Here is a 56,066-nt window from a genome sequence, read left to right as displayed (position 1 = left end):
GTTCCAAAAGGCGAGCGCGAGGATCTCGACCGCGACTTGCCGCCAACCCGCATCGCCGTCGAGCCGCGCCCAGCCCAGCTGCAGCAGCCCCCATGGAAACACCATGCCCAGCCCGAAGATCAGCACCGACACCCCCGACTGCCCCAGTTCGCGCCGCAGCTGCCCCGGCTGCAGCGGCCGCGGATCGAGTTCGCGCCCGATGCCCAGCGCCGGCAGCGCGCGCTTCGTCAGCAGCCACGTGAGGCCGCCAAAACAGAGATAGATGCCGCCGAAAAAAAGCACGCCCCACAGCATGACCTGCGGGGCGGACAACGAGGTGAAGGTCTGCGCCATCCCCCGAGGCTACAACAGCATCTCGGGAACGATCGGCGCGATGAGCATGTTGTAGAAGCGCTGGAAGAAGCCCGACTCCGGCTCCGAGGTCAGGATCATCTCTTTCTCGCCGTCGTTCGTCAGCCATTGCAGCGTGCCGGTGTCCTTGGCCAGCCGCAGCCGGTAGGAATTCTGCAGCTTGCTGATGTTGATGACGCGCAACATCTCGCGCGCCAGTTGCGGGCTGTCGACCACCACCCCCATCTCGGTGTTCTGGCTGGCCGAGCGCGGGTCGAGATTCATCGAGCCGATGAAGATGCGCGTCCTGTCGATCGCAGCGGTCTTGGAGTGCAGCCGCCCCAGCGACTTGCCGAACATGCCGAAGCGCTCGCCCGCGCTGGTACGCTGCGGGCTCAGTTCGTAGAGGTCGGCGCCGCTTTCGAGCAGCCGCTGGCGGTAGCGCGCATAGCCGGTGTGCACCAGCGGCTCGTCGTTGGCCGCCAAGGAATTGGTCAGCAGCGTGAGCTTGACCTTGCGCCTGGCCAGGTCCTCGAAAGCCTCCATGCCGCGCTCGCCCGGCACAAGGTACGGCGAGGTCAGGTCGACCTCGGTCTTGGCGTCGAGCAACAGCGCCCAGACCTTCATCGTCACGCTGGTGGCGATGGCCTCGTCGGCGGACATGGTCGCGGGCTTGGTGGGCGGGTCGGCGATGGCGCGGGCTTCGCCCCACAGCAGGCCCATGCGGCCGCCGTCGAGCTCCTCGGCAATGGGCCCGTAGCCGAGGATGTCGGACGGTGGCAGCACGATCTTCGGTGGTGGCGCGGCCATGCCCACCCAACTGTCGAAATCGGCGCCGTTCGGCCTGCGGCCGCCCTCGCCCGTCACGATGTCGGCAATCGGCCAGACCTGCACGCTGTTCCAGTAGGCGTCGAAGATCGATTCGAGCTGCGGCACCACCTTGCCGATCACCAGCGCATCCATGTCGATGAAGTTCTGCGCCTCGCTGAGCACGAAATACTCTTCGGCGATGTTGCGCCCGCCCACCACCGCCATCACGCCGTCGGCGATGAAGAGCTTGTTGTGCATGCGGTGGTTGAGCCGCGAAATCTCCCACGGCGACGCCGCGAAGCGCGACAGGAAGCCGTTGCGCCCGCAGCAGAACGGGTTGAACAGGCGCACGTCCACGTTGGGCGTCTCCGACAGCGCCAGCAGCAGCTGCTGGCTCTTGACGGTATACAGGTCGTCCACCAACACCCGCACCTTCACGCCGCGCATCGCCGCCTCGCGCAGCGTGCGCAGCAGCAGGCGGCCGACGGCGTCGTTCTCGAGCTGGTAATACTGCACCACCAGCGAGCGCTGGGCCCGCTGGGCGAGTTGGATGCGCGCGTCGAGCGAGTACACGCCCAGCGGCATCAGCCGGAAGCCCGAGTGCTCGCCGGGCGGCGTGGATGCGGCGGCAATCTTCGCGAGCGTGGTCGACGGGTCGGCGGAGGCGGCAAATTCGGGGGGCCGTTCCCGTGCCGGCGGCAGCGAACCGCAAGCGCCGAGTGCCGCGATCAGGGCGCCAGCGAGCGCGAGGCGCAGAAGCAAGAGGCAGGCGTTCATGATGGTGCTTCCATGGCGTGTTTCTTCCCCGTCGTTTCTTCAATTATTCTGCTCAATACGCGGGCCGGCCTGCACCGGTTTCAAGGGCCCCTTTTAGGGATGCCCGGCCTAGAATTCGGCCCACATCGCTGCGGAGTTACATCATGGCCCGTTCGCACCTCCATCGCATCGCCTGGATGACGGCTTTTTCAGCCCTGGCGCATCCCGCCTGGGCCGCGCTGGACATCGGCGACCCCGTCCCCAGGTTCACCGCCACCGCGGCCCTGGGCGGCAAGACCTTCCGCTACTCGCTGGCCGACGCTCTCGCGAAGGGGCCGGTGGTGCTGTACTTCTTTCCAGCGGCCGATTCCAACGACTGCTCGATCGAGGCCCACGCCTTCGCCGAGGCCGTGGACCAGTTCGCCGCACTGGGCGCCAGCGTGATCGGCGTTTCGGCGGACGACATCGGCACCTTGTCGAAGTTCTCGGTCAAGTCCTGCCAGAGCCGCTTTCCGGTGGCGTCGGACGAGGGCAAGACCGTGATCCAGGGTTTCGACGCGCTGATGCAGACGCGGCCCGACTTCGCCAACCGCCTGTCGTACGTGATCTCGCCGGACGGCAAGGTCGCCTACTACTACCAGAACCTGAATCCGGACAAGCATGTGGAGCGCACGCTGAATGCGGTGAAGGCGCTGCCAAAGGCCGGCGCGGCCAAGTAAGGATTGCGGGCCGCAGGGCCATGGGATTCGCGCGCTTCGCGCAAAATCCGCCCATGCAGCTCAACTACATCGCCAACGCGCACGTCCCGTCCTCCTCCGGCGGCACCCTGGCCGTCATCGACCCTTCCGACGGCCAGGTTTTCGACGAAATCCAGCGCAGCAACGCGGCCGATATCGACTCCGCCGTGCGCGCCGCGCGCGACTGCTTCGAGGGTGTCTGGCACAAGGTCAGCGCGGCCGACCGCAGCCGCCTGCTCTACAAGCTCTCGCAGAAGATCGCCGAGCACGTCGACGAGCTCGCGCTGATCGAGCAGCGCGACTGCGGCAAGCCGGTGAAGCAGGCGCGCGCCGACGCTGTGGCACTGGTTCGCTATTTCGAGTTCTATGCCGGCGCCTGCGACAAGCTGCACGGCGAGACCATCCCCTACCAGGACGGCTACAGCGTCTTCACCTGGCGCGAGCCGCACGGCGTCACCGGCCACATCATTCCGTGGAACTACCCGATGCAGATCTTCGGGCGCAGCGTGGGCGGCGCCCTGGCGGCTGGCAACGTGTGCGTGGTCAAGCCGGCGGAAGACGCCTGCCTCTCGCTGATCCGCGTGGCGCAGCTCGCGGCCGAGGTCGGGTTCCCGGCCGGCGCGCTGAACATCGTGACGGGCTACGGGCACGAGGTGGGGGACGCGCTCGCTCGGCACGAGGGCATCGACCACATCAGCTTCACCGGTAGCCCGAAGATCGGCACGCTGATCCAGCAGGTAGCGGCCGAGCGGCACTGCCCGGTCACGCTGGAGCTGGGCGGCAAGAGTCCGCAGATCATCTTCGCGGACGCTGACCTGGACGCGGCCATTCCCGTGGTCATCAATGCCATCGTGCAGAACGCCGGGCAGACCTGCTCGGCCGGCTCGCGGGTGCTGATCCAGCGCGACATCTACGAACCGCTGCTGGAGCGCCTGGGCCACGCCTTCGAGGCGCTGCGCGTCGGCCCCGCGGCCATGGATCTCGACGTGGGCCCGCTGATCCGCCAGACGCAGCAGCAGCGCGTGTGGGACTTCTTGAGCGATGCGCAACATGCCGGCATCCCGATGGTGGCGCAGGGCATCGTGGTCGACGAAGCGCCCGAGACCGGCTTCTACCAGGCGCCCACCCTGCTGCGCGACGTGCCGGTGAATCACCGGCTCGCACAGGAAGAGGTGTTCGGCCCGGTGCTGGCGGCCATGGTCTTCGCCGACGAAGACGAAGCCGTGGCGCTTGCCAACGCCACGCAGTTCGGCCTGGTCGCCGGCGTGTGGACCACCGACGGATCGCGCCAGTTCCGCATGGCCAGGCGCGTGAGGAGCGGCCAGGTGTTCATCAACAACTATGGCGCGGGCGGGGGCGTCGAGCTGCCGTTCGGCGGCGTGAAGTCCTCAGGCTACGGCCGCGAAAAGGGTTTCGAGGCCCTCTACGGCTTCACCACGCTCAAGACCGTCGCCGTCAAGCACGGCTGAGGCCAAGGGCCGGCCCGGCAGCCGCCCAAACAGAGCGCATTCCAGAACATTGACCTGGGACATGGTTTACGCAGCGGCGATCAAGTAGCCTGAGGTTCACAGGCCCTTGGGCCGTGGCGCAAAATCGGACCCGCTTCATGAAAAACAGCAGCAATACCGTCATTCCGATCTCCACGATCGGCCGCGCACGTCCCGCCGTGGCCGTGCCGGAGGTCGCCGTGCCCGCCACGGGGGTGCTGCTCGACCGCCTCGGCCGGCCCATGACCGACCTGCGCATCAGCGTGACCGACCGGTGCAACTTTCGCTGCAGCTACTGCATGCCGAAGGACGTGTTCGACAAGGACTACAAGTACCTGCCGCACAGCGCGCTGCTGAGTTTTGAAGAAATGACGCGGCTGGCCCGCCTGTTCGCTGCGCACGGCGTGCGCAAGATCCGCCTGACCGGCGGCGAGCCGCTGCTGCGCAAGAACATCGAAGGCCTCATCGAACAACTCGCCGGGATCCGCTCGCCCTCCGGCGAGCCGCTGGCGCTGACGCTCACCACCAACGGCTCGTTGCTCGCGCGCAAGGCCGCCGGGCTGCGGGCTGCAGGCCTGCAGCGCGTGACCGTGAGCCTCGACAGCCTCGACGACGCCGTGTTCCGCCACATGAACGACGTCGACTTTCCGGTGGCCGATGTGCTCGCCGGCATCGACGCGGCGCTGGCCGCCGGCCTCGGCCCCATCAAGGTCAACATGGTCGTCAAGCGCGGTACCAACGAGCAGGAAATACTGCCGATGGCCCGCTACTTCCGCACGCACCACGGCGGCAAGGTGGTGCTGCGCTTCATCGAATACATGGATGTGGGCGCCACCAACGGCTGGCGCATGGACGAGGTGCTGCCCTCGGCCGACGTCATCGCTCGCATCCATGCCGAATTTCCGCTGGTGCCGCTGGAAGCCGCCACGCCCGGCGAGACCGCCCAGCGCTGGGCCTATGCCGACGGCAGCGGCGAGATCGGCGTGATCAGCAGCGTCACGCAGGCCTTCTGCCACGACTGCAGCCGCGCGCGCCTGTCGACCGAAGGCAAGCTGTACCTCTGCCTCTTCGCCAGCGCCGGCCACGATCTGCGCCCGCTGCTGCGCGGCACCGCCAGCGACGACGACATCGCCTCGGCCATCGGCCACATTTGGCAGGGCCGTGCCGACCGCTACTCCGAGCTGCGCGCCCTGCGTGGGCCTGACAACGGCAGCGGCGATGCCGGCGGCAAGGCGCCGCGCCGCGTCGAGATGAGCTACATCGGCGGATGACGCAGGCGCCCGCCATGCCCGCGCACGCCTTCATCGCGGCCGCCGACATCACGGGGCTTCTGCTGGCCGGCGGACGCGGCTCTCGCATGGGCGGGGTCGACAAGGGACTGCAGCTTTTCAACGGCGAGCCGCTGGCTCTGCATGCGATCCGGCGGCTGGGGTCGCAGGTCGGCCAGCTCATCGTCAATGCCAACCGCAACCTCGCCGACTACGAAGCCTTCGGCGTGCCGGTGTGGCCCGACAGCCTCGCGGACTATCCGGGGCCGCTCGCGGGCTTTCTCACCGGGTTGGAGCACTGCACGACACCCTGGCTGTTGACCGTACCTTGCGACACACCGCTATTTCCGCCAGACCTCGCCGTCCGGCTCGCCGAAGCGGTGGCCGCCGAAAATGCAGAGATCGCGATGGTCAACGCACCCGAAATCTCCGAAGGCGAGGTGGTGCTGCGCCTCCAACCCGTCTTCTGCCTGCTGCGCGCCGACCTGCGCGAGAGCCTGCGGCGCTACACCGAAGCCGGCGGCCGCAAGGTCCACGCATGGACCGCACAGCACCGCACAGTGCACGTGCCCTTCAACCGCCCCGGCGACGCGCCCGACGCTTTCTTCAACGCCAACACCCTGGCCGAACTGCACGCCCTCGAAAACCGATGAGCCGCATCGCAGACATCGCCTCCGCCCTTTCGGGCTACGACGCTGCCATCGACCTGAGCGTCGAGGCCGTCCACGCTTTTCTCTCGCAACTCACGGCCTCGGCGGTCGTCACGCAACGGGAGACCGTCTCCCTGCTCGACGCGCTCGGCCGCGTGCTGGCCGAAGACATCGTCTCGCCCATCAGCGTGCCGCCGCACGACAACTCCGCCATGGACGGCTACGCCTTCGACGGCGCGGTGCTGCCGCGGGACGCACCCATCGACGTCTCGGTCACGCTGCGCGTGGCGGGAACGGCGCTGGCCGGTGCCGCCTGGCGTGGCACGCTGGGTTCAGGCGATGCGGTGCGCATCATGACCGGCGCCATGATGCCGGCGGGCCTCGACACCGTCGTGCCGCAGGAGTTCTGCAAGGTCGATGGCGACCGCGTGTGTTTCCCGGCCAGGGTGCTGCGCCGCGGCGACAACCGCCGCCTTGCGGGCGAAGACCTGATGCAGGGCCAGACCGCGCTGCGCAAGGGCGAACGCCTGTCGCCCGCCGCGCTCGGCATGGTCGCGAGCCTCGGCCTGCCGGACGTGCCAGCGCTGCGGCGGCTGCGGGTGGCCTACTTCTCGACCGGCGACGAGATCCTGAGCCTCGGCGACGCGCCGCGCGAAGGCGCCGTGTACGACAGCAATCGCTACACCGTGTTCGGCATGCTCGCACGGCTGGGCTGCGAGGTGATCGACCTCGGCCTCGTGCGCGACGATCCGGCCACGCTCGCCGCCGCATTGCGGCGCGCCGCGCGCGAGGCCGATGCCATCGTCACCAGCGGCGGTGTCAGCGCCGGTGCGGCCGACCACACGCGCGACGTGATGCAGCAACTGGGCGACATGGCGTTCTGGCGCGTGGCCATGCGCCCGGGCCGGCCGCTGGCGGTGGGGTTGATCCCGCGCAAGGCGTCGCCGCAGCCAGCGGTGCTGTTCGGACTGCCGGGCAATCCGGTGGCCGTGATGGTGACCTTCCTGGCCTTCGTGCGGCCGGCGCTGCTGCGCCTGATGGGCTGCCACGACGCGGCAGCCGCGCCACCGCCCTTGCTGCGTGCACGCTGCACGGGCCCGATCCGCAAGAAGCTGGGCCGCACCGAGTACCAGCGCGGCTTCGTGAAGACCATGCCGGACGCGTTGCCTGAGGTGTGCGTCGCGAGCCACCAGGGCTCAGGGGTGCTCAGCTCGATGGTCGAAGCCAACGGGCTCGTGGTGCTGCACCACGATCAGGGCAATGTCGCGGCGGGCGGCGAGGTCGACGTGATGATGTTCGACGGCAACATCTAGGCGCCCCGAACGGTCAGATCCGGCCCAAGGCCTTGTCCACGCCCTTGTTGGCCAGCATGTCGGCGCGCTCGTTGCCCGGGTCTCCCGAGTGGCCCTTGACCCAGCGCCACTCGATCTGGTGGCCGCCCTCGCTCACCAGCTTGTCGAGCCGCTGCCAGAGTTCGACGTTCTTCACGGGCTGCTTGCTGGCTGTCATCCAGCCCTTGGCCTTCCAGCCGCGGATCCACTCGGTGATGCCCTTGCGCACGTACTGGCTGTCCAGGTAAAGCAGCACCTTGCAGGGCCGCTTGAGCGCAGCCAGGCCTTCGATGACGGCAGTCAGCTCCATGCGGTTGTTGGTGGTGTCGAGTTCACCGCCGAACAGGTCTTTCTCGGTGGAGCCCGACTTGAGCCACGCGCCCCAGCCGCCAGGGCCGGGGTTTCCCTTGCACGCGCCATCGGTGTAGATCACGACTTCGTTCAAACCGGCTTTTCCTTCTTCATCATCATTCGTTCTCGTTCATTCTCAATTCTTGCCGACCTCGTTGCGGTGCACCTTGCCCGCGATGGGCACTGGCGCCGTGGCGCGGGCGCCCGAGCGGCGCCACTCGGCGCTCAGCAGGCGCATGCCGCGCACCCGCTTCACGGCGACCAGGAAGTAGGCTGCGCCAAAGATCGGCCACCAGCGCTCGCCGGCGGCATCCATCCAGCGCGAGCGCTCCAGCCAGGCTTCGCTGCGCACCGCAGGCCGGTAGACGCCGAAGCGGCCCGACTCCACCTCGAAGCTCAGGAGCCGCAGCCAGTCGCGCATGCGCCAGTAGCCGATGAACTCCCCGCCTTCGGGCAGGTACAGGTCGCCGATGCCGAGCCGGCGATAGAGGTGTGCGCGTCGCTGCCGCATGCCCCAGAGGCTGGCCGGGTTGAACCCGCAGATCACCACGCGGCCCTCGGGCACCAGCACCCGCTCCACCTCGCGCAGGGTGGCGTGCGGATCGGGGCTCAGTTCGAGCGCGTGCGGCATCACCACCAGGTCGAGGCTGTTGGCTGCAAACGGCAATGCCGCGAAGTCGGTCAGGAGCGTCGCCCTGCCGCCTCGGGCGGGGTCGTCCAGCGCCAGCCAGCGGTGCGGCATGCGGTTGGCGCGCAAGCCGTCGACCTCGGCCGCACCCAGCTGCAGCGCGTGATAGCCGAACACGTCGGCCACCGCCTGATCGAACTGGGCCTGCTCCCAAGCCAGAAGGTAGCGCCCCGGGGGGGTCGCGAACCAATCCTGCAAACCTATAATTTGACCGCTCATGACCCTTGTTCCGCTGCCCGCCTTCGCTGACAACTACATCTGGATGCTGCACGACGGGTCCCACGCCATCGTGGTGGATCCGGGCGACGCCCAACCGGTGTTCGACGCGCTGGCGCGCCACAAGCTGCAGCTGGCCGCGATTCTAGTCACGCACCACCATCCCGATCACACAGGGGGCGTGGCCGCGCTGCACGAGGCCACCGGCGCACCCGTGTGGGGGCCGGCGCGCGAGCGCATTCCCGAGCCGTTCACGCCGCTGGCGCAAGGCGACATTGCCGAGGTGCTCGGCCTGCGCTTCGAGGTCATCGACGTGCCGGGCCATACGGCCGGCCACATCGCGTACTTTCTGCCTGCGGCGCAAACGGCGGGTGGCGATGCGCCGCTGCTGTTCTGCGGCGACACGCTGTTCTCCGGCGGCTGCGGGCGCCTGTTCGAAGGCACCCCCGCGCAGATGCTGGCTTCGCTCGATGCGCTTGCCGCATTGCCGGGCGACACGCGTGTCTGCTGTGCGCACGAATACACACTTTCTAACCTGCGTTTTGCCCAGGCGGTGGAACCGGGCAACGCCGAACTGGATCACTACAACGCGCGCTGCGAAAGCCTGCGCGCGCAGGGGCAGCCCACGCTGCCGTCGCAACTGGCAATCGAACGCCAGGTCAACCCCTTTCTTCGCAGCCGCGAAGCCACTGTCCTTCGAGCGGTGCGTGCCCACGCCGAGCTGGCTGCCGATGCAGTCGAGGCCGACGTGTTCGCCGCACTGCGCCAATGGAAAAACGACTTCCGATGAAACTGATCGCTGCCACCTGCCTTGCAGGTTCACTGGTGCTCGCGGGCTGCGCGGGCACGAGCAACAACAACTCCTCCCCCTCTTCTTCGTCGGCCGGCGGCACCGGCGCCAAGGCCACGGGTAGTGCGGCCCCCATCTACCCACGCGACTCTCTCTCGCCCCTCGCCACCGGACAGGCCCAATCGCAGAGCGTGGTCACGCTCGCGCCGCCGGTCGACATGTGGGACCGCATCCGCCGCGGCTTCAAGATGCCCAACCTCGACAGCGACCTGGTGCGCGATCGCGAGCAGTGGTATTCCAGCCGGCCCGACTACATCCAGCGCATGACGGAGCGCTCGAACAAGTACATCTTCCACATCGTCGAGGAGCTCGAGCGGCGCAACATGCCGACCGAACTCGCACTGCTGCCCTACATCGAGAGCGCGTTCAATCCGCAGGCCATCTCCAGCGCGCGCGCCGCGGGCATGTGGCAGTTCATGCCGGCCACCGGCACCGACTTCGACCTGAAGCAGAACATCTTCCGCGACGACCGCCGCGACGTGGTGGCCTCCACCCGCGCCGCGCTCGACTACCTGCAGAAGCTCTATGGCATGTTCGGCGACTGGCAACTGGCCCTGGCCGCCTACAACTGGGGCGAAGGCAGCGTGAGCCGCGCCATCGCCAAGAACCAGCGCCTGGGCCTGCCCACCACCTACAGCGACCTCACGATGCCCGCCGAGACGCGGCTCTACGTGCCCAAGCTGCAGGCCGTGAAGAACATCGTGGCGAATCCGCAGGCCTTCAACACCGAGCTGCCGTTGATCGCCAACCACCCGTACTTCCAGACCGTCACGCTCACGCGTGACCTCGACGTGGAACTCGCGGCCAAGCTTGCCGACGTGCGGCTCGAAGACTTCCGCGCGCTCAACCCCGCTGCGCACAAACCGGTGCTGATCGCAGCCGGCACGCCGCAGATCCTGCTGCCGTGGGACAACGCGGCCGTGTTCCAGCGCAACTTCGATGCCTATTCGCAGGGTCAGTACGCCAGCTGGACCGCCTGGGTCGTGCCCAACACCATGACCGTTGCCGACGCGGCCCAGCGCTCCGGCATGAGCGAAAGCGACCTGCGCGCCATCAACAACGTGCCGCCTCGCATGCTCATCAAGGCCGGCTCGACGCTGATTGTGCCGCGCGGCGCCCGCGTGAAGGAAGACGTGGCGGCCGTGGTGGCCGACGGCGGCCACCTGAGTTTCCAGCCCGAAATCGTCACCCACCGCACGACGGTGAAGGCCGGCCGCGCGGACAGCGTCGCCAGCATTGCGCGCCGCTACAACCTCAAGCCCGCCAACGTGGCCGAGTGGAACGACGTGAAGCCCAATCACGCCTTCAAGCGCGGCTTCAGCGTGGTGGTGTACCTGCCGATCCGCGCCACAGTGGCGGCGCGCGCCGGCACCGGCGTGGCGGTCGCGCGCGGACACGCGGTGGCGGTATCTGCGAAGCGCGGCGCACCGGTGAAGGTTTCGGCGCCGCGGGGCACCAATGTTGTCAAGGTGCCTGCCAGCAGCAAGCAGCAGGTGGTGCGCGAGAAGCGCGGCGGCATGCCGGCCAAGAAAAAACGCTGAAACGGCGCTCTTCCTGCTTCGGCCTCTGGAGGTTCAGCGGGCCGCTGCCGCAGCCCATGCCCTGCGGCGCACCACGGCTTCGAGTGCGGCCACCGCGATCATGACAAGCGTCGTGAGCGTGCCCACCACCATCACCGAGAGGTGCGGAGCAAAGACTGCGAGCACGGCCAACAGGCCCAGGCCGTAAAGGTGCGACTGCGGCAGGAAACCGCGCACCACACGCTTGAACAGCGCATTGCCGAACAGGTACAGCGCCGGCCCACCGATGAGTGCGCCGAGATACTTGAGCTCGGCATGGTGCGAGCCCTCGTTGATCGTGAGCTCGTCCGCCACCGCGCACACGATGATGCCCGCCACCAGGATCACGTGCGTGTAGTGGAACTTGGCGCCGATGCCACCGGGGTCGGGCGAATGCTCGATGGCATGGGTCGCCTCCCTCGCGCTGGTGTCGAAGTACATCCACCACATCGCGAGGCTGCCCGAGAAACCCACGAGCAGCGCGAACAGGTCGATGCCGTGCCATTCAGTGTGCTGGCCGAAGGCGATGCCGGTGGCCAGCACCGACTCGCCCAGCGCGACGATCACGAACAACTGGCAGCGTTCGGCGAGGTGCCCGCCGTCAATGGTCCAGTCGGCGGTCGTGGAGCGGCCCAGTCCCGGAAAGCGCAGCCCGATCATCGGCGCGATGTATTCGCACAGCACGCCGACGAACCACAGCGCGAGGCGCGCCTGCCCTTCGGCCACGCCGCCCGCGATCCAGAACGCTCCGGCCAGGCAGTTCCATGCCAGCAGCCGGCGAAAATTGGGTGTGAGCGGATCGTTCGAGCCGATGGCGATCAGCATGCAGAACGTGCGCCCCGCCTGGATGCCCACGAAGCACAGCGCGAACACCAGCCCGCGCTCTGCGAAGGCGCCGGGCAGCGCCGAGGCCATCACCATGGCCAGCAGCATGATGGCGAACAGCACGCCTCGAATGCGTAGCGCGCCAGGGTTGAACCAGTTGGTGGTCCATGCCGTGTACTGCCAGCCCAGCCATACCGCGAACCACATCACCAGCGTCTGGAACGCGCCCGACAGCGTGAGGTGATCCAGCAGATAGTGGGAGAGTTGCGTGACCGAAAACGCATAGACCAGATCGAAGAACAGCTCTTCGTTCGAGACCCTGGCAGCCTCGTTGCGCGAGCGCAAGGTCGTGGCCCGCTTGTTGTCGTGGCTCATTGGCTTACTACCCCCGTGAATTCGTTGCCGCGCTCTCCGGAGCGTCGCGCAAGATCATCGCATGAGGGAGCTACAGCTTCTCGGTTTCGCCGGTCTTGGGCTGCCACTTCATGAGCCGCTTCTCGATCAGCCCCACGATGCCGTCGAGCACCAGCGCAAAAGCCGTGAGCACCACGATGCCGGCGAACACGGTGTTGACGTCGAAGGTGCCTTCGGCCTGCAGGATCAGGTAGCCCACGCCGCGCGCCGAGCCCAGGTATTCGCCCACCACCGCGCCCACGAAGGCCAGCCCGACCGAGGTGTGCAGGCTGGAGAACACCCAGCTCGTTGCGCTCGGCAGGTACACCGTGCGCAGCAGCTGCCGCTGGTTCGCGCCGAGCATCTTCGCGTTGGCCAGCACCACCGGGCTCACCTCGCGCACGCCCTGGTAGACGTTGAAGAACACGATGAAGAACACCAGCGTGACGGCCAACGCCACCTTGCTCCAGATGCCCAGGCCGAACCACAGCGCGAAGATGGGCGCGAGGATCACCCGCGGCATCGAGTTGGCGGCCTTGATGTAGGGGTCGAGGATCAGGCTCGCCGTGGGCGCGAGCGCCAGCCACAGCCCGCAACCCAGGCCGAGCACCGTGCCGATGCCGAAGGCCAGCACCGTCTCCAGCAGCGTGGTTCCCAGGTGCAGGTAGATGTCGGCGTTGCCCTTGAGCCCGTCAGGGAACAGCGCATTGGGCGGCACCTCGAACGGCAGGAACCAGCTCCAGATGCGGCCCGCCACCTGGATCGGCTCGCCGACGAAAAAGGCGAACTGCTGGTTGCGCGAGGCAATGTGCCACGCCACCAGGATCACTACCAGCAACGCCAGCTGCCAGAAGCGCGCGTTGCGCTCGTTGAGCCCGAGGCGGGGCATCACGCGGCCTTCCTCAGCTGCTGCGCGTAGCCCTTCAACACCTCGTCGCGCAGCACCTCCCAGATCTGGGTGTGCAGCTCCACGAAGCGCGGCTGCGTGCGCACCTCGGCAACGTCGCGCGGACGCGACAGGTCGATGGCGAACTCGCCGATGGGGTGCGTTGCCGGGCCGGCCGACAGCACCACCACGCGGTCGCTCATGGCAATGGCCTCGTCGAGATCGTGCGTGATGAAGAGCACAGCCTTCTTCCTTGCGCTCCAGAGGTCGAGCACTTCGTTCTCCATCAGTTGGCGCGTCTGGATGTCGAGCGCGCTGAAGGGTTCGTCCATGAGGATGATGTCGGGGTCGAGCACCAGCGTCTGTGCCAGCGCCACGCGCTTGCGCATGCCGCCGGAGAGCTGGTGCGGGTAGCGGTCGCCGAAGCCTGATAGGCCCACGCGCGAGAGCCATGCCTCGGCCTGCTGGCGCGCTTCGGCATCGGACACACCGCGGTACTGCAGGCCCACCATGACGTTGTCGATGGCGCTGCGCCAGGGCATCAGCGCCTCGGTCTGGAACATGTAGCCGGCGCGCGTGTTGATGCCCGCGAGCGTCTGGCCGAAGACCTTCACGGTGCCCGAAGAAGGTTCGAGCAAACCCGCACCAACGTTCAGCAGCGTCGATTTGCCGCAGCCCGTGGGACCGACCACCGAGACGAACTCCCCCGCCTTGATGCGCAGCGTGGTGTCGGCCACCGCGGTGTAGCGCTGGCCTGGATCGTCCTTCGAATGGAAGGTGCAACTGATGGAGAGAAGTTCGAGTGCGTGGTCGGACATGGCGTAAAAAACCCGGCCTGAGCCGGGTCGCGGGGACGTTCGAAATCAGGCTTTGAACCGGTCTTTCGCGCGCCGAGCAAAATCGTTGGTGTAGGTCTTTGCGAGGTCGATCCTGTCGGCCTTCACGGTGGTGTCGAAGCTGGCGATCGCGGTCAGCGCGGTCTTGGGACCGTCGACCGGCACGAGGCCGTCGGTGGCGATCGACTCGCGCACCTTGTCGAAGGACGCGAGGTATAGCGCCCGGTCGCCGAGCAGATAGGTCTCGGGCACCGTCTTGATGATGTCGCCGGGCCCCGCCGTCTGCAGCCACTTGAGCCCGTGCACGATGGCATTCGCCAGCGCCTGGCAGGTGTTGGGATTCTTCTGGATGAACTCGCTCGACGCATACAGGCAGGCTGCCGGCATCGGGCCGCCGAACACCTGCTGCGTGCCCTGGAGCGTGCGCGTGTCGCTGATGATCTTCACGTCGCCCTTCTGTTCGAGCATCGTCATCACCGGGTCGGTGTTGCTGATCGCGTCGATCTGGCCCGAGCGCAGCGCGGTGAGCGCGCCGGCCGCCACGCCGACGCCGATGTAGCTCACGTCGCTGGCCTTGAGGCCGCCGCGCGACAGCACGAGGTTGGCGACCATGTTGGTCGACGAGCCTGGCGCCGAGACGCCGATCTTCTTGCCCTTGAGGTCGGGAATGCCGGTGTAGCCCGCCATGTTCTTCGTCGACACGCCCACGGCGATCTGCGGTGCGCGGCCCTGCAGCACGAAGGCCTGGAAGAACTGGTTCTTGGCTTGCAGGTTGATGGTGTGTTCGTAGGCGCCCGAGCAGACATCGGCCGAACCGCCGACCACCGCCTGCAGTGCGCGCGCGCCGCCCGCGAAATCGGAAATCTCCACATCGAGCCCCTCGGCCTTGAAGTAGCCGAGCTGTTCGGAAATGGTGAGCGGCAGGTAGTAGAACGCCGCCTTGCCACCCACCGCGATGGAGATCCTGGTCTTTTCCAGCTTCGCCTGCTGCGCAAAGACGCGCGGCAACGCGATGGCTGCGGCGGCGATGGCGGAAGCTGAAATGAGGGTTCGGCGATGGAGCATGAAACGGTGCCTGCGGGCTCGGTGATTCCTGGGACTGAATCGAGCTTAGGGGCCGCATCAGGCGACGGCATCGGGGTGATCCCGTGCGGGTTTTCACGTAATCATGAAGGCCTCGCCGCGAAGCCCGCGCCGAAGCGTCAGCGCGCCAGGAAAAGTATCGCGACGTTGACCATGAACCCGAGCGCCCAGACAGCACTGCGCGCGCTGCCCAGACCCTTGATGTAGAGCACGATGTAGATCGCGCGCAGCACCACGTAGGCCGCGGCGAGCATGTCCAGGCGCGCCTGTGCCGCGCCGAGCTGGTGCGCGATGATCACCGCGCCGATGAAGAACGGCAGGCCTTCGAAGCTGTTCACCTGCGCGCTGTTGGCGCGCGCGCGCCATCCGCCCTGCTTCGCGGCCCAGTCGCGCGGATGCTGGTTGTCGCGCGGGCCGAAGCTTCCAGCCTTGGCGATCCACGCCGCGAAATACGGCAAGCCGCAGGCGATGAAAACGCACCAGTAGGCGATGGTGAGCAAGGAAAAAGTCATGCTCGCATGCGCGTGCTACCTGCGATCCACCAGGGCATGCGCGATGGTGCCGAGATCGACGTATTCGAGTTCGCTGCCGGCCGGCACGCCGCGCGCAAGGCGCGTCACCGTGAGACCATGCTGCTTCAGCGCCTCGCCGATCACGTGCGCGGTGGCTTCGCCCTCGGCGGTGAAGTTCGTGGCCAGGATGACCTCGCTCACCGTGCCGTCGCGCGCGCGGTCGAAGAGCTTCTGCAGTCCGATGTCCTTCGGCCCGATGCCGTCGAGCGGACTGAGCTTGCCCATCAGCACGAAGTAATAGCCGCGGAACGCGCCGGTGCGCTCGAGTGCGGCCTGGTCGGCCGGCGTCTCGACCACGCAAAGCTTGGTTCCGTCGCGCCGCGAGTCCATGCAGACGCTGCAGATCGGCGCCTCGGTGAAGGTGTTGCAAAGCTCGCAATGCCGAACGTGACCCGCGGCCTGCTGCAGCGCGCGCGCGAGCAGCTGCGCACCCTCGCGGTCGTGCTGCAGCAGATGGAACGCCATGCGCGAGGCCGACTTGACGCCGACACCGGGCAGGCGGCGCAGCGCATCGATCAATGCGTCGAGCGAACCGGCGTCTGCCATCTCGGCCGCTTAGAACGGCAGTTTCATGCCGGGCGGGAGACCAGGCATGCCGGCCGTGAGCTTGCCCATCTTCTGCTCGCTGGTTTCCTCGGCCTTGCGCACGGCGGCGTTGAAGGCGGCCGCCACGAGGTCTTCGAGCATGTCCTTGTCGTCCGCCAGCAGGCTGGGGTCGATGGTGATGCGCTTGACGTCGTGCTTGCAGGTCATGACGACCTTGACGAGGCCGGCGCCGGATTCGCCTTCGACCTCGATGTGGGCGAGTTCTTCCTGGGCCTTCTTGAGGTTGTCCTGCATTGCCTGCGCCTGCTTCATGAGGCCGGCCAGTTGTCCTTTGTTGAACATCGTTGGTCCTGATTGTTGGGTTGAAAAGTGGGTGAAGGATAAGAGAGATGGGAGCTCAGGCCGGTTTCAGGGTTCCGGGAACGATCTTCGCGTCGAAGTCGCGCATCAGCGCCTGCACTTCAGGGTCGCTCATGATGGCCTCTTCGGCCACGCGCTGGCGCTCGTCGGCGGCCTGCTTGTTGCGGCGCGCGGGGCTGTCGACCACGCCGCCGATCTCGATGGCGAGCTTGATGTTGTGGCCGAGGTTGTTCAGCGCAGCTGTCAGCTTTTCGCGGCTCGACGGCTGGTTGAGCGTCTCGCGCTCGATGCGCAGCAGCCACTGGTCCGTGTCGCGGCCCACCAGCTGCGACTGCAGCGCCAGTTCGCGTGCAAGGGCCGTGATGGCCTCGGCCGCGACCAGTTCGGAGACCGTGGCGTACCAGAAATCGCCGTCTTCGCTGGTCGGAATGGGGGTGAATGTGCTGCGCGGCTCATCGGGGCGCGGCGTGTCCCGGACACTCGGTGGAGGCTGCACGCGAATGGGCACGCCGACAACCCTGGCGGTCGTATCGCTGGCCTCGGGGCGGGATTCGGCCTGTCGGGGTTCATCGACCACCGCGAGGCGATGGCCCGCCGGGACCGGGGCGGCATGGGCGGGCGCCGCAGCAGGCGCTTCAGCTTCAATCGGAGCGCGAACGACCGGCATAGGCGCCGGAGCGGGGGCTGCGGCACGCACCGGAACCTGCGGCGCCGCGGCCGCAGCTTCATTCAGAGTTTTTTTTTCCGTGGAGGCCGTCGAAGCAGCCGCGTTGGAGGGTTTGAAGGCCAGTAGCCGCAACAGCACCATGGTCAGCGCGGCGTACTCGTCAGGGGCCAGGCCCAGCTCGCCGCGGCCGTGCAGGCACAGGCTGTAGAGCAGTTGCGTCTCGTCGGCCGGCATCAGCGCGGCGAGGCGCGCGGTGTCGGCCGCGTCGGGATCGGTGGCGGCATCGGCCGACTCCGCCCGCGAGGGCACGGCCTGCAGCACGGCCATGGCCTGCAGCACAGCCGTCATTTCTTCCAGCGTGGAGGCGGCGGACATGCCGTCGACGCGCAGCGCCTCGGAGATTTCGACCACCGTCTTGCCGTCGCCCTGCGCGAGCGCCTCGATCAGGCGGAACACATGCCCTCGATCGACGCTGCCGAGCATCTGGCGCACGCCCGCTTCCACGAGTTCGCCGTTGCCGAAGGCGATGGCCTGGTCGGTGAGCGACAGCGCGTCGCGCATCGAGCCGCGCGCCGCGCGCGCCAGGAGGCGAAGCGCCTGCGGCTCGGCCGGAACATTCTCGGTGTGCAGCACGCCGGTGAGGTGTTCGAGCACCGTCTCGGGCGCCATCGGCCGCAGGTTGAACTGCAGGCAGCGCGACAGCACCGTGACCGGCACCTTCTGCGGATCGGTCGTGGCCAGCACGAACTTGAGGTACTCGGGCGGCTCCTCGAGCGTCTTCAGCATCGCGTTGAACGCGGTGTTCGTGAGCATGTGCACTTCGTCGATCATGAAGACCTTGAAGCGCCCCTGCACCGGCTTGTAGACGGCTTGCTCGAGCAGCGACTGCACCTCGTCCACGCCGCGGTTCGAGGCCGCGTCGAGCTCGGTGTAATCCACGAAGCGGCCCGAATCGATGTCGCGGCAGGCCTGGCACACACCGCACGGCGTGGCCGTGATGCCGCCCTGGCCATCCGGGCCCTGGCAGTTGAGCGACTTCGCCAGAATCCGCGAAACAGTGGTCTTGCCGACACCGCGGGTGCCGGTGAAAAGATAGGCGTGATGCAGGCGCTGCGTGGTCAACGCGTTCTCGAGCGCCTGCACCACGTGCCCCTGGCCGACCATCTCACCGAAGGTTTTCGGACGGAACTTGCGAGCGAGCACGAGATAAGACATTGGGGGCATTCTAAAAGGCGTGAGGCGCCGATCCGGCCCCGGTCACAAGAAACGAGAGGCTTCTCTGCCCCGCTCCGGAGGAGCGCCGCGCACGGCCGCCCGAAGCGGTCGCCCCGCCTCCTGGAAGGGGGTTGGCGAAGCGACACGAAGTGCGCGAAGACTGGGGGTTAGAATCCAGGCTGACGGGCCTCCCTGCATGGTGAAGTGGCCAACCGGGTCAGGTGGGGAACCAAGCAGCCCTAACTGCGTAGTCAGTGCCAGGGGTAAGGCTCGTCAACCTCTTCAGCAGCTTCGTTTCATTCCGTGCGAAATGAAACGAGGCTTGCAACAATCACTCTCAGCCCAGACCCAGACGACGAATCGCGCCGCGCGCCGCGGCCGCGCCGCTGGCCATCGACGCTGTCAGCAGGTAGCCGCCGGTCGGCGCCTCCCAGTCGAGCATCTCTCCTGCCGCAAACACGCCGGGCAGCGCGTTCGACATCAGCTGCGCATCCAGCGCGTCGAAGCGCACGCCGCCTGCCGTGCTGATCGCCTCGTCGACCGGCCGCGTCGCGATGAGCTTCAAGGGCACCGCCTTGATCGTCGCGGCCAGTTGCGCGGCGTCTTGCATCGCTTCGCGGCTCAAGGCCTCGTGCAGCACCCCCGCCTTGATGCCCTCGAGCCCCAGCCGGCTCTTGAGATGGCTGCTGAGCGAACGCGCGCCGCGAGGGTGCGTCACTGCGGCCAATACCTGTTCGGCACTGCGGTCGGGCAGCAGATCCAACAACAGCGTCGCGCTGCCCTTCGCGGCAATCTCGTCGCGCAGCAGCGCCGACGCCGCATAGATCAGGCTGCCTTCGATCCCCTTGGCTGTCGCGACGAACTCGCCCTTGCGCGCAAAGTGCCTCCCGTGGCTGTCGGTGAACGAGAGCGCGACCGACTTGAACGGCTGCCCGGCAAAGCGGCTGGAGAAATGCTCGCTCCAGCCGGTGCCGTCGAAGCCTGAATTGGCCGCCAGCAGCGGCGCCACTTCCACACCCTGCGCTTGAAGCCACGGCACCCACGCGCCATCGGAGCCGAGGCGAGCCCAGCTCGCGCCGCCAAGCGCCAGCACTACCGCATCGGCCTTTGCCGCAATGCCGCCGGCAGGCGTCGCGAACCGCAGCGACGCCGTGTCGAAAACCCCATCGCCCATCCAACGATGCCGCATATGAAACTGCACACCCGCCGCGCGCAAACGATGCAACCACGCGCGCAGCAGCGGCGCGGCCTTCATGTCGGTCGGAAACACGCGCCCCGACGTACCGACGAAGGTCTCGATGCCCAGGCCGCTCGCCCATTCGCGCATCTGCTGCGGTCCGAACAGCGCCAGCATCGGTTCGAGCTGCGCGCGGCGCTCGCCGAAGCGGGTCATGAACACATCGAAGGGCTCCGAGTGCGTGAGGTTCAGCCCGCCACGGCCGGCCAGCAGGAACTTGCGGCCGACCGAAGGCATCGCGTCATACACATGCACCTGTGCGCCGGAAGCGCTCAGGACTTCAGCCGCCATCAGGCCGGCAGGTCCGCCGCCGATGACGGCGACGGTAGGGGAAACAGTCATTCGAGATTTACCAGTTCGCCCTGCCCGGTGAGGAACGCGACGCGCACCGTGGCACCGGGATAGGCATGTTGCACCGCTGCGCGATAGCGCTGCATCTGTGCGATCAGCGCAGCGTCCCGTTCGGGGCGCGCCGCAGATTTGTAGTCGAGGATCCACCAGGCGCCGCTGTCGCGCTCGCGCACCAGACGGTCGATGCGCAAGGTCTCGCCTTCATGCACCAGCGTGACTTCGTTGCCATGCCAGTCGACCCTGCGATCGTCCCACACCCAGGCGCCCTCGCCCGCGCGGATGCGCTGCGCCAGCGCGGCGGCACCGCGCGCCTGCTGCGCATCGAGCATGAATTCGCGTGCTGCAGCGCGCACGTGGGCCGCAGGCAGCGGCTCGCCAGGGACAGCCCATTCGAGCAGGCGGTGCATGGCCTGGCCGAAGGCGGCGGCGCGCGCGTCAACGGTGGTGTCTGGCGCTTTCTTGGTGGCAGGTTGTTCGACCAACACGGGCGCCGCAGGCATGCGCTTCATCGAGAAGCTGCCCGCGCCGGAGTCGGTCGGCAAGGCGACCAGTGGCTCGTCGGCCTCGGTAGGCTCGCACAGCGGCTCCAATCGCGCCCACCAGCTGCCTTCGTTGGCGCGCGCCGGGCGCACCGACGACAACACCAGCCGCTCGCGTGCCCGCGTGGTCGCGACGTAAAGGCCGTTGAGCTCTTCACGATGGCGCGCGCGCTGCTCCTCTTCGAGCAATGCCGCCGCGCAGGCCGGCGGCGTCTTCTCGCTCGCAAGGAACACGAAGCGCGTCGGCGCGCTGTCGCTGCCCTTCCATTCGACCAACACGCCCATGGTCTGGGCACGCGGTGGTGCCGCGTCGCAGTCGAGCATGAGAACGGTATCGGCCTCCAGTCCCTTCGCGCCATGCACGGTCAGCAGTTGCACCGCATCGGGCGCGGCAACGGCCGGGGCGCGCACGCCGCCAGCGCGCAACGCACGCACCAGTGCATACGGTGTCGCGAAACGTGCGCCGTCAATCTCGAGCGATGCGGACAGCAGGCCGCGCAGATTGGCCAGCGCGCTCTGGCGCATCGCGGCGGGAACTGCGGCGCCGAATTTCGCGAGCAGATCGCCATCGTGAAAGATCGCGTCTAGCGCGTCGTGGGGCGGCAGTGTCATCAGCCAGCGCTGCCACTTCCTGAGCTTTGTGCCCGCCTCGATCAACGCCGGCGGCAGGCTTTCGTCCTTCAGGATCAGTGCGAACCAGCTCACCGGGCCGCGCTCGCGCTGGCGCAGTGCGAGCTGCACCAGCGCCTCGTCACCGATGCCGAACACCGGCGACTTCAGCGCCCGCGCCAGCGAAAGATCGTGCGCGGGCGACACCAGCACATCGATCAGCGCGACCACGTCCTGCACTTCGGGTGCGTCGTGCAGATCGTTCTTCTCTGGCTGCTGCACGGGAATGTGGCGCTGGCGCAATGCGTCCTGCATGGCCGAGAGCCGGCTGCGGCGGCGCGCCAGCACCATGATCTGGCGCGGCGGCGTGCCGTCGGCGATGCGCTGCGCCACCCATTGCGCGGCCTGTTCGCATTCCTTCTGCAGCAGCTGTTCTTCGGGCAGCACGCGCGGTGTGACGAGGCTGTCGCGCCAGTGCAGCATGCCGTCGTCGGCCGGTGCCGCGTCGGACGCATCGCCGAGTGCGTCGCGGTCGATGGCCGGCAGCTTGAGCAGTTCGCCTTCGTCGCCGCGCTCGGTGGTGTGGGCGCGGTAGCCATCGAACTCGCCGGCCTCTTGCGCCGCCAGCATCGCCGTGTTGACCAGCCCGACCACAGCCCGCGCATTGCGGTGGGTGTGGTCGCAGTTAAGCAACTCGCCGTCGAGCCCTTCGCGCACGAACTTCTTCGCGGCGATGAACACCTGCGGCTCGGCGCGGCGGAAGCGGTAGATGCTCTGCTTCGGGTCGCCCACGATGAACACGCGCGGCGCGCGGCCCTGCGCTCCGGTGTACGCGCTGAGCCAGCCGTACAGCGCCTGCCACTGCAGCGGGTTGGTGTCCTGGAATTCGTCGATCAGCAGGTGCGCAATGCGCGCGTCGAGCCGCTCCTGCACCCAGCCCGACAGCGCCGACTGGCCGAGCAGCAGTTGCGCGGCCTGCTCGACGTCGTTCATGTCGACCCAGCCGTGGGCACGCTTCACATCGGCAAAGGCCGCGATCAGCAGGCGTGTGAGGCGCGTCATGCGCTGCTGGTAGAGCCATGCGGCGTGCTGGGCCTGTGCGCCGCACAGCACCTGCAGCTCGGCCTCGGCTTCCTGCGCGGCGGGGAACTTCTGCAGGTTCTTGTTGAGGCGATCTTCGGTGGCGACGAAGAAGTTCTTGCGCAGGTGCGCGAGCGCGGCCGCCAGCGAATCGGCTGGAGGCTCGCCCATGCCGAACACGTCGATGATGGCCTCGGCCGCCTTCTGCGGCGTCTTGTTGCTCTCGCGGCCGAGCGCGGCGGCGCGGTCAAGCCAACGGCGGCGCACCGGCTCGCCGAGCAAGGCCTCGGTCGGTTCGTCAAGGCCTTCGAGCGACGGAAAGAACACGCTGAAATGCTGGACGGCATTCTCCGCATCGGCCAGTGAGAACTCGACGCGCTTCGAGAGCGCCTCGCTCAGAGCCTTGGCCGTCTGCGAGCGGCCGTGCGTCGCGACGACGGCGTAGTAATCGGCCAGCGCATTCTTGTCGGCGGTGACGGCCTCGAAGAAGGGCCGCCACGTGTGGCCGCGCGCCTCGGCGTCGTCTTCGAGCAGTTCGTAGTTCGACGGCAGGCCCAGCTCGCGCAGCACCGCGAGCGGCGCATTGCGCAGCAGGCCCGCGAACCAGGCGTGGAAGGTGCGGAACTGCACCGGCCTGCCGCCTTCGAGCAGGCGCCTGTAGAGGCCCTTCAGGCGCGGCACGGCGGCCAATGCGGCCGCCGGCTCGACGCCGCGCATCACGAGCTGGCCGACCAGTTCTTCCGGCGTCCGTTCGGCAAAATCCTCGAGCCACTGGTCGAGCCGCTCGCGCATCTCGCCGGCCGCCTTCTTCGTGAAGGTGATGGCCAGGATCTCATGCGGCTCGCAGGCAGACTCGCCTTCTTCGAGCAGCGCGCGCAAGATGCGCGACACCAGCATCCAGGTCTTGCCCGCGCCCGCACAGGCTTCGACGGCGACCGAGCGGCGCGGGTCACAGGCGACGGTATAGAAGGCCTCGCGCGTGACGTGCCGGCCGTTGTGTTCGTAGGCAGCGCCGTTCATTTCGCAATGCCCCCGGGCCGGGGGACCTCGTTGCCCCAGAAGTCCTTGCGGCAAAGGCCGCGTGCGGCGCAGTAGTCGCAGACGGCGCCCTCCCCTAATGGCGGCAGTGCTGCCCCCTGCGCAATGCGCGTGAAGTCGTCGATGATGCCGGCCACCAGCGCATCCCGCGCCTCGACCACGGCGGGCTGCTCGACGGTCTGCGTGCCGGAGGACTTTTCACCGACGTTCACATAGGCCGCACGCAAGGTGTCGTCGGCCACCAGCGCGGCATAGAAGGCCAGTTGCGTGTCTTCGGTCGGGTCTTTCACGCGCTCCTTGCTGACGGCGACGGACTCGGTCTTGTAGTCGATCACGAAAGCCTGGCCGTCTGGCATGCGGTCGATGCGATCGAGCCGGCCGATCAGCCGCAGCGTGCCCAGGGACTGTTCCTTCCAGGGCTCGGCTTCGACGAAGATCGCGCCGCCCGCCTCGTGCCCCGTCAACCAGTTGAGGTAGCCGTCGCGCACCGCGGGCCAGGCCGCGGCGAAAGGCAGGAACTCGGCTGCGGACAGGCTGAGCTCCTGCGTCGCGCGCCGGGCGGCCTCTTCGATGAGCGCAGTGCGTTCCTGCGCGTCCTGCGTCGCAGCCCCTGCCAGCGTCTCGTGGAAGTGACCAAGCACGGCATGCAGCCAGTTGCCGAAGTCGCGCTTGTCGACCTCGGCATCGAGCTCGTCGGCGCTGCGCAGGCCCAACTGCCGCAACGCGAAGAAGCGGTAGGGGCAGCGGCGCAGGTCTTCGTACACGCTGGTCGAGATGTTCTCCAGTGGCAGGAGCGCGCCGGAAGGGATCGGATATTCGGTTGGCTGCACGGTCACGTCGCGCGGCGTGCGCGGATCGGCCGAGGGCTGCAGCGCGTGATCGAGCTGCAGCGCCTGCACCAGCGGACTGGGCCGTACCGGCTCGCCGCTGGCGTCGGACTGGCGCCAGATCAACTCGCACGACGAGTTGTGCAGGGCCGCGGCCCAGGCCGCGCGTTGCGCAGCTTCGAGCGTTTCACGCGACGCCAAGCCCAGTTCGAGTCGCTGGGCGGCGCTCCAGTTGCCGAGCGGCTCGGGCGACGCAGGCAGGCGCCGGTCGTCGCAGCCGGGGATGACCACGGCGCCGAACGCACGGCCCAGCAATTGGTACAGCGGCAGCACGACGACCTTAGGTGCCTGGTCGCCCGCGGGGGGCACGAAGCTCGCGTCTTCCAGCACGTCGCGGACCCAGGCGGTGAATTCGGCCAGCGTGTGGCGCCCGCCGGGGAAATCGTCGTCGTCGCCATGCGCGCCGGCATCGAGCCACAGGGCGCCGATCACTTTGCCGCCCGCGAGGTCTTCGTCGAGCAGCGCCCATTGGCCGCTGGCTTCCAGCAGCTCGCGCAACGCGCGCAGCCAGTCGGCCAGGGGGCGGGACCGGGCCATGGGCGCGCGTCGCGCCTCGATGGCCTCGGTGAAGGACAGCAACGTGGCGTCCTGCGCTTTCTCGCTGCGCGCCACCAAGGCACACCAGGCCAACCAGTCGCGCAGGCCCTCGCGGCGCAAGCGGGCTTCGAGCAGTTGCACAGCCGGTGCATCGCCATCGGCGCCGCTCTTGAGCCATTCGAGCACCTGGTCGCTGGCGGCGTCGTGGGCGCAGGCGCGCAGCGCGCTCATCAGCGTGGCGGCAGCGCGCGTGGTCGACAGCTTCCAGCCCGTTTCGTCGTGCGTGACGATACCTTGCGCACTCAGCTGGGCGCTGATGCGGCGCGTGAGGGCGCGGTCGGTTGCGATCAAGGCGACCGGTGCGCGGTCTTCGGCGAGGTGGCGCAGCACGCAGGCGGCGGCGAGTTCGGCTTCGTCTTCGGGGTCGAGGGCGACGTGCGAAACCGCAGCCTGCGTGGGCGCGCCCGAAGGCACGAGCGAGAGATGAAGAGCGCGGTCGCCCCACAGCTTGCAGAGCGACTGCGTGAGCGGATCGGCCAGGAAGCCCTCGAGCACGATCAGCGCGTCGACCTGCGCGCGCGTGCTGTCGCGCAGGAGCACGTCGGTGGCATAGCCCGAGGTCGAGGCCCACGCGACGGCGATGCGGATCAGCGCGCTCTCGATGCGAAACCATTCCGACTCGCTGCCCGCCTCGGCCACGCCCGCCGCGCGTTGCGCCCATTCGCCGCCCCGCTCTTCGGGACTCACGGCAGCTGCAAGAGGGGCCAGTTGATACGCCAGTTCGACGACGCGGCCGGCAAGGGCGAAGCGCTCGGCGCTGAAACCGGCTTGCGACAGCAGCGCCTGCGCCGTGACCAGGTCGCGCGCCATGTCGTGCGCGATGTCGTAGCCGGCCGGCACGAAGCCGCCCGCGCTGCGGGCCCAGTTATGGGTGGTCTCGAAGCGCGGCACGAAGCCTGGGCTGCCGCTGCGGGCCCACATGGCGCGCGCCACGCCCATCAACTGCGCGTAGGGCACCAGCACCACGGTGCGGGCGGCATGCAGCTGGCGATCGGCCAGCGCGCGGACGATCCGCGCAACGACGCCATCGGCGGGATCGCACCACAGGGCCTGGACTGGGAGGCCTTCGTTCATGTTCTATCGAGGGGTTGGAGAGCGCGTGGACGTGACGCACAAGGGCTTTTGGCTATCGCCGCCATAGCGTCCCCGCACGGCACGCCACCCCTTGGTTTCTGTCACAATGACCAGCACTTTAGCTGCACCGAAACTCTCTGCGCACAAGGACCCACACATGGCCAGCGAACTCATCAAACACATCTCCGATTCCTCCTTCGAGGCCGACGTGCTCAAGTCCAGCCAGCCCGTGCTGGTCGATTACTGGGCCGAATGGTGCGGTCCCTGCAAGATGATCGCCCCGATCCTCGACGAAGTGTCGGCCGCCTACGAAGGCAAGCTGAAGATCGCCAAGCTGAACGTGGACGAGAACCGCGACATTCCCGCCAAGTTCGGCATTCGCGGCATCCCCACGCTGATGCTGTTCAAGGACGGCCAGTTGGCCGCCACCAAGGTCGGCGCCATGAGCAAGGCGCAACTCACGGCCTTCATCGACCAGCAGCTCGCCTGAGCGATTTCCACCGGCCAGCGCGCAATGCGTTGGCCGGCGCGTTTTTCCTGTCATAATCTCCCACAGATCACCGGCCCTTTATCCAGGCAACCGGTTCGAGTTCCCCGGTTGGTGAGGCACCTCTCGCTTCACACCCAACCTCCCCCCGTTTTCCGTTCGATTACCCCGCGAGGGGTCATTCCATGCACTTAAACGAACTCAAGGCACTCCACGTGTCTGAAGTCCTCAAGCAAGCCGAAGCGCTTGAGATCGAAAACGTCGGCCGCATGCGCAAGCAGGAGTTGATGTTCGCGATCATCAAGAAGCGCGCCAAGGCCGGCGAACAGGTCTTCGCCGACGGCGTGCTCGAAATACTGCCCGACGGCTTCGGCTTCCTGCGCAGCCCCGACACCAGCTTCACGGCCAGCACGGACGACATCTACATCTCGCCGAGCCAGGTGCGCCGCTTCAACCTGCACACCGGCGACATGATCGAAGGCGAGGTGCGCACGCCCAAGGACGGCGAGCGCTATTTCGCGCTGACCAAGCTCGACAAGGTCAACGACGGTCCGCCCGAGCAGAACAAGCACAAGGTGATGTTCGAAAACCTGACGCCGCTGTTCCCCAAGGAGCAGATGAAGCTCGAGCGCGACGGCATCAAGGGCGACGAGAACATCACGGGCCGCATCATCGACATCATCGCTCCCATCGGCAAGGGCCAGCGCGCCCTGCTCGTGGCGCCGCCCAAGAGCGGCAAGACGGTGATGATGCAGCACATCGCCCACGCGATCAGCGCCAACTACCCCGACGTCCACATGATGGTGCTGCTCGTCGACGAGCGCCCTGAAGAAGTGACCGAAATGCAGCGCACGGTGAAGGGCGAAGTCATTGCTTCGACCTTCGACGAGCCCGCAGCGCGCCACGTGCACGTCGCCGAAATGGTGATCGAGCGCGCCAAGCGCCTGGTCGAACTGAAGAAGGACGTGGTGATCCTGCTCGACTCGATCACCCGCCTCGCCCGCGCCTACAACAACGTCGTGCCCTCGTCGGGCAAGGTGCTGACGGGCGGCGTCGACTCCAACGCGCTGCAGCGCCCCAAGCGCTTCCTGGGCGCCGCGCGCAACGTGGAAGAAGGCGGCTCGCTGACCATCATCGGCACCGCGCTGATCGATACCGGCAGCCGCATGGACGAAGTGATCTTCGAAGAGTTCAAGGGCACCGGCAACTCCGAAATCCACCTCGACCGCCGCCTGTACGAAAAGCGCGTGTTCCCCTCGATCCAGCTCAACCGCAGCGGCACGCGCCGCGAAGAATTGCTGCTGGCACCCGAGATCCTCCAGAAGACCCGCATCCTGCGTCAGCTCATGTACAACATGGACGAGATCGAGTCGATGGAGCTGATGCTCAAGAACATGAAGGCGACCAAGACCAATGTCGAGTTCTTCGACATGATGCGTCGCGGCGGCTGAGCACCACGCTCTTCCGCAAAAGCGCGTTGGCCCTCAAGGGCCGACGCGCTTTTTTCATGGGCGCTCGATGCGGATGGCGCGGCCTTCGACGGTGCTCTGGCGGCCGATGTCGAGCAACTCCATCAGCGCGACGGCCTGCTCGGGCGGCACGGGGTTCGGGCCGTGGCCGAGGATCGCGTCGCGGACCGCAGCGTAGTAGTCGACGTAGTTGCCTGGCCGCGTCGGCAAGGCGCGAAAGTGCGGCGCCCCATCGCTGCCGATCAGCGTGAGCTCGCCATCGAGCGGATCGGCGCCCCACCCCACGGCCGGCGGCCGCTGCCCGGCGCGCAGCGCATCCTCCTGGGTATCGACGCCGTGCTTGACGTAGCTGCCACGCGTGCCGTGCACGATGTAGCGCGGCGCCGCATGGGCGGCGAGCGTCGTCGAATGCAGCACCACGCGCAGCGGCGCATGCGGCCCCAGCTCGTAGCGCAGCACGGCATGAAAGTAGTCTTCGACCACAGCACCGTCGCGCAGCACGGCGGTGTCGAGCTGGATCGTGTCGGGCCGGCCGAAAAGCTGCACCGCCTGATCGACCAGATGGGCGCCCAGGTCCACCCACAGGCCCGACCCCGGCACGGCCTGCTCGCGCCAGCGCGCCTTCACCTCGGGCCGGAAGCGGTCGAAATGCGACTCCAGGTACACCGGCCGGCCCAATTCGCCGGACGCCAGGACATCCTTGAGGGTCAGGAAATCGGCATCGAAACGCCGGTTCTGATACACCGCCAAGACAAGGTTGTTGCGTTTGGACAACGCCTCGAGCTCCCGCGCCTCAGCCACATCGAGCGTGAAAGGCTTGTCCACCACCACGTGCTTGCCGGCCTCCAGCGCTGCCTTGGCGACCGGATGGTGCTGTGCATTGGGCGTCGCGACCACGACCAGGTCGATGTCGGCGCGGGCCACCAGCGCCGCCACGTCGGGCACCACGGGCACACCGGGCCAGTCGGCGTGCACTTTGTGCGGCTGCGAACTCACCACTGCGGCCAGTTCGAGCCCCGGAACGGCCGAAAGCACCGGCGCATGGAAGGTCTGGCCGGCAAAACCGTAGCCGACGAGGCCGGCGCGCAAAGGTGCGGAGGTCATGGAAGGGTTCCGTTTGCTCGAAAATAGGGCAGTATGCGATAATCATGGGCTCCGCGAAAAGTGCGGCTGGGCAGCTTCGCCCGGCCTCCTGGATTTCCCAGGGCGGCGCGCCAGACCATTGGCACGCTGGTGGCTCTCGCATCGACCGCGCATTGATTCCAACAGCGCAAAAGGAAAAACCATGGCAAAAGAAGGCATCCACCCGAATTACCGCGAAATCCTGTTCGTCGACATGTCGAACGGCTTCAAGTTCGTGACCCGTTCGTGCGCGAACACCAAGGAAATGGGCAAGACCGACGACGGTCGCGAGCTCCCCCTGTTCAAGCTCGACACCACCAGCGAATCGCACCCGTTCTACACCGGCACGCAGAAGTCGGTCGACAACATGGGCGGCCGCGTCGAGAAGTTCCGCAACCGTTTCGGCAAGACCACCGGCGCTGCTTCGAAGTAAGGCACGCGCTTTCGCGTCGAGGGCAGCCCGGTTTACCGCGCTGCCCTTTTTCTTTCTGAATTCCGCCTCTTTCGCCACTTGAACCAGCCCACCCCCGCGATCGTTGCCCAGAGTGCCGTGCGCCGGCTGCCGCGCATCGCGTTGCTTCTGCTGTGCGCGGCCTACCTGCTGCCGGGCCTGGTCGGCCGAGGCCCCTGGAAGAGCGCGGACATCACGGCCTTCGGCTACATGGCCGAACTGGCCCGCAGCACCGAAGGCATCGCGCGCTGGTTCGATCCTCTCCTGCTGGGCCTGCGCCCCGAAACGCCCGCGCTGATCCCGTACTGGATCGGCGCCCTGGCGATCAAGATCGCGCCGTCGTGGCTGAACCCCGACCTGGCCGTGCGAATCGCATTCGCGTTCCTGCTCTGGGGCACCTTCACGGCCAGCTGGTATGCGGTGTACTACCTGGCCCGCACGGCGCGTGCCCAGCCCGTGGCCTTCGCCTTCGGCGGGGAGGCACGGCCGACCGACTACGCACGCGCGATTGCCGACGGCGGCCTGCTGGCACTGATCGCCTGCCTCGGCCTCGCCCAGCTTGGCCACGAGACCACGCCCGCGCTGGCACAGCTGTTCTTTGCCTCGCACCTGTTCTACGGCGTGGCCGCACTGCCCTATCGCCGTGCGGGCCCGTTGATCGCACTGACGGTGGGCACCATCGGCATCACGCTGAGCGGTGCGCCCACCGTGGGGCTCGCGCTGGCCGTCGGCAGCGTGCTGTACATCGCCTACGAGCGCCGGCTCGCCATGCAGTCCGAGCGCGAGAACATCAACGACGAAGACAACGGCCCCGGCTACACGCGAGGCGCCCTCCTCGCGATGACTGGCATTACCGCGCTGGCGGCGGTGCTCGTGTTCGGGCTGAAGCTGCCGACATGGAAGATCACCGTGCTCGGCGGTTCGCTGCTCGGCGACGCACGCAGCCAGGCCAAGCTGCTGCTGTGGTTCACTTGGCCGGTCTGGCCGCTTGCCATCTGGACGCTCTGGCGCTGGCGGCGGCAGCTCACGGCACGCCACGTCGCGCTGCCCTTCTGGTTCGCGCTGGTGCCGCTGGCGGCCACCTGGACCACCGACTACTCCGACCGCTCGCTGCTGCTGGCGCTGCCCGCGTTCGCCACGCTGGCCGCCTTCGCCCTGCCCACCTTCAGGCGCAGCGCAGCGGCGCTGATCGACTGGTTCAACGTGCTGTTCTTCAGCGGCTTGGCCGTGCTCGGCTGGATCTACTGGGTCGCCATGCAGACCGGCGTGCCGCCCAAGCCCGCCGCCAGCGTGGCGCGGCTGGTGCCCGGCTTCGTGCCCGAGTTCTCTCCCATTGCCGTGGCTCTCGCGGCGGCCGCGACCATTGCCTGGTGCTGGCTGGTGCGCTGGCGCACGGGGCGGCACCGTGCCGCGCTCTGGAAGACGCTGGTGCTGCCGGCCGGCGGTACGGCGCTGTGCTGGATGCTGCTGATGACGCTGTGGCTGCCGCCCATCGACTACGCGCGCAGCTACGTGCCGCAGGTGCGGGCCGTGGCTGAACGCGTCGGCCAGCCGCGCTGCATCGCGGAACTCGCGCTCAGCCGCCCGCACATCGCGGCCCTGCGCCACCACGGCAACTTCAACGTGCAACCGCTGCTGCTGGGCACCGATTGCCCATGGTTGCTGGCGAGCCCAGAGACCATCGAGCGCCTGCACACCATCATTCCCTTCGACCAGTGGCGCTTTGCCGGCACGCTGCGCCGACCCAGCAGCGCGGCCGACGACCTCCTGCTCTACCAGAAGATCACGCCACAGTGAGGGGCGGCGAACGGGCCCTGATCGCGCGGCACGCGGGCACCGTGCTCGCCGGGCAGCTGGCCGTGATGGCTTTCGGCGTGGCCGACACCATCATCGCCGGGCGCTACTCCGAACAAGCACTGGCCGCCCTGTCGGTCGGCGCCGCCATCTTCGTCAGCGTGTACGTCTCGCTGATGGGCGTCCTGCAGGCACTGCTGCCGGTCTGGGCCGAACTGCATGGCGGCGGCCGCGCCGGCGAGGTGGGCCGCTCGGTGCGGCAATCGCTCTACCTGGCCGCCATTGCCATCGTGGCCGGCATGGCGATCCTGCTGCTGCCCGACGCGGCGCTGCGGTGGACCCAGGTGCCGGCTGCAATGCGCGGCGAAGTCGAGGCCTATCTGGCGGTGCTGGCCTTTGCGCTGGCGCCGGCCCTGCTCTTTCGCCTGTTCAGCACGCTCAACCAGAGCCTGGGCAAGCCCCAGCTCGTGACATGGCTGCAACTCGGTTCGCTGGCCGTGAAGCTGCCGCTGTCGATCTGGTTCACCTTCGGTGGCGCGGGCCTGCCGGCCATGGGCCTCGTGGGCTGCGGCTGGGCCACGCTGTGCGTGAACTGGGCGATGCTGGGCTGCGCCATCTGGCTGTTGCGCAACCGCGCGTTTTATCGCGACTACGGGCTCTGGAAGCGCATCGAGGCGCCCGACTGGCAGCAGATCCGCAAGTTCGCGCGGCTCGGCGTGCCAGGCGGCTTGGCGGTGCTGGTCGAAGTGACCTCGTTCACGCTGATGGCCTTGTTCATCGCCCGCCTTGGCACGGCGGCCGCGGCGGCGCACCAGATCGCGTCGAACCTGCTGGCCGTGGCCTACATGACCCCGCTGTCGCTGGCCATCGCGACCAGCGCGCGCGTGAGCTTCTGGCTCGGTGCCGGGGATGCGGCCAGGGCCCGGCACGCCTGTCGCCTGGGCTTCGAGCTGACCGCGCTGTGCGCTTTGTTCTACGCCGCCGCCATGGCTGCGCTGCGCTACGAGCTCGCCAACGTGTATTCAGACAACCCCGCTGTGATCGCGATGGCCGGCGCACTGTTGCTGGCGGTGGCCATGTATCACTTCGCCGATGCGGTGCAGACCTTCTGCGTGTTCGTGCTGCGGTGCTACCGGGTCACGCTGGCGCCGCTGGTGATCTATTGCGCGATGCTGTGGGGACTGGGCCTCGGCGGAAGCTACCTGCTGGCGTACCGCGGACTTGGCCCCTGGGCGGCCATGCAATCGCCGCTGGCGTTCTGGATCATGAGCGCCTTCGCGCTGGCGCTGACGGCCCTGCTGTTCGGCGCGCTGCTGCGTTGGACGATGCGCCAGCGCGCTTGACAAGAGCTGCCTGCTACCTGGCCAGCACGCGCGCTTCCCGCACGCGCACTGCGGGAAACACCAGCGCAAAGCGCGAACCCTTGCCCACCGTGCTTTCGATGCGCAGCTCGGTGCCGTGCCGCTGGGCAATGTGCTTGACGATGGCCAGCCCCAGCCCCGTGCCGCCCGTCTCGCGCGAACGGCTGCGGTCGATGCGGTAGAAGCGCTCGGTCAGCCGGGGAATGTGCTCGGCGGCAATGCCGGGACCCGTGTCTTTCACTGCGTATTCGCCACGCCCGTCAGGCAGCACCCGCCAGCTCACCGCCACCTCGCCGCCGCCTGGCGTGTAGCGGATGGCATTGCTCAGCAGGTTCGACATCGCGCTCTGCAGCTCGGTCGGTGCGCCCGACACTTCGGACTCGGCTTCGATGGTGAACGACAGCCGGTGTCCCTGCGGCGCCACACGGCCCGACAGCCCGCGGCCCTCGTCTTCGCACTGTGCGAGCAGCGCACGAATGCGGATCCACTGATTGCCCGAAGGCGCCGCGCTGCCTTCCAGCCGCGACAGCGTCAGCAGGTCGTTCACCAGCGTTTCCATGCGGTGCGACTGCTGCCCCATCAGCGACAGGTAGCGCATGCGTTCGTCCGCGTCGAGCGGCAGGTTCTGTAGCGTCTCGACGAAGCCCGCCAGCACCGTCAGCGGCGTGCGGATTTCGTGCGACACGTTCGCCACGAAATCACGCCGCATCGCCTCGGCCTGCTCCAGCGCCGTGATGTCGCGCGTCAGAAGCATGCGGCGGTTGCCGGCATAGGGATGCACCTGCACCGACAGCCGCACCAGGTGGGGGCGCTGATGCGAGTGGCCGGGTCCGGAGGCGTCGATGACCACGTCGCGGCTGTAGTTCCACGATGCAAGGTAGGCGACGAAGGCCGGATCGCGCACGAGGTTCGCCAGATGCTGCGCAAGGTCGCGCTCGGCATCGATGCCGAACTGGCTGGCGGCCGTCTGGTTGCACCATTCGATGCGGCCCTGCTCGTCGAGCAGCACCACGCCATTGGGTGAGGCCTGGATGGCCGCGAGGAACTCCTGCAGCCGCTCTTCGGCTTGCCGCGTCTGCTGCTCACGGTCGCGCAGCAGCTTGCGGATGCGCTCCGACAGCTCGCCCCACACGCCCGCTCCCCTCGTCGGCAGGCCCGCCGCGTCGTTGCGCAGCACCCGCATCAGCCGCTCGGCGCGCCAGGCATCGAGCGCCAGCCAGAGCACCGCGCCCAGCCACGCGCCCAGCCATCCGAACTTCCAGCCAAAAATCGCGACAGCGCCCGCTCCTATTGCAAGGGACGCTATTAAAAAAGTAGCTATGCGAAAAGGCATGGCGGGCGATTATCCGCGCCCGCGGCCAAGGGACGCCACTGCGGTCAAACCGTGACTTGGGCGGTCAGCCGGTAGCCCGCTCCGCGGACGGTTTCGACCATCGGCGCCGCCGCACCCAGCGATTCGCGCAGGCGCTTGACGTGCACGTCGACCGTGCGCTCCTCGATGTAGACGTGGTCGCCCCACACCTTGTCGAGCAGCTGCGCGCGGCTGTGCACGCGCTCGGCATGCTGCATCAGGTAGGCCAGCAGCTTGAACTCGGTCGGCCCGACCTTCAGCGCGCCGCCCTGCCAGGTCACGCGGTGGGTGGAGGTGTCGAGCGCCAGCTCGCCGATCTCGACCCGCTCGGTCACCACTTCCGGCGCCCGGCGACGCAGCACCGCACGGATGCGGGCCAGCATCTCCTGGGTGGAGAAAGGCTTGGTGATGTAGTCGTCGGCACCGGCATCGAGGCCGGCCACCTTGTCGGGCTCGTCGCCGCGCGCGGTCAGCATCAGGATCGGGATGGCCTTGGTGCGCGGGTCCTTGCGCCACTGGCGCGCGAGTTGCAGGCCGCTCTGGCCCGGCAGCATCCAGTCGAGCAGGATCAGGTCCGGCAGGAAGGCGTCGATCTCGCGTTGTGCTGCCGCACCGTCTTCAGACCAGATCGGCTCGAAGCCGTTGTGGCGCAGGTTGACGGCGATCAGCTCGGCGATCGAGGACTCGTCCTCGACGATCAGGACTCGGGGTTTCTTCATGTTATCTGCTCACTTGATGGTCGCCCCGGTCCCTTCCAGCGAACGCCGCGGAACCGGCTTTGCCGGGCCGCTGGCGTTGCCCCCTGCAAGGGGATTGGCGGCCACACGAAGTGGGCAAGCCTGGGGGTTTGTCATTGAAGCGCGGACTCGATTTCCTGCATCGAAGTGTGCCGCACATCGGCGCCCTTGACGATGTAGATGATGAACTCGGCAATGTTCTTGGCGTGGTCGCCGATGCGTTCGATGGCCTTGGCCAGGAACAACAGGTCCAGGCTGGCGGAGATGGTGCGCGGGTCTTCCATCATGTAGGTGACCAGCTTGCGCACGAAACCGTCGAACTCCTTGTCGATCAGGTCGTCGTCCTTCAGGATCGACAGTGCCGCGGCCGTGTCCAGGCGCGCGAAGGCGTCCAGCGCGGTGCGCAGCAGGCCCGAGGCCAGGTCGGCCGCGATGCGCAGCTCGGTCGTCGGCAGCTGGCGGGCCGCCCCGCTCTCGATGATCGACTTGACCATGCGCGCGATCTTGTTGGCCTCGTCGCCCACGCGCTCGAGGTTGGCGGTGGTCTTGCTGATGGCGATCAGCAGGCGCAGGTCGCGGGCGGTCGGCTGGCGGCGCGCGATGATGGACGACAGCTCGCGGTCGATGTCGATTTCCATCGCATTGACGCGGTGCTCGGTCTCCATCACGCGGTCGGCGGCTTCGGTGTCGAACTGCAGCAGCGCGTACACAGCCTGGTGAATCTGTGACTCGACCATGCCGCCGAGTTCCATCACGCGCGACGAGACGCCGTTGAGTTCGCTGTCGAACTGGCTGGAAAGGTGTTTCTCGGTCATGGTGTCTCCTTAGCCGAAACGGCCGGTGATGTAGTCCTCGGTTTCCTTGCGCTGCGGCTTGAAGAACATCTGTTCCGTCGCACCGAATTCGATCAGGTCGCCGAGGTACATGTAGGCGGTGTAGTCGCTGCAGCGGGCGGCCTGCTGCATGTTATGCGTCACGATGACCACTGTGTATTCATTCTTCAGCTCGGCGATCAGTTCCTCGATCTTCGCGGTGGAAATCGGGTCGAGCGCGGAGCACGGTTCGTCGAGCAGCAGCACTTCGGGCTTGATCGCGATGCCGCGCGCAATGCACAGGCGCTGCTGCTGGCCGCCCGAGAGGCCCGAGCCGCTTTGCTGCAGCTTGTCGCGCACTTCGGTCCACAGGGCGGCCTTCTTCAGGGCCCACTCGACGCGGTCGTCCATTTCGCTGGCCGAGAGATTCTCGAACAGCTTCACGCCGAAGGCGATGTTGTCGTAGATCGACATCGGGAACGGCGTGGGCTTCTGGAACACCATGCCGACCTTGGCGCGGATCAGCGCCACGTCCTGCTTGGAGGTAAGCAGGTTCTCGCCGTCCAGGGCGATGGTGCCTTCGGCACGCTGCTCCGGATAGAGCTCGAACATGCGGTTGAAGGTCCGCAGCAGAGTCGACTTGCCGCAGCCCGAAGGGCCGATGAAAGCGGTGACCTTGTTCTCGGGAATCTCGAGGTTGATGCCCTTGAGCGCGTGGAACTTGCCGTAGTAGAAGTTCAGGTCCTTGACCGAGATCTTCGAGCGCGACGGTTGTTGTGCGACGGTGTTTGGCATGTTGTCTTCTTCTGGATTCAGTGTTTGGTGCGCGTCAGGACCCGCGCCAGGATGTTGAGGGCGAGCACGGCAATCGTGATCAGGAACACGCCGGCCCATGCCAGCTGTTGCCAGTTCTCGTACGGGCTCATCGCGAACTTGAAGATCGTGACCGGCAGGCTGGCCATCGGCTGGCTCACGTCGGCGGTCCAGAACTGGTTGTTCAGAGCGGTGAAGAGCAGCGGCGCGGTTTCGCCCGCGATGCGCGCCACAGCAAGCAGCACGCCCGTGACCACACCGGCGCGTGCAGCGCGCAGCGTGATGCTCAGGATGACCTTCCACTTCGGCGTTCCCAGCGCGTAGGCCGCTTCGCGCAGGCCCGGCGGCACCAGCTGCAGCATGTTCTCGGTGGTGCGGATGACCACCGGGATCACGATCAGCGCAAGCGCCAGCGCACCGGCCAGGCCCGAGAAGGTCTTGAAATAGGCCACCACCACGGCATAGACGAACAGGCCGATCACGATCGACGGCGCCGACAGCAGGATGTCGTTGACGAAGCGCGTGACGGATGCGAGCCAGCCCTTGGGGTTGTACTCGGCCAGGTAGATTCCGGCCATGATGCCGATGGGCGTGCCCACGAAGGTGGCCAGCGCCACCATCACGAACGAACCGAAGATCGCGTTCGCGATGCCGCCCACCTCGTTCGGCGGCGGCGTCATCTCGGTGAAGGTGGCGATGGCCAGGCCGCCCACGCCCTGGCGCAGCGTTTCCCAGAGGATCCACACCAGCCAGAACACACCGAAAGCCATCGCAGCGAGCGACAGCGTGAGCGCGATCTTGTTGACGCGGTTGCGCGAAGCGAACCGGGCCTGTCGCGTTTCGGCAAGCGCCTTGGCGTTCAAGAGGTTTTGAGCGGTACTCACGATTTGGTTCCTTCGCTCTTCTTCATCTTGGCCAGCAGCATCTTGGAGAGCGACAGCACGACGAAGGTAATGAAGAACAGCACGAGGCCGAGGTACATCAGAGCAGCCTGGTGCAGGCCCGCGCCGGCTTCGGCGAATTCGTTGGCGAGTGCCGAGGTGATGCTGTTCGCAGCCTCGAACACCGACAGCGAGTTGAGTTGGTTCATGTTGCCGATCACGAACGTGACCGCCATCGTTTCACCCAGCGCCCGGCCCAGGCCGAGCATGATGCCGCCGATGACGCCGGCCTTGGTGTAGGGCAGCACCACCTTGGAGACGACTTCCCAAGTGGTCGAGCCGAGACCGTAGGCCGACTCCTTCAGCAGCGGCGGCGTGACCTCGAACACGTCGCGCATCACCGAGGCGATGAACGGAATGATCATGATCGCCAGGATGATGCCGGCCGACAGAATGCCGATGCCCACCGGCGGGCCGGAGACCAGTGTGCCGAGGTAAGGCACGCCGCCCAGCAGCTTCTGCAGCGGCTGCTGCACCCAGGTGGAAAGGATCGGCCCGAACACCAGCAGGCCCCACATGCCGTACACGATGGAGGGCACCGCCGCCAGCAGTTCGATGGCCGTGCCCAGCGGGCGCTTGAGCCAGCTGGGCGAAAGTTCGGTGAGGAAGAGCGCAATGCCGAAGCTCACGGGCACCGCGATCACCAGCGCGATGATCGAGGTGGCCAGCGTGCCGTAGATCATGACCAGGCCGCCGTACTCGTCCTTGACCGGGTCCCACACGCTGCTCGTGAGGAAGCCGAGGCCGTACTTCGAAATGGCGGGCCAGGCGCCGGCGATCAGCGACAGCAGGATGCCGATGAGCATCGCGAGCGTCAGCAACGCGGCGCCCTTGGCGGCCCAGCCGAACAGCCGGTCGGCCATCGGGCCGGAGCGCGCTGCCTTCACGGGCGGCGGAGGGGCGGTGGCACGACCGCGCTCGGCCGCAAGGTCGAGGGAGGTGGCAGCGGCGGGAAAGGTGGATGACACAGGTCGCTCCGGCAAAGACGAGAGCGGCGCGTCCTGGAGCGAGGGTTTGCTCATGGACACGCCGTTCTTCTGGACTGATGGGTGGATTACTTGAACGCGACGGCCTTGCCCGACGCATCCTTCACTTCACCCCATGCCTTGGCGATGGTCGCCTTCACGGCGTCGGGCATCGGCACGTAGTCGAGGTCGTCGGCCGTCTTGTCGCCGCTCTTGTAGGCCCAGTCGAAGAACTTGAGCACGGTAGTGGCGTTGGCGGGCTTGTCCTGCACCTTGTGCATCAGGATGAAGGTGGCACCGGTGATGGGCCATGCATCCTTGCCGGCCTGGTTGGTCAGCACCTGATAGAAGCTCTTGTTCCAGTCGGCGCCGGCGGCGGCGGCCTTGAAGGCCGAGTCGTCGGGCGACACGAAGGTGCCGGCGGCGTTCTGCAGTTGGGCGTACGTCATCTTGTTCTGCTTGACGTAGGCGTACTCGACGTAGCCGATCGAGTTGGGCAGGCGGTTCACGAAGGCTGCGACGCCTTCATTGCCCTTGCCGCCCGCGCCGGTGGGCCAGTTCACGGCCGTGCCTTCGCCGACCTTGCTCTTCCACTCGGCATTGACCTTGCTCAGGTAGTTGGTGAACAGGAAGCTGGTGCCCGAGCCGTCGGCGCGGCGAACCGGGGCGATGGCGGCGTCGGGCAGGTTCAGCGAACCGTTCAGCGCCTTGATGGCGGGGTCGTTCCACTTGGTGACCTTGCCGAGGTAGATGTCGCCCAAGACCTGGCCGTTGAGCTTCAGCTCACCGGGCTTGATGCCGGGAATGTTGACCACGGGGATCACGCCGCCGATGACGGTGGGGAACTGCATCAGGCCCTTGGCCTGCAGTTCGTCGTCCTTCAGGGGAGCGTCCGAAGCGCCGAAATCGACGGTCTTGGCTTCGATCTGCTTGATGCCGGCGCCCGAGCCGACCGACTGGTAGTTGATCTTGACGCCGGTGGCCTTGTTGAAGTCGGACGCCCACTTGGCGTACAGCGGTGCCGGGAAGCTGGCGCCAGCGCCGGTCACGTCCTGGGCGAAGGCGGAAATGGAGAACACCGCGGCCACCAGGCCGGCTGTTGCAAATTTGAACGTCGTTTTCATGAAGCTTCCTTTAGAAGTAAGAAGTAGTCCCTTTTTTGGGCTTGAACGGACTCTAGAAAGCTTGTGTGACATCGGTGTGACACCTCTCTGTCGAGGGAAAATGCCTTCGTTTCCCCCGCGATCCATGTGACGCTGTCACGCAACCGTCATGGTCCGCGCCTAGCCTTGCGAACCTCGCTGTCGCGCGAATCTGGAGGCTGCGCGCTCTGTCACGGCGCTACGATCAAACACAACAAGACACCCGCCTTCTTCTCGGAACCACATGCAAAACGGCACCCGCCTCGCAGCAGTCGACCTGGGCTCGAACAGCTTCAGGCTCGAAATCGGACAGGTCGATCACGGCCAGATCCACCGCACCGAATACCTCAAGGAGACCGTGCGCCAGGGCAACGGACTGGACAGCGCGCGCAACCTCACCACCGAAGCCATGCAGCGCGGCTGGGACGCCCTCGCTCGCTTCGGCGAGCGGCTGGCCGGCTTCAAGCGCTCGCAGGTGCGAGCCGTAGCCACGCAAACGCTGCGCGAAGCACGCAACCGCGAAGAGTTCCTGCTGCGTGCACGCACCATCCTGGGCTTCGGCATCGACGTGATCCCGGGCCGGGAAGAGGCCCGCCTCATCTATCAGGGCGTGGCGCACATGCTCCCGCACACCGACGCATCCGAGCGCGAGCGCCGGCTGGTGGTCGACATCGGCGGGCGCTCCACTGAAATGATCATCGGCCACGCGCTCGAGGCCGAACTGGTCGAGTCGTACCGCGTCGGCAGCGTCGCCTGGTCGATGAAGCACTTCGCCGAGGGCCAGTTCACGCCCGCAGCCTTCCGCGCCGCCGAAGTGGCCGCCAAGGCCGTGCTCGACGATGCGCTCGGCAGCTACACCCGCGACCAGTGGGACGTGGCCTACGGCGCCTCGGGCACCATCGGCGCGGTCGGCGACGTGCTCGCTGCCGCGGGCGCCGAATCGGGCCTGGTCACCCGCGAAGGCCTCGACTGGCTGCTCGACCGCTTGCTCAAGGCCGGCAGCGCCGACAAGCTGCGCATCGACGGCATGCGCGAGGATCGCAAGGCCGTGATCGGCGGCGGCGTGAGCGTGCTGCGCGCGGTGTTCGACCTGCTCGGCATCGAGGAGATGAAGGTGGCACAGGGTGCATTGCGCCACGGCGTGCTCTACGAGTTGCTGGAACGCGACGAGAGCGTGGCCGACATGCGCACGGCCACCGTGGCCCGTCTGGCCAGCCGATTTTCGGTCGATGCGGCCCAGGCCAAGCGCGTGGGCGAAACGGCCGCGTCGCTGTTCGTGCAGCTCTCCCCCGCCGCGCGTGGCGGCAGCACGTCGAGCCGCGCCGGCCGCGCATTGCGCAAACTGGGCTGGGCGGCGCAGCTGCACGAGATCGGCACACTGGTCTCGCACAGCGACTATCACAAGCACGGCGCCTACATCCTCGACAACACCGACGCGCCCGGCTTCGCGGTGAACGAGATGCACGCGCTCGGCCAGCTGGTGCTTGGCCAGCGCGGCAAGCTGCGCAAGCTCGAAATCGCGCTGGACGACGAGACCTTCGTCATGCAGCTGCTGTCGCTTCGGCTCGCGATCATCCTGTGCCATGCACGCCGCGATCCCGATCCGCTCGCGCTGCATCTCGCGGCATTGGGCGCCAGGGCTTTCACGATTGCCTGCGCGCCCGACTGGGCCGAGGCCTATCCGCAGTCCGCACACCTCCTGCGCGAGGAAGTGCAGGCCTGGCAGAAGACCAGCACCTGGCGCGTGGAACTCAGCGGGGCCTGAGCCGCTTTACTTGGGATCGGGGCCAACCGTCCGACCGGCTGCCACATGGGCCATGCGAGGCTTGTCGTCCCCGAACATGCCGGCATAGGCAGGCTGAACGACCTGGGCAAGCCCTTGCCTCAGCCCTTCCCGGGCAACCGCGGGGTCATTGAGCAGGCCGTCATACCGGAAGTAGGTCGGCTGACTCAAATCGGAGGTATGGCTTGCCTGGTAGAGGACAGCCTGATGCTCGTCTCTCAGCAACTGCTCGACCGCCACGATGGGTTTGAAGCTCGAAGTCGCATCGGATGCCCCATAGGCAGTCGTGATCCGCAGGATCAACGTGCTGTAGCCGGGGGTCGGCTGGAGTTCCGGCACCTGCATCTCGGGGAGCTTTCCAGTCGCGCGCATGAAAGGCGTCAGCTTCACCTCGCGGCCGCCGTCCCGCAGGCGCGCCGCCAGCCGCTCTGCGAAATAGCTGTTGAGCCCCATGGGCACACCGCTGTTCCTCACCGCAGCCGTGAACTCCTTGCTGCGCCGGTCCGTGCGGTCGGCCGTCGTCATCCGGCTGTTGGTGTCGATGCCAAGTGCCAGCAGCGCGCCGATAGGCCCCAGGAACCCGGCAAAGCTCGTCAGCCCCGAACCACCGCCATCCACGACGATCAGTTCGTCCTCCTGGTTGTAGATGATTTCGACCTTCGCCACCGACCGGGCGGCATCGCGGCTGACCTGCAGCGCAGGCAGGGGTTTGTCCGTCGCGCACCCTGACACAAGGGCTGCGGCAACAAGCAAGGGAGTCAGCATTTTCAACGACATGCCTGCGCTTTCCCGCAGCAGGTTCGTGAAGCTTCTTGGCGAGAGGTTGAGCAGTTTCATGCGTGTTCCCCAGTGAGGTGGCCGACTGGCAATGGCCTTTCCCCTCATCGGGGCCAAGCGGACTGCCGTGGAGTCACTGTAGAAATTGCGCCGCTTGCGCACATGAGCGGTGCGCCCCTTTTCCAGGGAGACAAGCGCCCCGCCCCACCCGGTCTGCAACCATGACAAAGCGCCTGCCCGGAAGCGGCAGGCCGGGGGCGCCTAGATGAGCTCGGGCGACTGCACCGTGACGACGACGGTCTGCACGTCGCCGTCGCGCTCGCGCGTGCGGATCCACCACAGCGCGCCCTTGCGCACCGGGCAGCTGTCCTGCTTGAGGCCGAGCAGGAGCGAGATGGCCTGCCCCACCGAGGGCTGGTGGCCGATCATCAGCACCACCGATTTGCCGTTGGGCCAGCCGGCCGCACCGAGCAGCGCCTCGGGCGTGGTGTCGGGCGCGAGTTCCGAACGCAGCTTGTACTTGCGGCCCAGGGCCAGCGCGGTCTGCTCGCAGCGCCGCGCGGGGCTGCAGATGATGCGCGTGCCGTCGGGCAACTGGCGGTCCAGCCAGCCGGCCATCCGCTTGGCCTGCTTCTCACCGCGCGGGGTGAGCGAGCGCTGCATGTCGTCGCAACCCTCGGTCCAGTCCTCGGCTTCGGCGTGGCGCCAGAAGATCAAGTCCATGGTCATGGTCTTTCGTGCGTCAGTTGGTGGATGCATCGCGCAGATGCCCTCGTGAAGCATAGCGGTTCATGAGCGCAGCCTGCGCACCATGAGCCTCGATGGCGCGCGCCGCGCCGTCCTCGCCCGGATGCGTGTCGTGGTCGACGCGCGCGTAGATGCCGTCTGCGCCCAGGTCCCAGGCATCGCGCCCGTCGTGCAGATAGGCCACCAGGCATTCGTCGATCAGCCGCTGGCGCAGCGCGGGGTCCGTCACGGGCCAAGCGAGTTCGATACGCCGCATCATGTTGCGGTTCATCCAGTCGGCACTCGACAGGTACAGCGACTCGTCCTCGCCGTTGCGGAAATAGAAGACCCGCGAATGCTCCAGGAAGCGCCCGATCACCGAGCGCACGCGGATGTTGTCGGTCAGCCCCGGCACCTGCGCGGGCAGCGTGCACGCACCGCGCACGATCAGGTCGATCTTCACGCCCTTCTGTCCCGCGCGGATCAGCGAGGCGATGATCTCCTCGTCGGTCAGCGCGTTCATCTTGGCGACGATGCGCGTGGGGTGGCCCGCCGCAGCGGCCATGCCCAGCGCATCGATCTGCGCCGTGATGTTCTTGTGCAGGTCGAACGGCGCCAGCCACATGCGGTTGAGTCTGGGCAGCCGGCTCTGGCTGGCCATGTGCACGAACACCGCTTCCATGTCGGCCGTCAGCAGCGGGTCGGCCGTGAGGTGGCTGATGTCGGTGTAGAGCCTGGCCGTGCGCGGGTTGTAGTTGCCCGTGGACAGATGGCCGTAGCGGCGCATCTGCTTGCCCTCGCGCCGCGTCACCAGCAGCATCTTGGCGTGGGTCTTCAGGCCGACCACGCCGTACACCACCTGCGCGCCGATCGACTCGAGCATCTCGGCCCAGTTGATGTTGGCCTCTTCGTCGAAGCGTGCCTTCAGCTCCACCACCACCGTGACTTCCTTGCCGCGGCGCACCGCTTCGCGCAACAGGTCCATCAGTTCGGAATCGGTACCCGTGCGATAGATGGTCTGCTTGATCGCCAACACATGCGGATCGAGCACCGCTTCGCGAAGGAACGCAAGCACACCCTCGAAGCTCTCGAAGGGCTGGTGGATCAGGACGTCGCCGCGCTGCAGTCGCTCGAAGAACGACTGCGCCGGCGACAGCGTGACCGGGTACGACGCCGGGTATGGCGGAAACCGCAACTGCGGCTCCTCGAGCAAGTCGGCCAATTGCGTGAGCCGTGCCAGGTTGACCGGCCCGTGCACGCGGTACAGGGACTGCAGCGGCAGGTTGAACTGCGCCAGCAGAAAGCTCGCGAGCGACTCGGCGCAGCTCGCCGACACCTCCAGTCGCACGGCCTGCCCGTAGTGGCGATGCTGCAGCCCCTGGCGCAAGGCGGTGCGCAGGTTCTTCACGTCTTCCTCGTCCACTGCCAGGTCGGAATGCCGAGTGACGCGGAACTGCGAAAAATCGCCCACCTCCCGCCCCGGGAACATGCTGGCAAGGTGCGCACGCACCACGCTCGACAGCGCCACGAAGAGCGTCTTGCCGTCCGACACCTTGGCCGGCATCTTGATCAGGCGCGGCAGCACGCGAGGCACCTTCACAATCTGGATCGGGTTCTCGCGCCCGAACGCGTCCTTGCCACCCAGCCGCACGATGAAGTTGAGCGACTTGTTGGCCACCTGCGGAAACGGATGCGCCGGGTCGAGCCCGACCGGGATCAGCAGCGGGCGCACCTCGCGTTCGAAGTATTCGCCGACCCACTTTCGCTGCGCCGGATTGCGCTCGCCGTGCGAAATGATGTGGATGCCGTGCGTGGCAAAGGTCGGCATCAACTCGTCGTTGTACAGCGCGTACTGGCGCGCCACGAGCTTGTGTGCCGCTTCGGCCAGCCGCTCGAACGACTCGACGGTGTAGACGCCCTTGCGGTCGCCGGCGCTGCCCGCGATCAGGTGCGGCGCGGCGCGAACCTCGAAGAACTCATCGAGGTTGGAAGACACGATGCAAAGGTAGCGCAGCCGCTCGATCAGCGGCACCTCGGGCCGATGGGCCCAGTCGAGCACCCTTTCATTGAATGACAGGATGCTGTGGTCGCGGTCGAGCAGCGTGAACGTGGGCGCCGCGACGGCTGGCGACCGGTCTGCGGGGGCGAGTGACATGGGCACTGATTCTGGAGCAAGCGGCACGGGAGCACACGTAGGCGGAAATATGACAGTGTCGATGTCATTTGTGACGCTCTCATGACATTCTCGTGACGCCACCGCCGCCGTCTTGTGCCCGTTGTGGGACGGGGCAGCCGCCGGCTTCATGCGCCCAGGAAATGCTTGCGGTAGCGCGCCGGCAAATCGTCGATGCGCATCAGCATCGGCAGGTCGGCCGCGTTGAAGTCCGGGTCCCAGGCCGGCGCGCCGAGCACCTTGGCGCCCAGGCGCAGGTAGCCCTTGATGAGCGCCGGCGGCTCCACGTCGAGCGTGCTGTCGAGCCGCTCGACCGGCAGCGGCAGGCGGGGCTGCACCTGATACTGGATCGGCGCCATGTGCTTGGCCGACACCTGGCGCCAGATGCTGGCCGCCGCGTCGCCGTTCGTGACACCGTTGTGTGACATCGGAATGCTCGCGCAGCCGATCATCGTGTCGAGCTTGTTGCGATGCATGAAGCCAGCCAGTGCGCCCCACAGCGCGAGGATCACGCCACCCTGGCGGTGGTCGGGATGCACGCAGCTGCGGCCCAGCTCGACCATGCGCTCGCGCAGGTCGCGCAGCCGGGTGAGGTCGAACTCGGTGTCGCTGTAGGTGCTGCCGACGCGGCGGGCCTGAGCCGGCGTGAGCACGCGGTAAGTACCGATGACCTGCTGCGTCAGCTCGTCGCGCACCAGCAGGTGTTCGCAGAAATCGTCGAACAGGTCGATGTCGTGGCCGGCCAGCGGCGAGGAGACCCGGGCGCCCATTTCGCCGACGAACACGTCGTAGCGCAGGCGCTGGGCAGCTCGCACGTCGTCCAGGTGACGGGCCCAGCCCACGCTGATGCCTTGCTTGGTATCGGCAACCGGCGGCAGGATGACAGCAGGCGCCTGGGGCACCGACGCGCGGGCAACGGCGGGCACACCGGTTGCGGGAGCGGGCCACAAGGCCGCGCGCAGCCCGATCTGTGAAAGCGGAAACGTCGGGTTGGGCAGTTCTTTCATGGGGAACCCTTTCTGCCGAGGGAGTCTCCGCACCTGCCATGAAGCGCGCGTGTCAGGAAGATTGCAGCCGCATGACGGTGTTGCGCCGCGCCGCTTCGTCGTTTAATGCAGTCGATTCGCGACATGGAGTTTCCCCACATGGCCCTCGACGCAAACGGCACCGACAGCAACCGCCTTCACCAGACTTTTCCTGTCCTCAGTGACACCGAGATTGCGCGCATTGCGCGCTTCGGCACCGTGCAGCAGTTTGCGCGCGGCAGCCGGCTCTTCACCGCCGGGGAAACCGGTCCCGGCATGTTCGTGCTGCTCAAGGGCGTGGTAGCCGTCACGCAGCGCGACGGCCTCGGCCACGTCGTGCCCATCGTGCGGCAGGGGCCGGGCGAATTCCTGGCCGAAGTCGGCCAGTTGAGCGGCCGCCCCGCCCTGGTCGATGGCCATGCCGACGAAGACGTCGAGGCGCTGCTCGTCTCCCCCGCGCAGTTGCGCGCGTTGCTCGTGGCCGAAGCCGACCTGGGCGAGCGCATCACACGCGCGCTGATCCTGCGGCGCGTGGCGCTGATCGAGTCCGGCGCCAGCGGCCCGGTGCTGATCGGCCAGCCGCAGTCGCCCGACATGGCACGGCTGGAGAACTTTCTTCGCCGCAACGGCTATCCATATCACCTGGTCGACGCCGCCGAAGACCCCGACGCCGCCGCGCTGCTTGCGCAATACGGCGCCAGCAAGCTGCTGGCCGTGTGCCCCGACGGCTCGGTGCTGGTCAACCCGGCTGACGACGCGCTCGCGCGCTGCCTGGGCATGGTCGACACCGCCGAGCGCAACGAGCTGTTCGACGTGGCCGTCGTCGGTGCCGGGCCGGCAGGGCTCGCCACCGCCGTCTATGCGGCCTCCGAAGGCCTGCGCGTCATCGTGCTCGACTGCCGCGCCTTCGGCGGCCAGGCGGGCGCGAGCGCGCGCATCGAGAACTACCTGGGCTTCCCGACCGGCATCTCGGGGCAAGCGCTGGCGGGCCGGGCTTTCGTGCAGGCGCAGAAGTTCGGCGTCGAGATGCTGATTCCAGCCAAGGTGGTGTCGCTCGACTGTTCGCGCGACAACGCCCTCGACAGCCTGGCCGTTGCGCTGGCCGATGGCCGCACGATCCATGCGCGCACCGTCGTCATTGCCAGCGGCGCGCGCTACCGGCGTCCCGAAGTACCGCGTCTCGCCGAATTCGAAGGCCGCGGCATCTGGTACTGGGCCTCGGCCATCGAGGCGAAGATCTGCGCGCAGCAAGAGGTGGCGCTGGTGGGCGGCGGCAACTCGGCGGGACAGGCGGCGGTGTTCCTGTCGCGCCACGCGGCCAAGGTCAACGTGCTCGTGCGCGGCCCGTCGCTGGCCGCCAGCATGTCGCGCTACCTGATCGATCGCATCGAGGCCACACCCAACATCTCGCTGCAGCCTCACACCGAGCTCGTGCGCCTGCACGGCGACTCCGACGAAGGCCTGACCGGAGCGACCTGGCGCTGTCACACCAGCGGCGCCGAACATGACTGCCCGGCGCGCAACATCTTCCTGTTCGTTGGCGCCGAGCCCGAAGCCTCGTGGCTCGAAGGCTGCGGGGTGGCCGTCGACAAGCACGGCTTCGTGCTCACCGGCGCCGCCGCGAGCAGCGGCTTTCCGGCGCGGCCGGCCGCGGCGCTCGAATCGAGCGTGCCGGGCGTATTCGCCGTGGGCGACGTGCGATCGGGTTCGGTCAAGCGCGTGGGCGGCGCCATCGGCGAAGGCGCGGCCGCGGTCGCGCTGATCCATCAGCACCTGTCGCAGGCCTCGGCCGTGGCTTGAGGCGCGCATCCATCCGCCAAGCCAGGCCAAACACTTGCGCCCCGCACGCGTTCGAAAGGCCGCGTATATGCTGCCGGGCTCGCATCACATCACGGAGTGCAAGTAGATATGCCCGCATCACCCATCGAGGTCTATTCCTGGCCCACGCCGAACGGCCACAAGGTTCACGTCATGCTCGAGGAATGCGGCCTGCCGTACCACGCGCACCCCGTGAACATCGGCAAGGGAGATCAGTTCGCGCCCGAGTTCCTGCAGATCAGCCCGAACAACAAGATCCCCGCCATCACCGACCCCGACGGTCCCGATGGCAAGCCCATCTCGCTCTTCGAATCGGGCGCCATCCTCGTCTACCTTGCGGGCAAGACCGGCAAGTTTCTGCCTACCGGCGATCGCGAACGCTACGACGTGCTGCAGTGGCTCATGTTCCAGATGGGCGGCGTCGGCCCCATGCTCGGCCAGGCGCACCACTTCCGCCTGTACGCACCCGAGAAGATCGCCTATGCCATCGACCGGTACAGCAACGAAGCCAAGCGCCTGTACGGCGTGATCGACAAGCAGTTGTCGAAAAACAGGTTCATTGCCGGCAAGAGCTATTCGATTGCCGACATTGCAATCTTTCCATGGCTTCGCAGCTGGGAGAACCAGGGCATCACCCTCACTGACTTTCCGCACCTGAAGGCCTGGTTCGACGGCATCGCTGCGCGGCCCGCCGTGCAGCGCGGCGTGAAAGTGCTGGCCGACCTGCGCCAGCCGATCACCGGCGACAAGGAGCGCGAGATTCTTTTTGGCAAGACGCAGTACGAGAAACGCTGAGAAGTCCGAGAAGAGCCAATATCCGGGCTAGAATCAAAGGCTTGTCGGGGTGTAGCGCAGCCTGGTAGCGCATCTGGTTTGGGACCAGAGGGTCGAAGGTTCGAATCCTTTCGCCCCGACCATAGAAAACGCAATGCGGACAGTCACTCAAGTGGCTGTCCGCATTTTCGTTTCTGCGTGATGGTGTCCCTGTATGCCGTCGGCAGTGTTCACTTCGGGTGCGGGCCTTGCGCTCAAAAAAGGACCACCCATTCGCCGCGCAGGTATCGGTAGTGGTAGCTGGGCCCCGAAAAGGTAGTGCTGCGGCTGTAGCCCGCGCCAAAACGAAATACCTGCGAGCCCCTGACCGGACTTTGAAGGCTCAGGTCGAACAATCTCGTTGGTTGATTCAAATCGTGATTGATCGTCTCATTGCCAAGCCCCGCCGTCAGGGAAGCCGTCCATCCCTGGAAGCGGTGCCGCCAGCCGATCGCCAGCATCGACTCGCTGTAGCTCTTCGGATTGAAATAGGCTCTGTCCACGTCCTCACGGGTGCTTCGGTACGTTCGATAGCGCGCCTGCAAGGTCAGCCCCAGATCGAGTGACGGCTGATAGATCAGCCGCAGGCGGGCATGGTCCCGTCGGTTGCCGTCCGAAAAATATTGCTGCCCCAGCAGTCCGACCAGGGTCAAATGGCTTCCCAGCCCCTGGTCCACGGCAACCCCGACAAACGAAAAATCGATCCCGCGGTCCAGGGACTTCGGAGTTTCCACCCAGTCGCGGGTTACGAGAAACTCCACCGCGGTACTCTTCGTGGGTGACATGCGGTAACTGCCGTCCAGTGTCAGCAGCGTGTGTCCTCCCTGCTGAAACAGGCCGGCCTCCAGGGCCCCTCCATCGCCAGTCCTGGATTCGATCGAACGGGCTAGAAATGAAATCTTCTTTCCGGCCCTTTGCCAGCTATTTTGCTTGTATTGGTAGTCGGAGAGACGAAAACCCAGGTAGCGATCGGCATTCTCGAAAGCGGGGAAGAATTCGGCCGACACCCTCCTCGATTGAAAATTGTCGCTGTCGCTGGTCAGGAAAAATTCCGTGCCAAAAGCCATGTCGCTTGGTTTTTCCTTGCCTTTTTCTTCGTCGGCTTTACAGGGTCCAGCCAGCACCACGGCCCCAGAGAGGACGGCAATGGAATATCTCAATGCCCCCATCATTTCGTCCCCCAGGCCTTGGGCTTTCTGAACAGCTCATCCAGATATCCGAGAATACTGGCGGGCTGCAGCAGCAGGCTGTACAAGAGCACATAAACGAAGAAGCCCTGGATATTTTTTCGCACGACCAAGCCCGTTTTCTTGAACATTCTGCGTTCGATCGAAAACATCAGAAGACTCAACGCGAATGCCGCCGGTATCAGCGCGAGCGTCATTACGCCCACAATCCAGTAATAACCGAAAAGCGCGAATATGATTCCTGGAATGAATCCGATGGTGTATGCCAGATCCAGCCATGGAAATACCAGGTTCCAATAAATGAAAAATGTCGACAACCTGGGTTTGAAGAGGATTCCCGGGTGCTTGACAAAGGCCTCGGTCATGCCGCGTGCCCATCGCTGGCGCTGCTTGACCAACTGCCTGACGGTGCTGGGCACATTGGTAAACAAGCACGCATCCTCACAGTGACCCACCCGGTACCCGGCTTTCAGCAGGGCCCACGTCAGCACGATGTCCTCTCCCACGCACTCAGGCCACCCTCCAACCTCGATCAGCGCGGCCCGGTCGTAAATGGAAAACGCACCCTGCGCAACCAATGTGCCTTGGAACAGCGATTGCACCCGCTTGATTGCTGCGATACCGTGAAAATAGTCCCATTCCTGGCAGCGGGTAATCCAATTTTGCCTCGAGTTCCGGACCAGGATCTTTCCTGCGACGGCCCGGGTATTGGGTGGATCGGCCCGGTAACGCTCGACAATACTGGCGAGCGCTCCTCGGTACAGAAAAGAGTCGGCATCCACGGTAACAACCAGGTCATGCAAGACTTCCTTGAATCCGATATTCAAGGCCCGGGCTTTGCCTCCGTTTTTTTTCAGATCAACGAAGGTGAGCCAGGGGTACTGATCCTTGATTCGCTGAACGACAAGAGAAGTGTTGTCCGTGGATCCGTCATTGATCACGAGAACCTGCAGTTCGCCGGGATAATTCTGGCGCCCGATGCTGGCAAGCGTCTCCTCAATGGAGGCTTCCTCGTTGTAAGCGGCCACCAGAATTGAAATCGGGGGATAGACAGACAGCGGGGAATGCGTCGGCCTCTTGTCGAGCAGCAGGCTTATGGCCATGAAGGCATTCATGAAGCCCGGAATAATGGCAATTCCATATACCAGGAAAATGGCCAGCACGGCACCGAGGTAATTCTTCAAATCGGCCAGCCACGCCTCCGCAGCCCATATTGAAAATCCCATCCACGCGGTGGCACCAATTAACGCGATAAGGAATTTCCCCGAAACCGACAGGTAAAGCAATGGCAGTGCTTTTTGACCATCTTCGTTCATATCGCCCTTGATAGTTCCATGGAATGTAACGCTCAAGAAACGTGCTGAACAGTCTGTTCAACCCACTCGCGCAGCTTTGGCGCCACGCGGATTCGGTCAGACCCTCCCTGACTACGAAATTAGACTTCCCCCAATCAAACCCGATTCGGCTCCCGCACGGATTCGAACTACGGTCCCGCCCCGCGAGTCAAGGCGCGGAACTCGGTAGAATCCGCCGCTGCCGACTGAAGGTAAAGCATCTAAGTCGTTGATTTTCCGGGCTTCCCTCCAGCCTGGAATCTGCCCGTAGCTCAGTTGGATAGAGCACCTGCCTTCTAAGCAGGTTGTCGGGGGTTCGATCCCCTCCGGGCAGGCCATTTTGTTGCTCCACGTTCCCCCACAAAGTTTGTGACTCGAGGCAAACTCTGGCCATTCAGCGCGCATTGAGTAGATTTTTTCTCGGCCAATCTACCGTAGATCCCCAAAACCGGCGCGTGCCGCTCTATTCACTGGCCGTCAGCCCGCACTTCTGCGGGCCGCGCAGCAAGTTGCAGACTGCGCTTCCAGCTCATTTTGAAGATCTTGTTCACGATTCAAGCGGCGCGGTGGCTCAGTTCTACTTCGGCGCGGACACGCATGAGGCAAAGATGGCTCGCGCGTCGTCAGGGAGGAGAACGACGCGGTAAGCAAGGCGTATCAGCCTTCCGGCGTCATGGAAAAGCTGATCTCGGTGACGCCGGATCGGGATGTGGCGCGGGTCTGGCCTCCATGCATTCGCGCGATCGCGGCCACTATTGCCAGGCCGAGTCCGTGGTGCTCCGACGAATCGGTGCGAGACCGTTCCGCCCGAAAGAAGCGCTTGAAAAGATTAGGCAACACATCAGCGGAGACCGGCTCGCCCCGGTTGGCAACCTTGATCCAGACGCCATCGGGTTGCATGTCGATAGTAACCGCGATCGTGGAGCCGGGCGTCGCATACCGGCTAGCGTTGCTCAGCAGGTTCGACAATGCCCGACGCACCAGTGCGGCGTCGACGCCAATAGTCGCATCGCCGCTGACATGCACCTTCAGTCCGACGTCTTCCAGCGTGGCCTCATGAAAGTCCAGCACCGTGCGCACCTGGTCGGCCAGGCTGACCGGGGCCGAGCGGCGTGCAACCGCCCCACGGTCCGCGTGGGACAAAAAGAGCATGTCGATCACGATCGCAGAGACGCGCCTTGCTTCTTCGAGTGCCGACAGCAGGGCATCGCGTAGTTCCTCGACCGATCTGGGCCGCGCCAGTTCCACTTCCACCATCCCGATCAGGTTGGCCAGCGGCGTGCGCAGTTCGTGCGCGACATCCGCGTTGAACGATTCCAGTTGCTGATAGGCCTGCTCGGCCCGGTCGAGCACCGCGTTGAACTGCGCGACCCAAGGGGTGATTTCGGAGGCATACGGGGAGGGATCGATACGCCGTCCGGGGTGTGCCGGTCCCGTGGCTGCGGTCTGCCGAATCAGCTTCTTCAAGGGTTTCAGGCCCCGGCGCACCAGCAGCGCACCGGTCAGGGCGATCATTGCGGACCCCAGCACGACCGCGCCGACCAGCGTCCAGGCAAGCCGACTCAGGAGCCGGGAGTCTTCCTGGATGTCGATGCCGAGCTGCAGTTGCATGGTGGCCTCACCCGGCTGTGCCGGATGCTCTTCTGTCGGCTTCCACAGCCAGCGCGCGGATGCCCGGGTGGGCGTGGTCGAGTAGATGGTCTCGTCGCCGCGGCGAAGCACCAGGCTGATCTCGGCATGCGTGAGGAAGAAATCGTCCAGCTTGTGACGCAACCCGTCCGTCCCTGTATCGCCCCGCGACTCCTGGATCAGGTGCCTGATCAGTTCGGACTGGCGCTCGAACTCGCTGGCCTGCTTGACTTGAAAGCTCCACGCCGTGACGGCGTAGATCGCCACGCAGACGAGGCTGAGGCCGATCAAGGCCTGCGCCGCAAACCAAAGAGACAGCGCGGCCTGGATGGAGCCTGTGCTCTCGGTGTTGGAGGCCGCATCGGTTGCCGCTGACTTGACAACCACGAGGTCGGCTACGGCGCTGGACTCTCCGATGGTTTCGATGGCGTTCACGATCCGCTGCCCTGCCGGCTCTCCAGCACATACCCCATGCCGCGCACCGTGTGCAGCAACTTCTCTTCGAAAGGATCGTCGATCTTGCTGCGCAGCCGCCGGATGGCCACTTCCACCAAGTTGGTGTCGCTGTCGAAATTCATGTCCCACACCTGCTCAGCCAACTGCGTGCGCGACAGCACGTTGCCCTGGCGGCGCATGAGCAGGGTCAACAGCGCGAACTCCTTGGCGGTCAACTCGAGCCGATGTCCGTTGCGCGAGGCCTTGCGCGCAACCACATCGAGGCGCAGGTCCTTGAGCACGTAGTTCGACACCTCGTGCAACTTGCCGCGACGCAGGAGGGCCTGGATTCGGGCGAGCAATTCGGAGAAGGCGAACGGCTTGGCAAGATAGTCGTCCGCACCGCTTTGGAGTCCGCGCACCCGATCGGTTACTTCGTCACGCGCTGTCAGCATCAGCACCGGCATCGATCTGGATTTGCGCACTGCATCCAGCACCGCAAAGCCGTCGATGCCAGGAAGCATCACGTCGAGAACCAGAAGGTCGTAGTCCCCATCGATCGCAAGGCTGCGTCCCTCGATACCGGTGCGCGCGAGGTCGACCACGAAGCCGCTCTCGGTGAGTCCCTTCACGAGGTAATCGCCGAGCTTGTGTTCGTCTTCGATGACCAGTATGCGCATCGCCAAATGGTACGGCGCGAGGTCTCGTGCGTGGATTACTTCTTTGTAATCCAAGTGATGGGTGATTGGCGGACTGGCTTCCTAGAGTGCTTGCATGCCGGTCGACAGGCTGGCACCGCCGGCTCGGTTGTCGATCCAGGCGAGTTCAGTGCAGCTCACGAAATTGAGCCAACCGTTGAAGGAGACCATCATGAAGAACCGTCAAATCCTTTCGTTCGCACTCGCCGCAGGCGTGGGCGGCGCGTTCGTCGCACCGCTCGCGGCCTACGCGGAAGGTTCCTCTCACTTCGCGCCGAACGAAGCCGGCGTGGTCTACCACCCGGCCGAGGCCGGCGCCGCCAAGACCGATGCCCAGGTGGCGGCCGAACTGGAAGCCGCGCAGAAGCAGCCCAACTGGGACGCCGCGGCAAGGCTCGGTGCGCCCCTGCCAGCGCCCAAGGCCGACACGAGCAAGGCTCGTGCGCAGGCGCAACCCTGAGGGTTGTGCGCAGAACTGGATATACGCACGGGCCACCTGACACACCGCTCCAACCAGAATGCTGCGCATGTATCGGGTTCGCCTGTTCGTTCTCTGGATCGTGATGTTCGCCGTGCCCTTTCAGGGGTACGCGGCGGCAGCCATGGTCTTTTGCGGACCCGGACATGCCGGTGCGATGGCCGACATGTCTGTCGAGCTGTCCGGGGGGCATGACCATGCCCGGTCTCCGCATGCCGACGGGCGCAGCGACCATCACCACGAGGCGGCACAGGCCGCCAAGCCACCGGCGAAAGACGGCACCGACAAGACCGCAAGTGCGGAGCCTGACACGATGCACAAGTGCGGCACGTGCGGCGCGTGCCATGCCACGGCGCTGACCAGCACGTTGGACCTGGCCGTCTTCCACGATCTTCCGCACGCCGATCTGGTGGAGCCGGCCATCACGATGGTCACGCTCGCGCCGCGCGTACTCGACAAGCCTCCTCGCGCCTAACGCGTTCGTGCGCCTGTGACTCGCGTCACGGGCCGCCGCGGACGCTCATGCATCGCCTGCGTCATGCCCTTTCGGGCAGCTCGCACGCAATCCGTTCATGAACTTGCGAGAACCCCATGTTCCATTCATCGTCAGCCCGTTGGCTGGCTGTTTTCCCCGCTATGGTGGCACTGGCCGCCGTGGCCCAGCCTGCGCCCACGCCACCTCCCGCACCTACATCTGCTGGCTCGGCCGCGACCGCGGCACCGCCGCCAGTCCTGACCTTTAAATCCGCGCTCGAAGGCTATCAATCCTTTGCTGACGAAAAGCCCATCCCCTGGAAGGAGGCCAACGAGACGGTCTACCGCCGCGGTGGCTGGCAAGCCTACGCCAAGGAGGCGTCGGGCACCGGCACGGCTGAGGCCGAATCGCCCAAGGGCGCAGCCGCTGCACCTGCCACGCAGCCAGGCCATTCCATGCCTATGCCTGCGAAGAAGGAGAAGCCATGAAGCGCGCCTTGCGTTTGACGGCCATCGCCGTCGCAGCCGCATTTCTGGCCGGGTGCGCCTCGGTCGATATCGACGACGCCCTGAAGGACACGAACACCAATGCCAAGCAGTTCACCGGCGGCAAGCTCGAACTCAGCCGGACCCAGGAGCAGCGTGATCGCCGCTCTGCGTTGACGCAGGAACTGCTGGCCAAGCCGCTGTCGCAGAACGATGCGGTGCAACTCGCCCTGGCCAACAGTCCCTCCGTCCAGGCCCTGATTGCCCAGAGCTGGGGCGACATTGCTGCCGCAAACCAGAGCAGCCGGCTGCCCAACCCGATCTTCACGTTCGAGCGCATGCGCCTGAACAGCGAACTCGAGCTCGGACGTCTGTTGTCCTTCGGGCTGGTGGACCTCATCTTGCTGCCGCAGCGCTTGTCGATCTCGAAGAGCCAGGCCAACCAGGCCAATGTCCAGCTGACAGGCGCCGTGGTCGACCAGGTCACCCAGGTCAGACAGACCTGGGTCCGTGCCGTCGCCGCACAGCAATCGTTGCAGTACGCGGAGCAGGTCAACAAGTCAGCCCAGGCCAGCGCCGAGCTCGCACGCCGGATGCAGCTCATCGGCAACTTCAGCAAGCTCCAGCGCGCGCGCCAGCAGGTGTTCCATGCAGACGCAACCACTCAGCTCGCCTCCGCGCAGCACGCCATGACGGCCGCGCGCGAGGAACTGATCCGTGTCCTGGGACTGGACGATGCCCAGGCCGCCAAGCTGACCTTGCCCGAGCGTTTGCCCGACCTGCCGAAGGCACCTCGCGAGGCGAAGGAAGTCGCAGCCACTGCGACGGAGCAGCGTCTCGATGTCCAACTCGCCCGCGCCCAGCTGGATGTGGCAGGCAAGTCGCAGGGCATCAACCTGCTGTCGACCTTCATCGACGTCGAAGTGGGTGGTCGTCGCGACACAGTGTTCGACAACG

General features: G+C 66.4%; 50 protein-coding genes, 2 tRNA genes and 1 other RNA gene (2 of these 53 running past the window's edge). 22 read left to right on the top strand and 31 right to left on the bottom strand.

Annotated elements, in window-relative coordinates:
* Together ACCC97_RS02045 and ACCC97_RS02040 are read right to left on the bottom strand one after the other, a co-directional pair.
* Window positions 1-333, bottom strand: the 5' portion of a protein-coding gene (locus ACCC97_RS02045; RefSeq protein WP_413331464.1) for a sterol desaturase family protein. It extends 441 nt beyond the left edge of the window; only the first 333 of its 774 coding nucleotides appear in the window; the start codon lies at window positions 331-333; its stop codon lies off the left edge, out of view.
* Window positions 334-342: 9 nt separating this feature from the next.
* On the bottom strand, window positions 343-1,917 hold the full coding sequence (locus ACCC97_RS02040; protein ID WP_413331463.1) for a phospholipase D family protein: 1,575 nt from the start codon (window positions 1,915-1,917) through the stop codon (window positions 343-345).
* Between the two features lie 143 nt (window positions 1,918-2,060).
* Here ACCC97_RS02040 and ACCC97_RS02035 point away from each other — a divergent pair, with 143 nt between their 5' ends.
* From ACCC97_RS02035 to glp, 5 genes are all read left to right on the top strand, one after another.
* Window positions 2,061-2,615: a peroxiredoxin gene (locus ACCC97_RS02035; RefSeq protein ID WP_413331462.1), complete on the top strand. Its 555-nt coding sequence runs from the start codon at window positions 2,061-2,063 to the stop codon at window positions 2,613-2,615.
* Window positions 2,616-2,668: 53 nt separating this feature from the next.
* Window positions 2,669-4,102 carry an aldehyde dehydrogenase family protein gene (locus ACCC97_RS02030; protein ID WP_413331461.1) on the top strand — a complete coding sequence of 478 codons (1,434 nt, stop codon included), beginning with the start codon at window positions 2,669-2,671 and terminating at the stop codon, window positions 4,100-4,102.
* 137 nt (window positions 4,103-4,239) lie between these two features.
* Entirely contained in the window at window positions 4,240-5,391 is a 1,152-nt protein-coding gene (gene moaA / locus ACCC97_RS02025) for a GTP 3',8-cyclase MoaA (protein ID WP_413331460.1), read from the top strand.
* Window positions 5,388-6,041 (top strand): molybdenum cofactor guanylyltransferase MobA, encoded by a 654-nt coding sequence (mobA, locus tag ACCC97_RS02020; RefSeq protein WP_413331459.1) that lies wholly within the window; start codon window positions 5,388-5,390, stop codon window positions 6,039-6,041. The genes moaA and mobA overlap by 4 nt, the downstream gene beginning before the upstream one ends.
* Window positions 6,038-7,351: a gephyrin-like molybdotransferase Glp gene (glp, locus tag ACCC97_RS02015; protein WP_413331458.1), complete on the top strand. Its 1,314-nt coding sequence runs from the start codon at window positions 6,038-6,040 to the stop codon at window positions 7,349-7,351. Before mobA ends, glp begins: the two co-directional genes overlap by 4 nt.
* A 13-nt stretch (window positions 7,352-7,364) precedes the next feature.
* Here the strand turns inward: glp and rnhA are convergent, their stop codons facing one another.
* Together rnhA and ACCC97_RS02005 are read right to left on the bottom strand one after the other, a co-directional pair.
* Window positions 7,365-7,814: a ribonuclease HI gene (rnhA, locus tag ACCC97_RS02010; RefSeq protein ID WP_056518034.1), complete on the bottom strand. Its 450-nt coding sequence runs from the start codon at window positions 7,812-7,814 to the stop codon at window positions 7,365-7,367.
* A gap of 42 nt (window positions 7,815-7,856) precedes the next feature.
* Window positions 7,857-8,627, bottom strand: coding sequence for a class I SAM-dependent methyltransferase (locus tag ACCC97_RS02005; RefSeq protein ID WP_193386569.1), 771 nt, complete (start codon window positions 8,625-8,627; stop codon window positions 7,857-7,859).
* Here ACCC97_RS02005 and gloB point away from each other — a divergent pair.
* On the top strand, window positions 8,626-9,414 hold the full coding sequence (gene gloB, locus ACCC97_RS02000; RefSeq protein WP_413331457.1) for a hydroxyacylglutathione hydrolase: 789 nt from the start codon (window positions 8,626-8,628) through the stop codon (window positions 9,412-9,414). The genes ACCC97_RS02005 and gloB overlap by 2 nt on opposite strands.
* Window positions 9,411-11,015, top strand: a complete 1,605-nt coding sequence (locus tag ACCC97_RS01995; RefSeq protein ID WP_413331456.1) for a transglycosylase SLT domain-containing protein — start codon at window positions 9,411-9,413, stop codon at window positions 11,013-11,015. The genes gloB and ACCC97_RS01995 overlap by 4 nt, the downstream gene beginning before the upstream one ends.
* A gap of 33 nt (window positions 11,016-11,048) precedes the next feature.
* Here ACCC97_RS01995 and ACCC97_RS01990 read toward each other — a convergent pair whose 3' ends face one another.
* The 8 genes from ACCC97_RS01990 to dnaX form a co-directional block, all read right to left on the bottom strand.
* Complete coding sequence (locus ACCC97_RS01990) at window positions 11,049-12,233, bottom strand: low temperature requirement protein A (protein WP_413331455.1); 1,185 nt, start codon at window positions 12,231-12,233, stop codon at window positions 11,049-11,051.
* A 70-nt stretch (window positions 12,234-12,303) separates the two neighbouring features.
* Window positions 12,304-13,140: an ABC transporter permease gene (locus tag ACCC97_RS01985; protein ID WP_413313130.1), complete on the bottom strand. Its 837-nt coding sequence runs from the start codon at window positions 13,138-13,140 to the stop codon at window positions 12,304-12,306.
* Complete coding sequence (locus ACCC97_RS01980; RefSeq protein ID WP_413331454.1) at window positions 13,140-13,955, bottom strand: ABC transporter ATP-binding protein; 816 nt, start codon at window positions 13,953-13,955, stop codon at window positions 13,140-13,142. The genes ACCC97_RS01985 and ACCC97_RS01980 overlap by 1 nt, the downstream gene beginning before the upstream one ends.
* Before the next feature lie 45 nt (window positions 13,956-14,000).
* Entirely contained in the window at window positions 14,001-15,038 is a 1,038-nt protein-coding gene (locus ACCC97_RS01975; RefSeq protein WP_413331453.1) for an ABC transporter substrate-binding protein, read from the bottom strand.
* A 137-nt stretch (window positions 15,039-15,175) separates the two neighbouring features.
* A complete protein-coding gene (locus ACCC97_RS01970) occupies window positions 15,176-15,568 on the bottom strand; it encodes an MAPEG family protein (protein WP_413331452.1) in 393 nt (130 codons plus the stop codon).
* 15 nt (window positions 15,569-15,583) lie between these two features.
* A complete protein-coding gene (gene recR / locus ACCC97_RS01965) occupies window positions 15,584-16,174 on the bottom strand; it encodes a recombination mediator RecR (protein WP_007836670.1) in 591 nt (196 codons plus the stop codon).
* A gap of 9 nt (window positions 16,175-16,183) precedes the next feature.
* Window positions 16,184-16,516, bottom strand: coding sequence for a YbaB/EbfC family nucleoid-associated protein (locus ACCC97_RS01960; protein WP_007836669.1), 333 nt, complete (start codon window positions 16,514-16,516; stop codon window positions 16,184-16,186).
* A gap of 55 nt (window positions 16,517-16,571) precedes the next feature.
* The gene (gene dnaX, locus ACCC97_RS01955) at window positions 16,572-18,416 is read right to left on the bottom strand and encodes a DNA polymerase III subunit gamma/tau (RefSeq protein ID WP_413331451.1); all 1,845 of its coding nucleotides are present in this window, start codon (window positions 18,414-18,416) and stop codon (window positions 16,572-16,574) included.
* Between the two features lie 181 nt (window positions 18,417-18,597).
* Here dnaX and ffs point away from each other — a divergent pair.
* An RNA gene (gene ffs, locus ACCC97_RS01950) (signal recognition particle sRNA small type) lies at window positions 18,598-18,694 on the top strand.
* Window positions 18,695-18,753: 59 nt separating this feature from the next.
* On the opposite strand, the gene ACCC97_RS01945 is transcribed toward ffs, so the two are convergent.
* The 3 genes from ACCC97_RS01945 to ACCC97_RS01935 are packed head-to-tail and all read right to left on the bottom strand — an operon-like array spanning window position 18,754 to window position 25,828.
* Window positions 18,754-19,995 (bottom strand): TIGR03862 family flavoprotein, encoded by a 1,242-nt coding sequence (locus ACCC97_RS01945; protein WP_413331450.1) that lies wholly within the window; start codon window positions 19,993-19,995, stop codon window positions 18,754-18,756.
* On the bottom strand, window positions 19,992-23,252 hold the full coding sequence (locus ACCC97_RS01940) for a UvrD-helicase domain-containing protein (RefSeq protein WP_413331449.1): 3,261 nt from the start codon (window positions 23,250-23,252) through the stop codon (window positions 19,992-19,994). The genes ACCC97_RS01945 and ACCC97_RS01940 overlap by 4 nt, the downstream gene beginning before the upstream one ends.
* Window positions 23,249-25,828, bottom strand: coding sequence for a PD-(D/E)XK nuclease family protein (locus ACCC97_RS01935; RefSeq protein WP_413331448.1), 2,580 nt, complete (start codon window positions 25,826-25,828; stop codon window positions 23,249-23,251). The genes ACCC97_RS01940 and ACCC97_RS01935 overlap by 4 nt, the downstream gene beginning before the upstream one ends.
* 157 nt (window positions 25,829-25,985) lie before the next feature.
* On the opposite strand from ACCC97_RS01935, the gene trxA reads away from it, so the two are divergent.
* Together trxA and rho are read left to right on the top strand one after the other, a co-directional pair.
* Window positions 25,986-26,318: a thioredoxin TrxA gene (gene trxA / locus ACCC97_RS01930; protein WP_007836664.1), complete on the top strand. Its 333-nt coding sequence runs from the start codon at window positions 25,986-25,988 to the stop codon at window positions 26,316-26,318.
* Between the two features lie 182 nt (window positions 26,319-26,500).
* Window positions 26,501-27,766, top strand: a complete 1,266-nt coding sequence (gene rho, locus ACCC97_RS01925; protein WP_007836663.1) for a transcription termination factor Rho — start codon at window positions 26,501-26,503, stop codon at window positions 27,764-27,766.
* Window positions 27,767-27,820: 54 nt separating this feature from the next.
* Here the strand turns inward: rho and ACCC97_RS01920 are convergent, their stop codons facing one another.
* Window positions 27,821-28,888, bottom strand: a complete 1,068-nt coding sequence (locus tag ACCC97_RS01920) for an oxidoreductase (RefSeq protein ID WP_007836662.1) — start codon at window positions 28,886-28,888, stop codon at window positions 27,821-27,823.
* A gap of 181 nt (window positions 28,889-29,069) precedes the next feature.
* On the opposite strand from ACCC97_RS01920, the gene ACCC97_RS01915 reads away from it, so the two are divergent.
* From ACCC97_RS01915 to ACCC97_RS01905, 3 genes are all read left to right on the top strand, one after another.
* Window positions 29,070-29,339: a type B 50S ribosomal protein L31 gene (locus ACCC97_RS01915; protein WP_007836661.1), complete on the top strand. Its 270-nt coding sequence runs from the start codon at window positions 29,070-29,072 to the stop codon at window positions 29,337-29,339.
* Between the two features lie 78 nt (window positions 29,340-29,417).
* Entirely contained in the window at window positions 29,418-31,154 is a 1,737-nt protein-coding gene (locus tag ACCC97_RS01910; RefSeq protein ID WP_007836658.1) for a hypothetical protein, read from the top strand.
* A complete protein-coding gene (locus ACCC97_RS01905) occupies window positions 31,151-32,494 on the top strand; it encodes an MATE family efflux transporter (RefSeq protein WP_007836656.1) in 1,344 nt (447 codons plus the stop codon). The genes ACCC97_RS01910 and ACCC97_RS01905 overlap by 4 nt, the downstream gene beginning before the upstream one ends.
* Before the next feature lie 13 nt (window positions 32,495-32,507).
* Here the strand turns inward: ACCC97_RS01905 and phoR are convergent, their stop codons facing one another.
* From phoR to pstS, 7 genes are all read right to left on the bottom strand, one after another.
* On the bottom strand, window positions 32,508-33,845 hold the full coding sequence (phoR, locus tag ACCC97_RS01900; RefSeq protein WP_007836654.1) for a phosphate regulon sensor histidine kinase PhoR: 1,338 nt from the start codon (window positions 33,843-33,845) through the stop codon (window positions 32,508-32,510).
* Between the two features lie 44 nt (window positions 33,846-33,889).
* Entirely contained in the window at window positions 33,890-34,582 is a 693-nt protein-coding gene (gene phoB, locus ACCC97_RS01895; RefSeq protein ID WP_007836652.1) for a phosphate regulon transcriptional regulator PhoB, read from the bottom strand.
* A 131-nt stretch (window positions 34,583-34,713) separates the two neighbouring features.
* Window positions 34,714-35,415 carry a phosphate signaling complex protein PhoU gene (gene phoU / locus ACCC97_RS01890; RefSeq protein WP_007836651.1) on the bottom strand — a complete coding sequence of 234 codons (702 nt, stop codon included), beginning with the start codon at window positions 35,413-35,415 and terminating at the stop codon, window positions 34,714-34,716.
* 9 nt (window positions 35,416-35,424) lie between these two features.
* A complete protein-coding gene (pstB, locus tag ACCC97_RS01885; protein ID WP_007836650.1) occupies window positions 35,425-36,207 on the bottom strand; it encodes a phosphate ABC transporter ATP-binding protein PstB in 783 nt (260 codons plus the stop codon).
* A 17-nt stretch (window positions 36,208-36,224) separates the two neighbouring features.
* Window positions 36,225-37,109, bottom strand: a complete 885-nt coding sequence (pstA, locus tag ACCC97_RS01880) for a phosphate ABC transporter permease PstA (protein WP_007836649.1) — start codon at window positions 37,107-37,109, stop codon at window positions 36,225-36,227.
* Window positions 37,106-38,188, bottom strand: coding sequence for a phosphate ABC transporter permease subunit PstC (gene pstC / locus ACCC97_RS01875; protein WP_007836648.1), 1,083 nt, complete (start codon window positions 38,186-38,188; stop codon window positions 37,106-37,108). Before pstC ends, pstA begins: the two co-directional genes overlap by 4 nt.
* A 32-nt stretch (window positions 38,189-38,220) precedes the next feature.
* Window positions 38,221-39,255: a phosphate ABC transporter substrate-binding protein PstS gene (pstS, locus tag ACCC97_RS01870; RefSeq protein WP_413331447.1), complete on the bottom strand. Its 1,035-nt coding sequence runs from the start codon at window positions 39,253-39,255 to the stop codon at window positions 38,221-38,223.
* 262 nt (window positions 39,256-39,517) lie between these two features.
* Between pstS and ACCC97_RS01865 the strand changes: the two genes are divergently transcribed.
* Window positions 39,518-41,038, top strand: a complete 1,521-nt coding sequence (locus ACCC97_RS01865) for a Ppx/GppA phosphatase family protein (RefSeq protein ID WP_007836646.1) — start codon at window positions 39,518-39,520, stop codon at window positions 41,036-41,038.
* A 6-nt stretch (window positions 41,039-41,044) separates the two neighbouring features.
* Here ACCC97_RS01865 and ACCC97_RS01860 read toward each other — a convergent pair whose 3' ends face one another.
* From ACCC97_RS01860 to ACCC97_RS01845, 4 genes are all read right to left on the bottom strand, one after another.
* Entirely contained in the window at window positions 41,045-41,893 is an 849-nt protein-coding gene (locus ACCC97_RS01860) for a hypothetical protein (RefSeq protein ID WP_413331446.1), read from the bottom strand.
* A gap of 201 nt (window positions 41,894-42,094) precedes the next feature.
* The gene (locus tag ACCC97_RS01855; RefSeq protein ID WP_413313111.1) at window positions 42,095-42,556 is read right to left on the bottom strand and encodes a SixA phosphatase family protein; all 462 of its coding nucleotides are present in this window, start codon (window positions 42,554-42,556) and stop codon (window positions 42,095-42,097) included.
* Between the two features lie 19 nt (window positions 42,557-42,575).
* Entirely contained in the window at window positions 42,576-44,714 is a 2,139-nt protein-coding gene (gene ppk1, locus ACCC97_RS01850) for a polyphosphate kinase 1 (RefSeq protein WP_413331445.1), read from the bottom strand.
* 146 nt (window positions 44,715-44,860) lie between these two features.
* A complete protein-coding gene (locus tag ACCC97_RS01845; RefSeq protein ID WP_413331444.1) occupies window positions 44,861-45,739 on the bottom strand; it encodes a GNAT family N-acetyltransferase in 879 nt (292 codons plus the stop codon).
* A gap of 138 nt (window positions 45,740-45,877) precedes the next feature.
* On the opposite strand from ACCC97_RS01845, the gene ACCC97_RS01840 reads away from it, so the two are divergent.
* The 3 genes from ACCC97_RS01840 (at window position 45,878) to ACCC97_RS01830 (ending at window position 48,492) form a co-directional block, all read left to right on the top strand.
* The gene (locus ACCC97_RS01840) at window positions 45,878-47,557 is read left to right on the top strand and encodes an FAD-dependent oxidoreductase (RefSeq protein WP_413313109.1); all 1,680 of its coding nucleotides are present in this window, start codon (window positions 45,878-45,880) and stop codon (window positions 47,555-47,557) included.
* A gap of 108 nt (window positions 47,558-47,665) precedes the next feature.
* Window positions 47,666-48,370: a glutathione binding-like protein gene (locus tag ACCC97_RS01835; protein ID WP_007836635.1), complete on the top strand. Its 705-nt coding sequence runs from the start codon at window positions 47,666-47,668 to the stop codon at window positions 48,368-48,370.
* Between the two features lie 45 nt (window positions 48,371-48,415).
* Window positions 48,416-48,492, top strand: a tRNA-Pro gene (locus ACCC97_RS01830).
* A 111-nt stretch (window positions 48,493-48,603) separates the two neighbouring features.
* Here the strand turns inward: ACCC97_RS01830 and ACCC97_RS01825 are convergent.
* Together ACCC97_RS01825 and ACCC97_RS01820 are read right to left on the bottom strand one after the other, a co-directional pair.
* Complete coding sequence (locus ACCC97_RS01825; protein ID WP_007836633.1) at window positions 48,604-49,560, bottom strand: hypothetical protein; 957 nt, start codon at window positions 49,558-49,560, stop codon at window positions 48,604-48,606.
* Complete coding sequence (locus ACCC97_RS01820) at window positions 49,557-50,891, bottom strand: glycosyltransferase (protein WP_007836631.1); 1,335 nt, start codon at window positions 50,889-50,891, stop codon at window positions 49,557-49,559. The genes ACCC97_RS01825 and ACCC97_RS01820 overlap by 4 nt, the downstream gene beginning before the upstream one ends.
* Window positions 50,892-51,170: 279 nt before the next feature.
* On the opposite strand from ACCC97_RS01820, the gene ACCC97_RS01815 reads away from it, so the two are divergent.
* Window positions 51,171-51,247: transfer RNA gene (locus ACCC97_RS01815), tRNA-Arg, on the top strand.
* A gap of 319 nt (window positions 51,248-51,566) precedes the next feature.
* Here ACCC97_RS01815 and ACCC97_RS01810 read toward each other — a convergent pair.
* Both ACCC97_RS01810 and ACCC97_RS01805 read right to left on the bottom strand, forming a co-directional pair.
* Complete coding sequence (locus tag ACCC97_RS01810) at window positions 51,567-52,973, bottom strand: heavy metal sensor histidine kinase (protein WP_413331443.1); 1,407 nt, start codon at window positions 52,971-52,973, stop codon at window positions 51,567-51,569.
* Window positions 52,970-53,653, bottom strand: coding sequence for a heavy metal response regulator transcription factor (locus ACCC97_RS01805; RefSeq protein ID WP_007828412.1), 684 nt, complete (start codon window positions 53,651-53,653; stop codon window positions 52,970-52,972). The genes ACCC97_RS01810 and ACCC97_RS01805 overlap by 4 nt, the downstream gene beginning before the upstream one ends.
* Window positions 53,654-53,843: 190 nt before the next feature.
* Here ACCC97_RS01805 and ACCC97_RS01800 point away from each other — a divergent pair, with 190 nt between their 5' ends.
* From ACCC97_RS01800 to ACCC97_RS01785, 4 genes are all read left to right on the top strand, one after another.
* A complete protein-coding gene (locus ACCC97_RS01800) occupies window positions 53,844-54,131 on the top strand; it encodes a hypothetical protein (RefSeq protein WP_007828410.1) in 288 nt (95 codons plus the stop codon).
* Window positions 54,132-54,198: 67 nt separating this feature from the next.
* Complete coding sequence (locus ACCC97_RS01795; RefSeq protein WP_413331442.1) at window positions 54,199-54,624, top strand: hypothetical protein; 426 nt, start codon at window positions 54,199-54,201, stop codon at window positions 54,622-54,624.
* Window positions 54,625-54,740: 116 nt separating this feature from the next.
* Window positions 54,741-55,112, top strand: a complete 372-nt coding sequence (locus ACCC97_RS01790) for a hypothetical protein (RefSeq protein ID WP_157632097.1) — start codon at window positions 54,741-54,743, stop codon at window positions 55,110-55,112.
* On the top strand, window positions 55,109-56,066 hold the 5' portion of the coding sequence (locus ACCC97_RS01785) for a TolC family protein (protein ID WP_413331441.1). Its footprint extends 467 nt past the window's final position; the window shows 958 of its 1,425 coding nt (coding positions 1-958); the start codon lies at window positions 55,109-55,111; the stop codon falls past the right edge of the window. Before ACCC97_RS01790 ends, ACCC97_RS01785 begins: the two co-directional genes overlap by 4 nt.

It is taken from the genome of Variovorax sp. Varisp85, from assembly GCF_047304045.1.
GTDB lineage: Bacteria > Pseudomonadota > Gammaproteobacteria > Burkholderiales > Burkholderiaceae_C > Variovorax.
Note: the sequence above shows the minus strand (reverse complement) of the source record. Positions and strands in the feature narration are given on the sequence as shown.

Coding starts and splice junctions, on each gene's coding strand:
- ACCC97_RS02040 (WP_413331463.1), bottom strand. CDS start 1,917: ATGAACGCCTGCCTCTTGCTTCTGCGCCTCGCGCTCGCTGGCGCCCTG.
- ACCC97_RS02035 (WP_413331462.1), top strand. CDS start 2,061: ATGGCCCGTTCGCACCTCCATCGCATCGCCTGGATGACGGCTTTTTCA.
- ACCC97_RS02030 (WP_413331461.1), top strand. CDS start 2,669: ATGCAGCTCAACTACATCGCCAACGCGCACGTCCCGTCCTCCTCCGGC.
- moaA (WP_413331460.1), top strand. CDS start 4,240: ATGAAAAACAGCAGCAATACCGTCATTCCGATCTCCACGATCGGCCGC.
- mobA (WP_413331459.1), top strand. CDS start 5,388: ATGACGCAGGCGCCCGCCATGCCCGCGCACGCCTTCATCGCGGCCGCC.
- glp (WP_413331458.1), top strand. CDS start 6,038: ATGAGCCGCATCGCAGACATCGCCTCCGCCCTTTCGGGCTACGACGCT.
- gloB (WP_413331457.1), top strand. CDS start 8,626: ATGACCCTTGTTCCGCTGCCCGCCTTCGCTGACAACTACATCTGGATG.
- ACCC97_RS02005 (WP_193386569.1), bottom strand. CDS start 8,627: ATGAGCGGTCAAATTATAGGTTTGCAGGATTGGTTCGCGACCCCCCCG.
- ACCC97_RS01995 (WP_413331456.1), top strand. CDS start 9,411: ATGAAACTGATCGCTGCCACCTGCCTTGCAGGTTCACTGGTGCTCGCG.
- ACCC97_RS01990 (WP_413331455.1), bottom strand. CDS start 12,233: ATGAGCCACGACAACAAGCGGGCCACGACCTTGCGCTCGCGCAACGAG.
- ACCC97_RS01985 (WP_413313130.1), bottom strand. CDS start 13,140: ATGCCCCGCCTCGGGCTCAACGAGCGCAACGCGCGCTTCTGGCAGCTG.
- ACCC97_RS01980 (WP_413331454.1), bottom strand. CDS start 13,955: ATGTCCGACCACGCACTCGAACTTCTCTCCATCAGTTGCACCTTCCAT.
- ACCC97_RS01975 (WP_413331453.1), bottom strand. CDS start 15,038: ATGCTCCATCGCCGAACCCTCATTTCAGCTTCCGCCATCGCCGCCGCA.
- ACCC97_RS01970 (WP_413331452.1), bottom strand. CDS start 15,568: ATGACTTTTTCCTTGCTCACCATCGCCTACTGGTGCGTTTTCATCGCC.
- recR (WP_007836670.1), bottom strand. CDS start 16,174: ATGGCAGACGCCGGTTCGCTCGACGCATTGATCGATGCGCTGCGCCGC.
- ACCC97_RS01960 (WP_007836669.1), bottom strand. CDS start 16,516: ATGTTCAACAAAGGACAACTGGCCGGCCTCATGAAGCAGGCGCAGGCA.
- dnaX (WP_413331451.1), bottom strand. CDS start 18,416: ATGTCTTATCTCGTGCTCGCTCGCAAGTTCCGTCCGAAAACCTTCGGT.
- ACCC97_RS01945 (WP_413331450.1), bottom strand. CDS start 19,995: ATGACTGTTTCCCCTACCGTCGCCGTCATCGGCGGCGGACCTGCCGGC.
- ACCC97_RS01940 (WP_413331449.1), bottom strand. CDS start 23,252: ATGAACGGCGCTGCCTACGAACACAACGGCCGGCACGTCACGCGCGAG.
- ACCC97_RS01935 (WP_413331448.1), bottom strand. CDS start 25,828: ATGAACGAAGGCCTCCCAGTCCAGGCCCTGTGGTGCGATCCCGCCGAT.
- trxA (WP_007836664.1), top strand. CDS start 25,986: ATGGCCAGCGAACTCATCAAACACATCTCCGATTCCTCCTTCGAGGCC.
- rho (WP_007836663.1), top strand. CDS start 26,501: ATGCACTTAAACGAACTCAAGGCACTCCACGTGTCTGAAGTCCTCAAG.
- ACCC97_RS01920 (WP_007836662.1), bottom strand. CDS start 28,888: ATGACCTCCGCACCTTTGCGCGCCGGCCTCGTCGGCTACGGTTTTGCC.
- ACCC97_RS01915 (WP_007836661.1), top strand. CDS start 29,070: ATGGCAAAAGAAGGCATCCACCCGAATTACCGCGAAATCCTGTTCGTC.
- phoR (WP_007836654.1), bottom strand. CDS start 33,845: ATGCCTTTTCGCATAGCTACTTTTTTAATAGCGTCCCTTGCAATAGGA.
- phoB (WP_007836652.1), bottom strand. CDS start 34,582: ATGAAGAAACCCCGAGTCCTGATCGTCGAGGACGAGTCCTCGATCGCC.
- phoU (WP_007836651.1), bottom strand. CDS start 35,415: ATGACCGAGAAACACCTTTCCAGCCAGTTCGACAGCGAACTCAACGGC.
- pstB (WP_007836650.1), bottom strand. CDS start 36,207: ATGCCAAACACCGTCGCACAACAACCGTCGCGCTCGAAGATCTCGGTC.
- pstC (WP_007836648.1), bottom strand. CDS start 38,188: ATGAGCAAACCCTCGCTCCAGGACGCGCCGCTCTCGTCTTTGCCGGAG.
- pstS (WP_413331447.1), bottom strand. CDS start 39,255: ATGAAAACGACGTTCAAATTTGCAACAGCCGGCCTGGTGGCCGCGGTG.
- ACCC97_RS01865 (WP_007836646.1), top strand. CDS start 39,518: ATGCAAAACGGCACCCGCCTCGCAGCAGTCGACCTGGGCTCGAACAGC.
- ACCC97_RS01860 (WP_413331446.1), bottom strand. CDS start 41,893: ATGAAACTGCTCAACCTCTCGCCAAGAAGCTTCACGAACCTGCTGCGG.
- ACCC97_RS01855 (WP_413313111.1), bottom strand. CDS start 42,556: ATGGACTTGATCTTCTGGCGCCACGCCGAAGCCGAGGACTGGACCGAG.
- ppk1 (WP_413331445.1), bottom strand. CDS start 44,714: ATGTCACTCGCCCCCGCAGACCGGTCGCCAGCCGTCGCGGCGCCCACG.
- ACCC97_RS01845 (WP_413331444.1), bottom strand. CDS start 45,739: ATGAAAGAACTGCCCAACCCGACGTTTCCGCTTTCACAGATCGGGCTG.
- ACCC97_RS01840 (WP_413313109.1), top strand. CDS start 45,878: ATGGCCCTCGACGCAAACGGCACCGACAGCAACCGCCTTCACCAGACT.
- ACCC97_RS01835 (WP_007836635.1), top strand. CDS start 47,666: ATGCCCGCATCACCCATCGAGGTCTATTCCTGGCCCACGCCGAACGGC.
- ACCC97_RS01825 (WP_007836633.1), bottom strand. CDS start 49,560: ATGATGGGGGCATTGAGATATTCCATTGCCGTCCTCTCTGGGGCCGTG.
- ACCC97_RS01820 (WP_007836631.1), bottom strand. CDS start 50,891: ATGAACGAAGATGGTCAAAAAGCACTGCCATTGCTTTACCTGTCGGTT.
- ACCC97_RS01805 (WP_007828412.1), bottom strand. CDS start 53,653: ATGCGCATACTGGTCATCGAAGACGAACACAAGCTCGGCGATTACCTC.
- ACCC97_RS01800 (WP_007828410.1), top strand. CDS start 53,844: ATGAAGAACCGTCAAATCCTTTCGTTCGCACTCGCCGCAGGCGTGGGC.
- ACCC97_RS01795 (WP_413331442.1), top strand. CDS start 54,199: ATGTATCGGGTTCGCCTGTTCGTTCTCTGGATCGTGATGTTCGCCGTG.
- ACCC97_RS01790 (WP_157632097.1), top strand. CDS start 54,741: ATGTTCCATTCATCGTCAGCCCGTTGGCTGGCTGTTTTCCCCGCTATG.